The organism is Arcticibacter tournemirensis, assembly GCF_006716645.1.
GTDB lineage: Bacteria > Bacteroidota > Bacteroidia > Sphingobacteriales > Sphingobacteriaceae > Arcticibacter > Arcticibacter tournemirensis.
Map to the genome: position 1 here is coordinate 3,227,160 of NZ_VFPL01000001.1, position 57,671 is coordinate 3,284,830.

44 protein-coding genes and 1 pseudogene (2 of these 45 cut by a window edge) are annotated in these 57,671 nt (G+C 42.3%); 24 read left to right on the plus strand and 21 right to left on the minus strand.

Annotated elements, in window-relative coordinates:
* Window positions 1-442, minus strand: the 5' portion of a protein-coding gene (locus tag BDE36_RS13630) for an AsmA family protein (protein ID WP_141815309.1). It extends 2,252 nt beyond the left edge of the window; only the first 442 of its 2,694 coding nucleotides appear in the window; its start codon is at window positions 440-442; its stop codon lies beyond the left edge, outside the window.
* 500 nt (window positions 443-942) lie between these two features.
* Here BDE36_RS13630 and BDE36_RS13635 point away from each other — a divergent pair, with 500 nt between their 5' ends.
* The 4 genes and pseudogenes from BDE36_RS13635 (at window position 943) to BDE36_RS13645 (ending at window position 7,613) form a co-directional block, all read left to right on the plus strand.
* The gene (locus tag BDE36_RS13635) at window positions 943-2,028 is read left to right on the plus strand and encodes a hypothetical protein (RefSeq protein WP_141815310.1); all 1,086 of its coding nucleotides are present in this window, start codon (window positions 943-945) and stop codon (window positions 2,026-2,028) included.
* 110 nt (window positions 2,029-2,138) lie between these two features.
* Window positions 2,139-3,914, plus strand: a pseudogene (locus BDE36_RS13640) (thiamine pyrophosphate-requiring protein).
* A gap of 15 nt (window positions 3,915-3,929) precedes the next feature.
* The gene (locus BDE36_RS23745) at window positions 3,930-4,103 is read left to right on the plus strand and encodes a hypothetical protein (RefSeq protein WP_161987628.1); all 174 of its coding nucleotides are present in this window, start codon (window positions 3,930-3,932) and stop codon (window positions 4,101-4,103) included.
* A gap of 117 nt (window positions 4,104-4,220) precedes the next feature.
* Complete coding sequence (locus BDE36_RS13645; RefSeq protein WP_235904329.1) at window positions 4,221-7,613, plus strand: DEAD/DEAH box helicase; 3,393 nt, start codon at window positions 4,221-4,223, stop codon at window positions 7,611-7,613.
* On the opposite strand, the gene BDE36_RS13650 is transcribed toward BDE36_RS13645, so the two are convergent.
* Both BDE36_RS13650 and BDE36_RS13655 read right to left on the minus strand, forming a co-directional pair.
* Window positions 7,597-8,136 carry a DUF4199 domain-containing protein gene (locus tag BDE36_RS13650; RefSeq protein WP_128767382.1) on the minus strand — a complete coding sequence of 180 codons (540 nt, stop codon included), beginning with the start codon at window positions 8,134-8,136 and terminating at the stop codon, window positions 7,597-7,599. The two genes, BDE36_RS13645 and BDE36_RS13650, sit on opposite strands and share 17 nt — an antisense overlap.
* Window positions 8,137-8,246: 110 nt before the next feature.
* The gene (locus tag BDE36_RS13655; RefSeq protein ID WP_211360923.1) at window positions 8,247-8,645 is read right to left on the minus strand and encodes a response regulator transcription factor; all 399 of its coding nucleotides are present in this window, start codon (window positions 8,643-8,645) and stop codon (window positions 8,247-8,249) included.
* A gap of 254 nt (window positions 8,646-8,899) precedes the next feature.
* On the opposite strand from BDE36_RS13655, the gene BDE36_RS13660 reads away from it, so the two are divergent.
* Window positions 8,900-10,108, plus strand: coding sequence for an MFS transporter (locus tag BDE36_RS13660; RefSeq protein WP_141815312.1), 1,209 nt, complete (start codon window positions 8,900-8,902; stop codon window positions 10,106-10,108).
* Between the two features lie 27 nt (window positions 10,109-10,135).
* Here BDE36_RS13660 and BDE36_RS23750 read toward each other — a convergent pair whose 3' ends face one another.
* From BDE36_RS23750 to BDE36_RS13690, 7 genes are all read right to left on the minus strand, one after another.
* Window positions 10,136-10,288: a hypothetical protein gene (locus tag BDE36_RS23750; protein WP_161973330.1), complete on the minus strand. Its 153-nt coding sequence runs from the start codon at window positions 10,286-10,288 to the stop codon at window positions 10,136-10,138.
* A gap of 52 nt (window positions 10,289-10,340) precedes the next feature.
* Window positions 10,341-13,607, minus strand: coding sequence for an error-prone DNA polymerase (locus tag BDE36_RS13665; protein ID WP_317132921.1), 3,267 nt, complete (start codon window positions 13,605-13,607; stop codon window positions 10,341-10,343).
* Entirely contained in the window at window positions 13,528-15,009 is a 1,482-nt protein-coding gene (locus tag BDE36_RS13670) for a Y-family DNA polymerase (protein WP_244939617.1), read from the minus strand. Before BDE36_RS13670 ends, BDE36_RS13665 begins: the two co-directional genes overlap by 80 nt.
* A gap of 17 nt (window positions 15,010-15,026) precedes the next feature.
* Window positions 15,027-15,758 carry an ImuA family protein gene (locus BDE36_RS13675; RefSeq protein WP_141815314.1) on the minus strand — a complete coding sequence of 244 codons (732 nt, stop codon included), beginning with the start codon at window positions 15,756-15,758 and terminating at the stop codon, window positions 15,027-15,029.
* Between the two features lie 393 nt (window positions 15,759-16,151).
* A complete protein-coding gene (locus tag BDE36_RS13680) occupies window positions 16,152-16,535 on the minus strand; it encodes a response regulator (protein ID WP_128767387.1) in 384 nt (127 codons plus the stop codon).
* 14 nt (window positions 16,536-16,549) lie between these two features.
* A complete protein-coding gene (locus tag BDE36_RS13685; protein ID WP_128767388.1) occupies window positions 16,550-16,846 on the minus strand; it encodes a helix-turn-helix domain-containing protein in 297 nt (98 codons plus the stop codon).
* Window positions 16,840-17,550 (minus strand): hypothetical protein, encoded by a 711-nt coding sequence (locus tag BDE36_RS13690; protein WP_128767389.1) that lies wholly within the window; start codon window positions 17,548-17,550, stop codon window positions 16,840-16,842. The genes BDE36_RS13685 and BDE36_RS13690 overlap by 7 nt, the downstream gene beginning before the upstream one ends.
* Window positions 17,551-18,032: 482 nt before the next feature.
* On the opposite strand from BDE36_RS13690, the gene BDE36_RS13695 reads away from it, so the two are divergent.
* From BDE36_RS13695 to BDE36_RS13765, 15 genes are all read left to right on the plus strand, one after another.
* Entirely contained in the window at window positions 18,033-18,617 is a 585-nt protein-coding gene (locus tag BDE36_RS13695; RefSeq protein ID WP_141815315.1) for an RNA polymerase sigma factor, read from the plus strand.
* Between the two features lie 108 nt (window positions 18,618-18,725).
* Window positions 18,726-19,886 (plus strand): FecR family protein, encoded by a 1,161-nt coding sequence (locus BDE36_RS13700; RefSeq protein ID WP_128767391.1) that lies wholly within the window; start codon window positions 18,726-18,728, stop codon window positions 19,884-19,886.
* A 321-nt stretch (window positions 19,887-20,207) separates the two neighbouring features.
* The gene (locus BDE36_RS13705) at window positions 20,208-23,612 is read left to right on the plus strand and encodes a SusC/RagA family TonB-linked outer membrane protein (protein ID WP_141815316.1); all 3,405 of its coding nucleotides are present in this window, start codon (window positions 20,208-20,210) and stop codon (window positions 23,610-23,612) included.
* A 10-nt stretch (window positions 23,613-23,622) separates the two neighbouring features.
* Complete coding sequence (locus tag BDE36_RS13710) at window positions 23,623-25,113, plus strand: RagB/SusD family nutrient uptake outer membrane protein (RefSeq protein WP_141815317.1); 1,491 nt, start codon at window positions 23,623-23,625, stop codon at window positions 25,111-25,113.
* 13 nt (window positions 25,114-25,126) lie between these two features.
* Window positions 25,127-25,981: a DUF4843 domain-containing protein gene (locus BDE36_RS13715; protein WP_141815318.1), complete on the plus strand. Its 855-nt coding sequence runs from the start codon at window positions 25,127-25,129 to the stop codon at window positions 25,979-25,981.
* Between the two features lie 8 nt (window positions 25,982-25,989).
* Window positions 25,990-27,429, plus strand: a complete 1,440-nt coding sequence (locus tag BDE36_RS13720) for a PKD-like family lipoprotein (RefSeq protein WP_141815319.1) — start codon at window positions 25,990-25,992, stop codon at window positions 27,427-27,429.
* Between the two features lie 11 nt (window positions 27,430-27,440).
* A complete protein-coding gene (locus BDE36_RS13725; RefSeq protein WP_141815320.1) occupies window positions 27,441-28,583 on the plus strand; it encodes a TlpA disulfide reductase family protein in 1,143 nt (380 codons plus the stop codon).
* A gap of 29 nt (window positions 28,584-28,612) precedes the next feature.
* Window positions 28,613-30,499, plus strand: coding sequence for a protein-disulfide reductase DsbD domain-containing protein (locus BDE36_RS13730; RefSeq protein WP_141815321.1), 1,887 nt, complete (start codon window positions 28,613-28,615; stop codon window positions 30,497-30,499).
* Window positions 30,499-32,253 carry a trypsin-like peptidase domain-containing protein gene (locus BDE36_RS13735; protein ID WP_141815322.1) on the plus strand — a complete coding sequence of 585 codons (1,755 nt, stop codon included), beginning with the start codon at window positions 30,499-30,501 and terminating at the stop codon, window positions 32,251-32,253. The genes BDE36_RS13730 and BDE36_RS13735 overlap by 1 nt, the downstream gene beginning before the upstream one ends.
* Before the next feature lie 150 nt (window positions 32,254-32,403).
* Window positions 32,404-33,153: an SDR family NAD(P)-dependent oxidoreductase gene (locus BDE36_RS13740; RefSeq protein WP_141815323.1), complete on the plus strand. Its 750-nt coding sequence runs from the start codon at window positions 32,404-32,406 to the stop codon at window positions 33,151-33,153.
* A gap of 71 nt (window positions 33,154-33,224) precedes the next feature.
* Window positions 33,225-33,806: a TetR/AcrR family transcriptional regulator gene (locus BDE36_RS13745; RefSeq protein WP_141815324.1), complete on the plus strand. Its 582-nt coding sequence runs from the start codon at window positions 33,225-33,227 to the stop codon at window positions 33,804-33,806.
* A 201-nt stretch (window positions 33,807-34,007) separates the two neighbouring features.
* A complete protein-coding gene (locus BDE36_RS13750) occupies window positions 34,008-34,886 on the plus strand; it encodes a glycosyltransferase family 8 protein (RefSeq protein ID WP_141815325.1) in 879 nt (292 codons plus the stop codon).
* A gap of 9 nt (window positions 34,887-34,895) precedes the next feature.
* A complete protein-coding gene (locus BDE36_RS13755; protein WP_141815326.1) occupies window positions 34,896-36,464 on the plus strand; it encodes an ArnT family glycosyltransferase in 1,569 nt (522 codons plus the stop codon).
* Between the two features lie 61 nt (window positions 36,465-36,525).
* Complete coding sequence (locus BDE36_RS13760; RefSeq protein ID WP_141815327.1) at window positions 36,526-37,479, plus strand: glycosyltransferase; 954 nt, start codon at window positions 36,526-36,528, stop codon at window positions 37,477-37,479.
* Window positions 37,476-38,492, plus strand: coding sequence for a hypothetical protein (locus tag BDE36_RS13765; RefSeq protein ID WP_141815328.1), 1,017 nt, complete (start codon window positions 37,476-37,478; stop codon window positions 38,490-38,492). Before BDE36_RS13760 ends, BDE36_RS13765 begins: the two co-directional genes overlap by 4 nt.
* On the opposite strand, the gene BDE36_RS13770 is transcribed toward BDE36_RS13765, so the two are convergent.
* From BDE36_RS13770 to BDE36_RS13785, 4 genes are read right to left on the minus strand one after another with little or no spacing between them, the layout of a single operon-like run.
* The gene (locus BDE36_RS13770; RefSeq protein ID WP_141815329.1) at window positions 38,493-39,557 is read right to left on the minus strand and encodes a glycosyltransferase; all 1,065 of its coding nucleotides are present in this window, start codon (window positions 39,555-39,557) and stop codon (window positions 38,493-38,495) included.
* On the minus strand, window positions 39,557-40,339 hold the full coding sequence (locus tag BDE36_RS13775; protein WP_141815330.1) for a glycosyltransferase family protein: 783 nt from the start codon (window positions 40,337-40,339) through the stop codon (window positions 39,557-39,559). The genes BDE36_RS13770 and BDE36_RS13775 overlap by 1 nt, the downstream gene beginning before the upstream one ends.
* A 13-nt stretch (window positions 40,340-40,352) precedes the next feature.
* Entirely contained in the window at window positions 40,353-41,813 is a 1,461-nt protein-coding gene (locus tag BDE36_RS13780; protein WP_141815331.1) for a lipopolysaccharide biosynthesis protein, read from the minus strand.
* Between the two features lie 5 nt (window positions 41,814-41,818).
* Entirely contained in the window at window positions 41,819-42,637 is an 819-nt protein-coding gene (locus BDE36_RS13785; RefSeq protein ID WP_141815332.1) for a polysaccharide pyruvyl transferase family protein, read from the minus strand.
* A 143-nt stretch (window positions 42,638-42,780) separates the two neighbouring features.
* On the opposite strand from BDE36_RS13785, the gene BDE36_RS13790 reads away from it, so the two are divergent.
* On the plus strand, window positions 42,781-43,677 hold the full coding sequence (locus tag BDE36_RS13790; protein WP_141815333.1) for a glycosyltransferase family 8 protein: 897 nt from the start codon (window positions 42,781-42,783) through the stop codon (window positions 43,675-43,677).
* Here BDE36_RS13790 and BDE36_RS13795 read toward each other — a convergent pair.
* Entirely contained in the window at window positions 43,667-44,563 is an 897-nt protein-coding gene (locus tag BDE36_RS13795) for a glycosyltransferase family 8 protein (protein ID WP_141815334.1), read from the minus strand. The two genes, BDE36_RS13790 and BDE36_RS13795, sit on opposite strands and share 11 nt — an antisense overlap.
* 112 nt (window positions 44,564-44,675) lie before the next feature.
* Between BDE36_RS13795 and BDE36_RS13800 the strand changes: the two genes are divergently transcribed.
* Together BDE36_RS13800 and BDE36_RS13805 are read left to right on the plus strand one after the other, a co-directional pair.
* Window positions 44,676-45,464: a glycosyltransferase gene (locus BDE36_RS13800; protein WP_141815335.1), complete on the plus strand. Its 789-nt coding sequence runs from the start codon at window positions 44,676-44,678 to the stop codon at window positions 45,462-45,464.
* Window positions 45,461-46,654 (plus strand): glycosyltransferase, encoded by a 1,194-nt coding sequence (locus tag BDE36_RS13805; protein ID WP_141815336.1) that lies wholly within the window; start codon window positions 45,461-45,463, stop codon window positions 46,652-46,654. Before BDE36_RS13800 ends, BDE36_RS13805 begins: the two co-directional genes overlap by 4 nt.
* A 1-nt stretch (window position 46,655) precedes the next feature.
* On the opposite strand, the gene BDE36_RS13810 is transcribed toward BDE36_RS13805, so the two are convergent.
* The 6 genes from BDE36_RS13810 to BDE36_RS13835 form a co-directional block, all read right to left on the minus strand.
* Window positions 46,656-47,516, minus strand: a complete 861-nt coding sequence (locus BDE36_RS13810) for a glycosyltransferase family 2 protein (protein ID WP_141815337.1) — start codon at window positions 47,514-47,516, stop codon at window positions 46,656-46,658.
* Window positions 47,517-47,548: 32 nt separating this feature from the next.
* Window positions 47,549-48,724 (minus strand): acyltransferase family protein, encoded by a 1,176-nt coding sequence (locus BDE36_RS13815; protein ID WP_141815338.1) that lies wholly within the window; start codon window positions 48,722-48,724, stop codon window positions 47,549-47,551.
* Window positions 48,725-48,729: 5 nt separating this feature from the next.
* On the minus strand, window positions 48,730-50,238 hold the full coding sequence (locus BDE36_RS13820; RefSeq protein WP_141815339.1) for an O-antigen ligase family protein: 1,509 nt from the start codon (window positions 50,236-50,238) through the stop codon (window positions 48,730-48,732).
* Window positions 50,239-50,388: 150 nt separating this feature from the next.
* Window positions 50,389-51,573, minus strand: coding sequence for a glycosyltransferase (locus BDE36_RS13825; RefSeq protein WP_141815340.1), 1,185 nt, complete (start codon window positions 51,571-51,573; stop codon window positions 50,389-50,391).
* Window positions 51,570-53,750 (minus strand): exopolysaccharide transport family protein, encoded by a 2,181-nt coding sequence (locus tag BDE36_RS13830; RefSeq protein ID WP_141815341.1) that lies wholly within the window; start codon window positions 53,748-53,750, stop codon window positions 51,570-51,572. Before BDE36_RS13830 ends, BDE36_RS13825 begins: the two co-directional genes overlap by 4 nt.
* The gene (locus BDE36_RS13835) at window positions 53,751-54,431 is read right to left on the minus strand and encodes a TolC family protein (protein ID WP_141815342.1); all 681 of its coding nucleotides are present in this window, start codon (window positions 54,429-54,431) and stop codon (window positions 53,751-53,753) included. It abuts the gene before it with no gap.
* 503 nt (window positions 54,432-54,934) lie between these two features.
* Between BDE36_RS13835 and BDE36_RS13840 the strand changes: the two genes are divergently transcribed.
* Window positions 54,935-57,671: the 5' portion of an Ig-like domain-containing protein gene (locus tag BDE36_RS13840; RefSeq protein WP_141815343.1), read on the plus strand. Its footprint extends 593 nt past the window's final position; 2,737 of the gene's 3,330 nt are visible here — the first part of the coding sequence; the start codon lies at window positions 54,935-54,937; its stop codon lies beyond the right edge, outside the window.

Genomic DNA, 57,671 nt, shown 5'->3' on the forward strand with positions numbered 1-57,671 from the left:
TCACGAAAGGCTTCGTTTCAGAGCTGGTGTCTGCGGCCGATGTGTCAGGTTTTAAGATATCCCAGTTTGCATTTCCATTTTTATTGACAAGCGCAAAAATGCGTGGCCGGTCAAGTTCTATAGCATTTATCTTTATAGTTTCGCCCTTTATTACACTAAGAAGGTTTAATGAAAGGTCAAAACCTTTTACCGACAACAGCGTGTCTTTTTCGAACTCTCCTGTTCCTATTATATGAAGGTCTTCAAGACGCAGCGACAGATCAGGAAAATCGCGTAAAAGCGAAATATCAGCTTCTTTAAAGTCGGCTTTCGCGTTCAGCTTTTTGTTGATTTCTGCTTTAGCAATTCCTTCGATTTTCCCTTTAAATACGAAGGGTAACAGAATAACGGCAACAATAATGAGCAGGAAAAAAATCCCGGCTATCCGTAGTGGCTTCTTCATTTTTCAAAGTATTTCGGAGCTAAGATACAAAAACCTCCAGCGAAGAGAGGGGTGCAGTAACAATATGAGTTAGTGGAACCGTCATTGTGCCCTTGCTGCCCATTAAAGTACTAATGGATACCCATATTGCCCCGCTCCGGCTAATGATTCCCTACTGTGAGTCTACCTTTTTGCCGAAAAGGTAGACTCACAGCAGGCTGAGCCGACCTTGTATGAAGGAATACAGATAATCAAAGGATCACCAGAAGCAGGCCATTCTGCGGGCATGATGACTTTCTGCAGGGCGTTTAAGGGATTTTCAGAACAGCTCAACACAAAGATAATCAACCGCTTAATTATACAGATTATAAATTAGAATTTCCTGTTTCATCTTTTTGCAGTTCTTATCAACTTTACTTTACATCAGCTAAAGCCGCCGATCTCCGCATCGTGTTACCGTCCTAACCCTGCCCTGTGCCAGCTGCTGATGGCTGAAGCAATTTAAAAAAGGAGGAAAATATATGGCAGTAATCGATAGTAAAGGCGGCATCCACGGCACAGCAGGCTCCGTGGTATACCGCAGCTACGGGGGAATGAACATCGTTCAGAGCCGTCCCCGGCGGTTCAAACAAACAGAGGCCAGCCAGGAGGCTGCCGGAGAATTCGGACTAATCAGTCAGGCATCCAGGGTGATCAGGGAGGCATTCCGTCCCTTTTATCACCACTTTCATGACGGAGGGATGGTGAACCGCATGACGGCAGCCGTCTCGCGCAGTATCCGGGGCAGCCGCAGCCGGGAGCGTGGTGACCGCGACCTGCACGACGGGGAGCTCTCCTTCCTGGAGGGACTGGAGTTCAATGAAAACTTTAAGTTTTCGCAGGCCCTGCAGTTCAAACCGCAGGTAAAGCGCAATGAGAAGGGACAGGTAAGCATCAGCCTGCCGGAGATCTACTCACGCAGGGACTTTGTCACCCCTTTCAGGGAAAACGGTAAGGTGAAGAGCTTCCGGCTCAGCTTTGTACTGGCAGGTTTCAACTTCAGGGAAAAGTTCTATGAGTATATCGGGGAACAGAGTGTCAGTATACGCGTAGGCAGCGTGACTGCCGCCCGCGAGCTGGTATTTGAGGACGAAGTACCCAAAGGCTGCCTGCTGCTGGTGCTGGGTATGCTGGAATGTACCGATACGAACGTATACAAAAACCAGCTGGAATCGATCAACAGCAGGGATTTCAACCCGGTAAGCCTGATCGCGGCATTCCAGTCGGAAGATGAAGCAGAGGCAGGATATGGGGAAAGCAGGGCCATCCTGCATGATGAAGAGGCAACAGCAACGGGCATCCCTACCCGTACCCAGCTGATGGCCGGTTACAGGGGGAACGACTTTCTGAGCAGTATGCGTGCCTGGAGGGAGGCGACGGCGGGGCGGGGAAAGGTGACCGAAGCAGAAGAGAGCCCGGGACTAAGGGATCAGGAACGAGCGCAGCAGCTGCAGGAGATGGAGCAGATAGTAAGGGAGAAACTCAGGCAGATGAGCGGGCAGTCGGCCACAGCGGCCAGAGAGGCCATTGACCTGAGCAAGCTCATGGGGAAAAGAGTAGATTTTTAAATGCGCTTGACCTGCTAAGGGTAAACTGTGCACCTGATTATAAAAATAATCTAAACTTTTTTGCTGCGAGGCTTATTAAATCAGGAGTTTACATCTGCAATAAATCATTTATGAAGGTCAGCGATTTTATTATTCAGCGCTTAAAAGAATGGAAGGTTAACCGGATCTTTGGGTATCCGGGTGATGGTATAAACGGCATATTAGGAGCATTAAACCGTGCCAAAGACGATATCCGGTTTATACAGGTAAGGCATGAAGAGATGGCGGCTTTTATGGCCTGCGCGCATTCCAAGTTTACCGACGAGCCAGGTGTCTGTCTTGCAACATCCGGACCGGGGGCAATTCATTTGTTAAATGGCTTGTATGATGCCAAACTCGATCACCAGTCGGTAGTAGCTATTATCGGGCAACAGAAAAGGACGTCGATGGGAAGTAATTATCAGCAGGAGGTGGACCTTCTGTCGCTGTATAAAGATGTTGCGTCTGAGTATGTTCAGATGGTAACAGATCCAGCTCAGGTACGGCAGGTGATTGACCGGGCGTTCCGTATTGCAAAGGCAGAAAGAACCGTTACCGCAGTGATCGTACCGAACGATCTTCAGGAAGAGGAGGCTGTAGAGGAGCCGCAGCGTAAACATGGAAACGTTTTTACGGGGGTCGGTTACTCCAAATCCCATCTCATTCCTTCGGCGGAGGAATTGCAGAAGGCGGCTGCCATACTTAATGAAGGAGAGAAGGTTGCCATACTGGTAGGAGCGGGCGCTTTCAGCGCTGTGAATGAGGTAAAGCAGATAGCAGAGATACTCGGGGCGGGAGTGGCAAAAGCCTTGCTTGGGAAGGCGGTACTACCCGATGATCTTCCTTACGTTACCGGTTCTATCGGCTTGCTGGGCACTAAAGCAAGCTGGGAAATGATGGAAAATTGCGATACCTTCCTTATGATCGGCAGTAGTTTCCCTTATTCTGAATACTTGCCCGAGCCGGGAAAGGCAAGGGGAGTACAGATCGACATCGACGGGCGAATGCTAAGCCTGCGGTATCCAATGGAGATCAACTTGTTAGGCGACAGTAAGAGCACCCTTGAGTCGCTTATTCCACTGCTCAAACACAAAGAGGATCGTTCGTGGCGCAAAACTATTGAAAATAATGTTACTGATTGGTGGGAAACCATTGAAAAGAGGGCTATGCAGGAGGCTGAGCCTATCAATCCTCAAAGGGTATTACAGGAGCTTTCTCCAAAACTTCCTGATGAGTGCATTATCACTGCAGATTCGGGAACATCGGCCTTTTGGTATGCACGTAATTTAAAAATGCGCGAAGGGATGCTTGCTTCTCTTTCAGGTACACTGGCCACAATGTGCCCGGCGGTTCCGTATGCTGTTGCTGCAAAATTTGCTTATCCAGGGAGAGTACCCATTGCAATTGTTGGCGACGGCGCCATGCAAATGTTGGGTATGAACGAGTTGATCACTATTTCGAAATACTAGAGAGAGTGGAGCAATCCGCGGTTGCTGGTTATCGTACTGAATAACCGTGATTTGAATATGGTGACCTGGGAACAGCGAATGATGGCAGGGGAACCAAAATTTGAAGGGTCTCAGAATATTCCTGATGTTCCTTATGCACAGTTTGCTGAACTGTTAGGATTGAAAGGCATACGGGTGGAAAAGCCCGGACAGATATCCGGAGCGCTTGACGAAGCTTTGAGCACTGACCGTCCCACAGTACTCGACGTGCTGGTAGACCCTAATGTACCCGTTGTTCCGCCGCATATTGCTATGAGTCAGCTGGCTATGTATAGTAAAGCTCTATTGAAAGGCGACCCCGAAAGCGCGGGAATAGTAAGGCAAACGATCAGAGAAGTAATGCAGGGCGGAGTAGGTTAAACCGGAATTAGAATAATGAGAAGGAATCGAAAGCTATGGGCCCCGGGGGCTGTTATGCTTGCAGGCTTGATGCTTGACAGTTTTGCATTCGCAATAATTCAGGATTCTTTAAGTCCTGCTATTATGATTATAGCTGCAATCCTGTTTCTTGGTGGTATAATCTGGTTTGCTGCCAACTTTCGTGAATAGGGTTATGCAAGATGAGTGACGATAAACTTGTTTTATAAGCGGAGGTTTATGTAAACTTGCATCCAAAACAAGCTTATCCGGCTTAAAATATTGCATTCGCCTTTATAAAGAATATCAGTGATTAATACATCAGGAAAACAGGAAGAACCGTCAGGTAATCATCGCTTTACATTAAGAAATACCTCCATTTCTGATATTACGGAAGGGCTTCTTTTAAGACACATGAACGCGGGGAATACGTATGATAGCAGGGCATATCAGAACGTAAACCCTAAAATCCTTGAGCTTAATCTGGGTGTCTTTACCAACCAGTTTACTACTCTTGCTTTTCCGGATGTAACAGTCGTCCGTCAGGGCAATGATTTATTTCTCTCCTGCAATTGCCCCGAAAACAATAAGAATTTATGTGAACACGAGGCGCTGGTTATGACCGCTCTGATCAGAAGGGACGAACTGCGGGTGTTTTTTGATGAAAAGCTTCGGCACGAAAAGCTAAGAGAAGTTGCTGTCGATTATGGGCTGGAGAACGAACCCGATCTGGACAACTTTTTTGAATTAGAGTACATCCATAAGAAACTGATTATTAAATCACGCCTTCCATCACTCTTTGCAGCAACAAAGGAAAACTTTGCTGCTTTTAACGATCTTCTGAAGAACGGTGATCAAAATATTGCAGACGCAGCTGCCAGGACCACTGATCAGCCGGTTTTTGTGGTATTGCGGCAGCATAAATACTATCAATATCTCTTTGTTGATCTTTACCGTTCGGAAGTATCGCTGGAGGGGCGTATCAAAAACCCCTTAACAGCAGTGTCGCCGCTCGACCTCATGTGGAGATCGGAAGATCCCGATCATTTAAAGTTCTTTACAGCTGTCAGCAAATTTCAAAACCAGACAAGTACAGCGCGAACCCATTCAGATCTGGTCGCGCTAAGAGCGATCGTAAAGAATCCCTTAGATTATGCCTTTTACTATCATGACAAAGACGTGTCAGAGAAAGTGACCGCTCGTTCCCTTGTCCCCGTAAAAATCAAGCTGCTGACAAACGATCCTGAATTGAAAGTAAATCCGCAGGGGGCTTTCTACGAATTGAGCGGGAGTATTAAAATTGAAGGCCGGATCTGCGACCTGGAAAGCCTGGATCTTAGGTTTAACTATTTCCTTGCGGCAGAACAAACGCTTTATCTTGCCGGAAACCTTCAGGCTCTGGGCATCATTGACTTGCTAAAGAAGAAGAACGGCCGGCTTCTGATCCACGGTTCGAAATACAGGGAGTTTAAAACAAAATTACTTACAAAGATCGAGGATAAGGTAGGTATTGATTATACACATATTAAGCCAGCCACTCCCTTACAGCTCAACCAGCAGGGCTTTAATAATCCGAAAGAAAAGGTTATTTATCTTTCGGATTTTGGGCAGGATGTGATGATCATTCCAGTGGTGCGATATGGAGAGGAGGAAGTACCGATCCGAAGCAAGCGGCAGGTTTATGGAACCGATAAGCAGGGGCGTGAATTTCTGGTAAAGCGCGACGGTGAGGAGGAAGATGCTTTTACAGCACTTCTGCTAAAGCAGCATCCCTATTTCGAAGAGCAGCTTGAGAACGACCTGTACTATTTTTATCTGCACAAGAAACGCTTCCTGGATGAAGAATGGTTTTTAAATGCCTTCGATGAATGGCGGAAGTACAATATTACTATCCTTGGTTTTAATGAGCTGGAGGGAAATAAGCTCAATCCTCATAAAGTAAAGATCAGCATAAAAGTTCTTAGCGGGATTAACTGGTTCAATGCCATTGTGAATGTAAAGTACGGAAAGAAGAGACTCGGCCTGAAGCAGTTGCAGAAAGCTGTAAGGAATAAGAATAAGTATGTTCAGCTGGACGATGGCACCACGGGCATTCTTCCTGAGGAATGGATGGAGAAATTTGCAGCCTATTTTAATTCGGCTGAGATTGCAGGCGACGACACGCTGATTATTCCGAAAGTTAACTTCTCTGCTGTCGACCAGTTATATGATGCCGAAATGCTGGATGATGAGGTTAAGGAAGAACTTAACTTCTATCGTAAAAGGTTATCGGACTTTGAGTCAGTTAAGAACGTTAAGATTCCGGCAGAATTGGAAGGGACCCTGCGTTCCTATCAAAGGGAGGGATTGAACTGGCTTAATTTTCTTGATGATTTAGGCTTTGGGGGCTGCCTTGCCGATGACATGGGTTTAGGCAAATCTGTTCAGATCATTGCCTTTATTTTATCACAAAGGGAAAAGACAAAGCATAATGTTAATCTTATCGTAGTTCCTGCATCTCTGATATTTAACTGGCAGGCGGAAGTGAGCAAGTTTGCTCCTTCTGTAAAGATACATACTATTTATGGTGCCGACAGGATAAAAAATACTCATGATTTCGACCCTTATGAAATCGTCCTTACTTCTTATGGAACGCTGCTGTCAGATATTCGCTTCCTGAAAGACTATACTTTCAACTACATCTTCCTGGACGAATCACAAAATATTAAAAATCCCGAATCTCAACGATATAAGGCGGTCCGCTTATTAAAGTCGCGAAATAAGATTGTGATTACAGGCACACCTGTAGAGAACAATACCTTCGACCTTTACGGTCAGCTGTCTTTTGCCTGTCCGGGTTTATTGGGCAGTAAGCAATATTTTAAGGATATCTACTCATCGCCGGTCGACAAGTTTAAAAGTTACAGGCGGACAACAGAACTCCAAAATAAAATCAAGCCTTTCATTCTGCGCAGAACCAAGCAACAGGTGGCATCAGAACTTCCTGACAAAACAGAAATGGTGCTTTATTGCGAAATGAAACCTGAGCAGCGTAAAATATACGATGCCTATGAGAAGGAGTTCAGAGAGTATATTTCAGCTGCCACGGATGATGAATTAGCGAAGAGCCCGATGAATGTTCTAAAAGGATTAACGCGGCTAAGGCAGATATGTAATTCGCCACTGTTACTAAAAGAAGAGAAACTAAAAGGAGAGGAGTCAGTGAAAATTGAGATGCTGACAGAACAGATAGAAAATAAGTCGCCCCGTCATAAAATTCTGGTCTTTTCTCAGTTTGTCTCCATGCTTGATCTCGTAGGGAAGGCATTGAAAAGTCGCAATATCGGGTATGCTTACCTAACCGGCAGTACAAGGGATAGGGAGGCTGTGGTGAGCAGCTTTCAGAACGATCCCGGACTGCGGGTGTTCCTTATCAGCCTCAAAGCGGGTGGTACCGGCCTTAACCTGACAGAAGCCGATTATGTGTATCTCATTGAACCATGGTGGAACCCTGCCGTAGAAAATCAGGCCATTGATCGATCGCACCGCATCGGACAAGATAAAAATGTGGTGGCGGTACGAATGATCTGCCCGGGCACGGTAGAAGAGAAGATGATGACTATGCAGGAGTCAAAAAGAGAGCTTGTTCAAAATCTTATTAAAACAGACACTTCCTTCCTGAACTCTTTGTCGAAAGCAGACTTGCTTAAGTTGTTGGAGTAGGAAGCACTTTTGATTTCCGCTTCAAAATCAACGCGCTTATAAGGGAAACAACTATTCCGATTGGGAGAATTTCAGAATAAGTGATCAGCACGAGGAATAATGGATTTTTATACATCTCTTTAAAACGTGCCATTTCCATTGTCTTTTTTGAGATATCCAAACTACTTGCTCCACTTTCACGAGCCTCTCTAAGAACATGTCCGGTATACTTGTCCATAAAATCGGGGATGAACAGATAATATTCAATCAGCCAGACAACCACATAAATCGTAGACGCAATAAAAGCGATACAGAGACCTGTCTTAAATGCCCTTCCAAATGATATAAATCCGCCGGAATGTTTATCCCTTAGGTTTTTAACACCAACGAAAACAAGCGAGAAGGCAAGGATCATGGAAGCGTATCCCATGACCATATTGCTTGTGTAATCCGGATTGTTATAACAGATCGTTGTGATGCATACCATCAGCCCAGCGACGATCAAACCAGAAATCATTCCAAATACAATGATATTTTTTTTCATATTCCTTTATTGATTTATGATTCAAATGTGAGGCGTTCAAGCAACTTTCGCTTCATACTTTCGGGTGATTTTTAAAAGAATACATAATTTCAACTGAAGAATGAGACCTCTCAGGGGATAATTCCCAGTTTTTTGGCTTTATCTACTGCCTGAGTACGTCGTTCTGCTTCCAATTTTTCAAAGAGCCGCGACGAGTGAGTCTTGATTGTATTTACCGAAACAAATAAGCTCTCCGCGATTTGCCGGTTGCTTAGCCCCCTTGACATCAACACCAATACCTCCAATTCGCGTTTACTAAGGCCTAGTTTGGCAAGTTCTTCTTCGTTTATTACAAAAGGAGCGAGAGCAGGTTTATAGATTTCTTTTTCTGTTATATGGGTCCTTTTTTTCTGACCCGTTAGTTTTAAGGCGACCCACATTCCAAGGCCAGTAAAAACTATCGCAATAGCGCCAATATATAATTCCAAAGCATGATCAACGATAACAAACTGCCATTCAAGCCACTTCATTAAAAACAATAAAGACGCTAATGAAAAGCCGTATATAATGACACGTTTGTTCCGGAGCAAGAAATTTGGAACCATAATATTTGTTATGCTTTAATCAAAAATAAAATATTTAGAGGTTTCCTGATCATTGGTCTGAAAATTCTTGTTCGACGGATACACCACAGAGTTTGACAATCGAATATTCTCGTTATTGAGTGTTGTATGTATCTTAGCCGCCTTGTAATTTACTGTCTATAATTTCATTCTAAATATTAATGAAGGCTCTGTTGCATTTATATCTCAATTCGTATCGCGGACTTACAAAACCAGCATGGATGCTCGCGCTCATTATGCTGATCAATCGCAGCGGAGCGATGGTCATTCCGTTTCTTGGGATTTATATGACACAATCCCTGCATTTTAACATTAAAGACACAGGTACTGTATTAAGCTGTTTCGGAGTGGGGGCGGTTTTGGGATCCTGGCTGGGAGGATGGCTCAGTGATAAAGTTGGACATTTTACTATTCAGCTCAGTTGTCTTCTGTTATGTATCCCTGTTTTTTGTATCCTTTCTGAGCTCACTAATCCTCTGTCATTATCAGTGGGCGTTTTTACTTTAAGCCTGATAACCGAGACATTCCGTCCGGCAAACTCTGTTTCTATTGCCTCCTATTCTAGTCCCGAAAGCATTACCAAAGCTTTTTCGCTGAACAGGATGGCGATGAACTTAGGTTTTTCGATAGGACCGGCTTTAGGAGGGTTTCTTGCTGCATTCTCATATCATTGGTTGTTTTATGGAAATGCTATAACCTCCGGCGCAGCCGGGTTTGCGTTTTACATGTTTTTTAGAAAGCGAAGGGGGAATACGGACAAAAAGAACGTTCCCAAAAAGACAGATGCTGATGTATCTATACGATCCATTTCCCCCTGGCGTGATGGTAAATTTCTGGTATTTACTATCTTATGTTGTTTCTATAGCATTTGTTTTTTTCAGTTGCTCAATACTCTTCCATTGTTTTACAGGGAAGCTCACCACTTAAGTGAATGGGATATAGGTTTGATATTGGCTTATAGCGGGTTAGTGGTATTTTCGCTGGAGATGCCCCTTGTTCATATAGCGGCCAAAAGACTGAGTACTTCTGCTTCTATTATACTTGGAACCGTGTTGTGCGGAGCTTCGTTTTCCATTCTGACGTTTCCGGGACACTTACCGTTATTGTACTTTTCAATGTTTTTACTTTGCCTCTCAGAAATACTGGCTATGCCTTTTATGGCTACAGTAACGATGAAGAGGGCTTCTGAAGGAAGACAGGGAGCCTATATGGGAATGAACTCGCTTTCTTTCTCTGCGGCACATATCCTTTCTCCTTTTCTCGGAACACGTATAGCCGACCACTTTGGATTTAACATTCTCTGGATCTCGACAGGAATACTTACAATCATCACTGCTCTCGGCTTTTGGATGATAGTGAAAAAATTATAACACTAGTATGTAAAAGAAGCAGGGAGTTTATTCCTCTGCTTCTTTCTTTTCCTCCAGTTGTTCCTTATCCGGAACCGGTTCTATGTTATCATTATCCGAGGTTACTGTTTCGATATCATTTCCCGGATGTTTAGTGGTGTTTTGATTGTTTTCGTTCTTGTCTTCTTTCGGATCTGCCATATTTATTGATTTTACTTATAAGTAAGGGCATACAAGCAAAATTGTTTGGCCGCTATCTGAAATTTCTCCCTTTATAAAAGACTTCTCTGCTATCCAAAACCGGAGCAGTCGTTTCATCTCCATTGGCCAGCGTCAGCAGGGGCAGGGTATCTTCATTTGTCCGGGTTAAGCCCCGTAAAAGACTGTTCAGATTGAAACAACGACTGGACACCACATGAATCACTTCACCTTCAACCTGCAATTTACCTTCAACCATCAGGAGCCGGGACTGTATTATTTCTTTCCGGTATTTATCAAAAAGCTTCTCCCATACCACAATATTGGCATTGCCGGTTTCATCCTCGAGGGTCATAAATAATATCCCTTTAGCTGTTCCGGGCCGTTGCCTTACAGTGATCAATCCCGCTACTCTTACCCGTTCACCATCCTTTAGTGTTTTTAAGTCAGCAATCCGTTTGTTGTGGAGCAGGTCGAGCTTTTCGCGAACCAGGGCGACCGGGTGATTCTTTAGTGATAAACCCGTTGCAGCGTAATCCTGCACTACATGCTCGCTTTCACTCATTAAGGGCAATTCTATCTGCAGCTCTTTTACGCTTTCTGATGGCTGGCCTTCAAAGAGCGCAACAGGACGGTCTCCAAGAGCCGATACCTCCCATAAAGCTTTGCGGCGGTCTGAGCCTAAGGAGCGGAAAGCATCCGCATCCGCCAGTTTTTCAAGTGCAGCTTCAGGTACGCCAGCCGCGCGAAGCTGATCAACATGAGAATAAAAGGGTTTCCGGTCATTTGTCAAAAGCAGCATATCCTCCTCCCTCAAACCCTTCACCTGCCTGAAACCTAATCTTACTGCATAATGATCACCTTCTTTTTCTTCCAGGGTATTATCCCAGTAAGAATAGTTCACGTCTACTGGCAATACTTTAACCTGATGATCCCGGGCGTCCCTTACAATTTGTGCGGGTTGGTAAAAGCCCATGGGCTGACTGTTTAGTAGTGCTGCGCAGAAAACGTCGGGATAATAATATTTCAGCCAGGAAGATATATAAACCAGCAGAGCAAATGAGGCTGCATGACTTTCAGGGAAACCATATCCTTCAAAACCCTGCAATTGCTTGAAAACTCGTCTTGAAAAGTCTTCTTCATAACCCCTGGCCACCATACCATCCACTAGTTTTTTCTCATAGAGATATAATTTGCCATTCGCTTTAAAGGTAGCCATGCTTCTGCGAAGTTCATCCGCCTCGCCAGGGGTAAAGCCAGCCGCCACAATGGCGATTTCCATCGCCTGCTCCTGGAATAAAGGAACCCCGAGGGTGCGGCCTAATATCTCTTTCAGTTCTGCAGAAGGATAAACAACGGCTTCCTCTTCGTTGCGACGCCTTAGGTAAGGGTGAACCATATCTCCCTGTATGGGGCCTGGTCGTACAATTGCCACTTCAATCACCAGATCATAAAAGCACTTAGGCTTCAGGCGTGGCAGCATCGACATCTGTGCACGGCTTTCGATCTGGAACACCCCAATGGTATCTGCATGGCTGATCATTTCATACACTTTAGCATCGTCTTGTGGTATATTTGCCAGCGTTAATTCCCTGCCATAGTGTTTTAATACCATATCGAAGGCTTTGCGGATCATGGTTAGCATACCAAGACCTAATACATCCACTTTCAGGATGCCGAGTGCTTCCAGATCATCTTTGTTCCATTCCAGTTGTGTGCGGTTTTCCATACGGGCATTCATCACCGGACACAAGTCAGACAGCTTGTTATCGGTAATAACAAACCCGCCGGTATGCTGGCCCAACTGCCTCGGAAACCCCATCAGCAGCGTGGTAAGTTCGAGGACCTTTCGGATAAGAGGGTCGTGCGGGTTCAGTCCCTGCTCCCTCAAGCGTTTTTCATCAAATCCCTCTTCACTGAAATCCCAAATGGTCGCCCCGATGCGTTTAATGGTATCTTCCGATAGTCCCATTACTTTACCTACATCGCGGATAGCGCCCCTGTGGCGTTCTTGCGTGACCGTAGCAACGATGGCAGCATGGTCGCGGCCATAATCTTCATAGATATACTGAATGATCTCCTCGCGGCGCTCATGTTCAAAGTCGACATCAATATCCGGCCATTCTTCGCGCGCATCAGACATAAAGCGGGAAAATAATAATCTTGACTTCATGGGATCTACTGCCGTAATGGAAAGGCAATAACAAACCGTTGAATTAGCAGCAGAACCGCGTCCCTGATGCAGGATCCCCAGTTCTTCTGCCTTTTGAGTATACTTATACACCCGAAGGAAATAGGGGGCGAGCTTCCGTCGTTCAATAAAAGCCAGCTCAAAATCAATCTGTTTTCTGATCTTGTCAGGAACAATCGCTCCATATCGTTCATGTGCGCCCTCCCAGGTATATTTAGTTAAGCGCTCCTGAGGTGTGAGGCCGTTAATAACCGCTTCTTCAGGTTCGATATATTTAAGAGCATCAAGTGAAAAAGTACAGGCATCCGCTATTTCCCGAGCATTATCTATCGCTTGAGGATATTGCCTGAACAAGCGGTGTATTTCATCAATTGGTTTCATATAGCGTTCTGCGTTAGCATGAAGCCTGAAACCAGCCGAATGAATGGTGCATTTTTCGCGAATGCATGTTAATATATCCTGCAATTCACGTCGCTCATTATCGTGGTAATGTATGTCTCCTAGGGCCACCAGGGGGATTCCAAGATGCGAGAGACGGTATAATCTTTTCGCATCATCACCACTATAGGACCGTGTTGCCGCCATATAAACATCCTTGCCGAATACGGCACGATACTCTGCTACTGCACTTTTGAAATCTTCATCATAATCAAAGCCTTCGTTCAACGTTTCAGGAGGGATAATAATGAATTTAATTCCTTCACGGCGTTCATAGACATCCTGCTTATATAAATGACATTTACCTTTCTCTGTCCTTAGGTTTCCCGTGCTTAACAAAGCCGAAAGCCGGCCATAAGCTTCCAGGTCTGTAGGGTAAGCTAATAAACCGGGGCCATCCTGCAGATCCAGTCTGCAAGCAGGAATAAATTTAATCCCCAGCTTCTTAGCGATGATATGCGCCCGTACTATGCCAGCAAGGCTGTTGCGGTCTGTAATAGCCAGAGCTGTATAGCCGTAAGCAGCAGCCTGCTCCACCAGTTCTTCAGGATGTGAACCTCCGCGAAGGAAGCTGAAGTTGCTCGTTATTTGCAGTTCGGCGTATTTCATCATTTCAAGCAAAAAATCCATGTAAATACCACTGTGGGGCAGCATCATAATGTCCTGAGCGGAAGAGCCAGTAACGGTTCCCATCTGAATCTTCAACAACGTAATAATCCCGGTGTTCACCTTTCTCCAGCCACCATTCGCGTTCAATGCGCTCAGGTCCGTCTGCCTTCTCCACTGCATGCCGCCTGCCTTTATAGGTAAATACTTTTGGCGGATAATCGGGCAGGAGCGCCATGACTTCAACCTGTTCAGGTTTCGGAAGTAAACGGATAGGGCGAAGCCTGTCTGTACGCCACGCAGTTACCGGTATTTCGGATAAGGATGCCGCCTCTTTTACCGATCGTTCTGGCCAGTAATGTTCCACTGGCAGGTATCGGTGAATCCTGTTTGCACCCACTTTACCCGCAAGCCTGTCGAGCAGCTCCGCTAAAGCAGAGTCCTGTAAACCGGGGTTTCCGGCCCATAACTTTTCCTGCAACACATCAATATCATCTACTTTAGTTGCCTCCAGCAGAAAAAGTTCAATTCCAAGGCCTGGCTCGATCTTGCTGACCTGTAATTCGAGCAATTTGAATATATGAGATATGCTATGCGAGCCCCGGTTCGTACTGATACCCGTATGCACCATTTTACCATCCACACGATAACATTTGAGTACAGCTTTACGAATTCCCTTTCCCTCAGCTTTGAGCCGTAAACATAATCCTTCTAATAAACGCTGTATAGCGATTTCAATTCCTCTGGCGGTCTTTATAGGCTCTAAACAGGGAAGTCGTTCTACATAAGGTACCGGAGGGACTAAAGGTATAATCTCTTCATTCTCCTGGTCCAAAGCCTGGGCCAGTCTCAGTAAAAATGCTTCGCCAAAGCGCCTTCGTAACACCGAACGCGGTATCTGCATAAAACTTCTAATGGTGCTGAACCCTAATTTTTGCAGCTTCTCCAATACAGGGGCTTCCAGCCGCAGCGCAGCAGGAGGGAGGTTCATCAGGGTTTGTGCCTGCCTGCCGCTTTCAATTATCGGTGTTATTTTACCAAAGCGGGCAACTGCCCATGCCGCTCCAATGGTATCAGCTATGGCAGCGCGGGTATCATAACCTGATGCACGCAATTTGTTAACGATGTTTTTAAGATAGCCCCTTTCGCCTCCCCATAGATGTGCACAACCCGAAATATCCAGGATCAGACCATCCGGCAGGTTAACAGCTACAACCGGAGTATAGCGAATACACCACAATCCCAATTGACGTAAAAGCCGTGCTTCCTTTCCCGGAATGTAATTCAGTATCTGCAAATTAGTGGTAATGGCTTTAGCATCTGCTGCCGCCATTCCAGAATAGACACCCTGCGACTCCGCAACCGGATTAGCAGCAGTGATGATCATGCGATTTCGCTCAGGAGCGACAAAAACAAAGGGTATTTGTCGTAATTCCGGCTTTCGAAGGCTCAGCCAGTCTGTCGTCAGGTTACGAAACCATATAGCCATAAAGCGTTTCTGCATACTCAACCCACCATCAGTTTTTGCGGTTCAACCATTCGCATGTTTATATGCCTGAATTTGCCATCAGACCATTCCATGATCCAGCTTCCAGGCTTTCCATTCCGTACCCTGAGCAACTCTACCTGCCATCGCGGAAAGCCGAGACCCGGCAATCCGTCTACAGGTTCACTGGGTAACGACTTAATCTTCCATCTGGCAGCACAAGCCGTCGAACCCATTTTGTCCGTTTGATTACGAATAACAAAGCCGGTTACATGACTGTGCTCAACAGCCAGTTGCAACCGACGCGACTGTTTAAAGTCAATATCCTTCAACTCGCCTGCAACAGCAGCCAATCCCGGGCATTTAAGTGCTTCCTCCATTACCCATAACACCTCTTTATCTTTCGAAAGGCGTATAAATATTACTCTGTCTGGTTCAACTCCAAAAGCTTTCAAGGCAGGGGGAAACAAGTCTTGCGAAAGTCCGGCCCATAAACACACACCACCATTCTGCATCAGTACTGACATTAATCCGGTAACAAAGCCCGCGCTGGCGGCAGATTGTTCTGTATTCGAGCATACCAGTTCGTGTACCGAACCCAATGGAAAAACACCATTGGGAAAGGCTGATTCTACAGCACCCAGTCCGACCAGTTCCTGCGTACCTGCAGGTGGCGATTTATAGCCTTCCCATTGCAGAATGTTCTTTTGCAACCGGCTTATGAGTTCTTTTCTATCAGATGCAGTTGTCATTACTAATAATCGGACAGCAAAAATAATGCTAAAAATATTAGTATTAAAATAATCGGAGAACTATTTCAAATGGAGATGGACACCCCCTGTGTTGTTAACCTGAAGCCAGGAGTTACGCAGATGTCATCATCGTGTGCTTACTCTCAGTCTATATGTATTCCTCTATAGACTTAATATTTACAAAAGACGCTTAGAGTCAAATGAATCGTAGTACGTTATGATATCGAAATACCACTTATTTAGTGTACGATTCAGGAATGAAAGAAAATATTGGTTAATTTAATAAAGAGCCAAGCTACATTTAATACAAAGACTCTACTACCGGACAAGAAGCACTGCAGCATATATACAAAAGGTCAAGCTGATAAACCGGTGCACAATGGTCATTTCGTCTTATTTCAGAACCGCCAGTTGACAGATACTGCCAATGAGTTCGCTGGCGCTACAGGGTTTTGGTAAAAACAGATCAGCACCTGATTTAATCATGAGCGCTTTGGTTTTATCATCTATTAATGATGAGTGGGCAATAATGCCAATTTGAGGCCAGTTCATCTTTATATATTGAGCAGTTTCAAAACCATTCATTACAGGCATTTCTATATCAACAATCAGCACTTCCGGCAAGATCAAACTGGTTTCGATTTGTTGTATGCCCTTTTTCCCATTTTCCGCCTGAAAGACGAGTGCTATACCTGAGTTCTTTAGCATCCTTGCTATTATAAAGCGATAAATCTCATCATCATCTATTATTGCTGCTGAAATAAGTGGAAGTCTCATTGTTTTGATTTACTTTATATATTAGTTTTGTTTTTACTGATTACCTTTTTGTACCATGCTGAGAACGTACTGCTTTTCTTGAATCCCAGTTCCATCGCCAGTTGTTTAGCCGTCTTTTCCTTTCCAGATAACATTCCCGACACATAGTTTATTTGCAAGTTCCGGAAGTATTCAAGAGGCGTAATCCCATGTGCCATCTTAAAATCGCGCTTGAGTTTGGAAGCCGATATATTGCAGCTGATTGCAAGGTTATTAATCCCAGGGAATTTATACGGAGCATGCTGTTCTAGAATCTTGGTTGCCTTCAGCATAACATAGTTGTGTTCTTCTTTCGAACTACTGTTTGAAACCTCTTCTTCGATAGTAAGCTTAAAAAAAAAGCGGTTAGTTCAAATAAGATACTAAAAAGCGAGGGCTGATAATGATAGCTTCTGCGCTTAAACCGTAAAACATCATATAAACGGTCTTGTAGAAAGATTTCAGCCCTGACAGCCGATCGATACGACAATATATGGCTGAACATGTCAGCATTATTAGCATGACATTGTCGGTTCATAGTACTATCCTGGTTAATTAGGTCGGCCAAATAGCTACCTGTAAAGATTAACCGGCAACATCTTAATACAGTTCCCTTCTCCAGAAGAATTTCAATTTTACTCAAGGGGCGCAAAAAGATAACATGGTCATTTGCCCAATGGGTTTCCTGAGGATCACGGTAACCTATTTTCCCCAAACTGTAAAAAATATTAATTGAAAAATAACCTAAAAGAGCATCTTTTGCTTCTAAAATATAACGATTATTCGCCTTAGCCTGCATTTCAAGAGCGAGTAACCAGAAACCATTAGCTACCTTTTCATAAAAAACCTCACCAGAACTTTCTTTATCATCAATATAAAAATGATGCCCGGAAACTAAGGGCACGAAACTCGGGTGTTGCCCAAAGTATCGGGGATAGACGAAGGGGGTAGTTCTGTTTAACTTTATATTTTGCCATCTTATAGATGAATTTTTCATATTTTAAGAAATTGACAGGCTCTGTCTACCTGTTATAAGGCTTTTATGTTTTGTTAGCGGTACGAGCATCGTGATAGGTAAGAGTGTATTGATAAACTGGTCAAGCCGTCGTATCTTTCTTTGAATAGCTTAAGTTCAGGCGGTCTGGCAGAAGTGGAAGTCCATTGATTGCTCATATGTTTGAGAATAGTTTATAGATGCCGTAATATTAAACAAACCTTATGTTATCAATAAGCCCAAATATTACCAGATAGGCCAGACGGCCTAAATTTGACGTTATGATGTTTGAGCTATACGCCTTGTTTATATTACGGCCAATATGAGCTAGTGAGTGACATTCTTTAATATTAACGGATTTACGTCTCCATGTCGTTTTGTTGATATAATAATTTTCTGAATGCTTTTTTAGCTAAGTTTATGTTTATTGGACTATTTATTATGTTTTTTTTATTTAAATGCATAACTTAGAAGTGTCCTGAGAAATGATGACTGAAGAAATTACCGATATAGCAGATGACAAACAACTCCTTGAACGGGTGAAAGCCGGCGACAGGTTGGCTTTTGGGATGATTTACAGTAAGTATTGGTCTAAATTATATATATATGCTTATAATATTCTCAGGGAGAAACATAGTTGTGAGGATATAGTTCAGGAAATTATGACGGATCTTTGGATACGGAGGGATGTATTGCAAATTGAATCGCTAAAGGCTTTTTTTCTGGCAGCAACACGATTTCAGGTACTGAAGGTCATCCGATCAGGAAAAGTTAGAAGCGATTTCTTTACACAAGATCACCAATTACCGGAAGGTTATAATGCTGAACAGACCATTCATAGTAAGGATATAAGCTCAATCGTTGATGAGCACATTTCTCAATTACCTGATAAGTGCCGTGAAATTTTTACTCTAAGCAGAAAGGAGCAGTTATCTAACCGGGAAATTGCGAAAAAGCTTGGAATAGCACAAAAAACCGTAGAAAATCAAATAACTATTGCTATTCGCCGTCTCAGATCCTCTCTCGGCGATGTTTTAGCTTTCATTCTTTTATTCTATACACTCCTTTAATATTTTTTCGACTTCCTTTTATTAGTTTTTTGTTAATAAATAATAATTTTTTGAAGATTTCTTTGGGGGTAAAGAGGGGATTTGGGGTACTTACAATCAAATCCCGTTATGGAAAAAAGAAAATTTCAGAAGATAGTCACAAAATATCTTAGCGGAAAAGCTTCCGCAGAGGAGGAGAAGCTCCTGGTTAACTATCTTGATAGTTTTCAAAAAGACAATGAAGGCTGGAACCTCCCCGAAATGGGAGAAGAAGAAATTGTGGGGAATGAACTTTATCAAAAAACGCTACAGGAAATTAAGTCGCGGGAAGAAAGAGGGAAGGTGTTCAGATTGCGATGGCTCTCGGCGGCAGCATTTGTACTGGTGTTTCTATCCGGGTTGTATTACACCTTACAGAATCGTAATCCGGTTCTGACAAGCAAAGCAGAAAGATTCAAAAATGATGTTTTGCCGGGCACTTCAAAAGCCACTCTGGTTCTGGCAGATGGGAGACATATCACGTTAGACGGTAAAGAAAACGGAGAGTTAACGAATGAGGCGGGTGTTATTATAAAGAAAACTAAAGAAGGTCAATTAATCTACGATCTGTCGAAGTCCCCGAGTTCATCAGCAAATGCATCGGATATCATTTATAATATAGTTTCTACTCCCAAAGGGGGGAAATACATGCTAATGTTGGAAGATGGCACAAAAATCTGGCTTAATTCTGCTTCGTCTCTGCGCTTTCCTGTTGAATTTATTGGAAATACGAGAAGTGTAGAGTTAACAGGCGAAGCCTATTTTGAGGTGGCTAAAAACAGACAAAAACCGTTTCTTGTGAAAAGTCGGGGAACAGAGGTAAAGGTACTTGGCACTCATTTCAACATCAGCTCTTATGAGAATGATCCGGCAGTGAAAGCTACTTTATTGGAAGGATCTGTAGAGGTTTCAAATAATCATAAAAAAGTATTGCTAAAGCCCGGTAATCAGGCCGGAATTTCAAATACCGGGATAAAGATCATTGAAAATGCCGATACAGAGATGGAGATGGCCTGGAAAAATGGTTTTTTTCAATTTAAAGATGCAAGGCTGAAAGATATTATGAGGCAACTTTCCCGGTGGTATGATGTAGAATTTGAATACAGTGGAAAGCTACCCGACGAAGAATTTACAGGTATTATCGCACAATCAGTGAAAATCTCTAAAGTACTGGAGATGCTGGAGCAGGGAGGCGGGGTTGCATTTAGAATTGAAGGAAGAAAAATAACAGTAACATCAACACAGGAATAAATTTAATAACCCAGATATATATGATAATAAACAGTACTTAAAGAATATTCAGAGGGTTAAGAAATAATACCTGCTCCGGATTGCGCCCCGGAGCAGGAAGTGTTACCCTGTCTCCAGGAAAGGCATTTGGATAACATGTTCAGGTTAACCCCATTCAAATTATTACCAATCGTTTCATTTAATCAGCATTAACCCAAACAGAGCAAAAGTATGAAACATGCTTTACTTTACCAATGCAGATACCTCAGTATCTGTCTGAAAATCTTTATGCTGCCCTATAGGCAACATTCAGGAACATTATTCTCGCAATTAGTACGGATTATGAAGATTACGGGGATTATAATACTGGCCGCCTGCCTCCATGTCAGCGCCGCCCTTTATTCTCAAAAGGTAACTCTTAAGGAACAGAACAGTAAGTTGTCAGATGTATTCGTTCGTCTGCGTCAGCAAACAGGATACAATTTTATTTATAATAATAAGCTCCTGAAGAAGGCTGTACCGGTTACTGTAAATGCAGCTGATGAACAACTGGAGGAAGTACTTGGTTCAATCTTTAAAAATCAGCCGTTAAGCTTTTCTATTATTGAAAAGACAATCGTTGTAAAGGAAAAGGAAAAAACAGTTTTATCCGAAATTACAAACTATGTAAAGAACGCGATGGAGTCGGTAATCCCCGACGGTCCGGTGAGGGGTATCGTGACAGACGAAAGGGGGGATCCGCTTCCGGGGGTGACTATCACACTGACAATACCAGGTGCGCAAGCAAGAAGTGTGGCGAGTAATGCGGATGGTAAATATTCATTTAGTGCTGTGCCATCCGGAGCTGTGCTTCTTTTCAATATGATTGGATTTAAGCGACAGGAAATTGCGGTAGCAAATAAGGAGGTAATTAATGTAAAGCTTCAGCCTGACGTTAAAGAACTGCAGAATGTGGTTATCACGGGATATCAGGAAATCAAAAAAGACAACTATACAGGAAACGCTATCGTTATCAAAGGTGACGACCTTAAAAAGACGAATCCGCAGAATGTGCTGAAAGCTATTCAAAGCTTTGACCCATCTTTCAAGTTACTGGAGAACAACCTGGCGGGATCAGATCCTAACGCAATGCCAAGAATTAATGTTCGTGGAGCCACTGCATTACCGGCGATTCCTACAAATGCTGATGATTTAGTAAACCGTGAGAATTTATCTGCTCAATTTAACCTTCCCGCTTTTATACTGGATGGTTTCGAAGTATCAGTACAAAAGGTAGTCGATTTAGACATTAACCGTATAGAATCGGTAACCCTGCTCAAAGATGCTGCTGCAACGGCCGTATATGGTTCGCGTGCTGCAAACGGTGTAATGGTGATCACCACAAAGGCTCCTGTTTCAGGGAAGCTCCAGTTATATTATAACTCTGAGCTCCAGGTTACAGCTCCGGATCTCTCGGGATATGATATTTTAAATGCAGCCGACAAGGTTGCGTATGAACAGAAGGCTGGTTTGTTTAGTACTCAAACCGCTGGTGTGGGTGACAATACCCAGGACAAACTGGACGCTGAGCTGTTTATCCGGCTTAAAAATGTAGCCAGCGGGGTAAATACCTACTGGCTCTCTCAGCCACTGCGTAATGCCTACGGACAGAAGCATTCTCTGAATGTGCAAGGCGGAGACCAGACTTTCAGATATGGTGTCGATTTGCGTTATCAAACCATGCCAGGTGTAATGAAGGGTGCGACAAGGGACAGGTTTAGTGGCGGTATGAACTTTACGTATAACCCTTCGCCTAAGCTTCTCATCAGAAATGACCTTTCTGTAAACCAGACGAATGGAGTTAATTCCAATTATGGCAGCTTCTCAACATACGCAAGTATGAACCCGTATTATCCGATAAGAGATAGCGTAGGAAGAATTGTACAGGAACTGGCGAACTGGCGTGTAGATACCTATAGAGAGGGGAGCGACCAATACATAAACAGATACGTATTTAATCCATTGCATGAAGCGAGTTTGAGCAATTTCAGCAAAGAATCATATTTTGAGATGATTGATGCGTTATCTGCCGACTATAAAATATCCGGAAGTTTGCGGTTGAGGGCTTTGATAAGTCTGAATAACACCATTAGTAAATCTGACAAGTTTCTTTCCCCTTTTAGCAAGGAGTTTTATGATTATTCAACTAACGACTTAAATAAAAGAGGAAGTTATGATTACTCCAACACCAACAGGCTTGGTATAGACGGTACAATCTCATTAAGTTACAATAAGCAGATCAATGATCACTTCTTCAACCTGGTAGCAGGCACCAATGTACTGTCGGCGAAGTCCGACTTTAAGTCGTTTTCTGCTCAGGGTTTCTCGAACGACAGGTTCACAAATGTCGGTTTCGCCAGGATTTACAAAGAAAATTCTTCGCCAGATGGAGATGTACTGATCCAGAGAACCCTGGGTGCTTTTTTCTCGGGTAATTACTCTTACAAAAATAAATACCTGATGGATGCTTCTTTTCGACTGGATGGATCATCTGCTTTCGGAGCCGACAGCAGGTTTGCACCTTTTTGGGCGCTAGGCCTGGGATGGAATATCCACAATGAGAACTTCCTGAAGGATAATGCATTTATCAGTCAGGTTCGTTTAAAAGCCAGTACAGGTATCCTCGGTTCTATTGGCTTCCCGGCGTACATGTCGCGTTCTATTTATACTTATTACAGCAACAACTGGTACTCTACCGGAATCGGTGCCGCTACCAGCAATTATGGAAATACCAACCTGGAATGGCAAAAAACAGAAACTTATGATGTCGGCCTGGATATCGGGTTCCTGAAAGATCGTTTTGTGATCTCCCCGCGGTATTACTACAAGCTAACCAAAGGCTTGATCACCGACATCAATCTTGCTCCATCTACTGGTTTTACAACGTATAAAGAAAACCTCGGCGACATGAGCAATAAAGGGTACGAAGTTTACCTGAAGGCAAATCTGTTCACCCGTAACGATGCTTATATCAATATTACCGGAAATATAGCCCACAATGAGAATACAATTGTGAAGATCTCAAATTCATTAAAGGCCTTTAACAAACAGATTGACGATATACAAAAGGATGAAAAGAATAAACTTTATGCGATGCCTTTACTTCGCTATAATGAAGGTCAGTCCCTCAATACCATATATGGAGTGAAATCTCTGGGGATCGATCCTGAAAATGGCAAGGAGATCTTTGTAAAAACAGATGGTTCTTTAACCTATGAGTATGATGTAAGGGATACACGGCCTATTGGTAACAGTACCCCCGTGGTTGAAGGCAATATTGGCAGTTCAATAGGTTACAAAAGGTTTACGCTAAGCTTTAATTTCTGGTACAGGCTGGGTGCGGACATTTACAATCAGACTTTGGTTGATCGTATAGAAAATGCTGATCCCCGCTTTAATGTAGACAGAAGAGCGATGACTTTACGTTGGTCGGAGCCTGGGGATGCCGCTTTGTATAAGAACATCCAAGATCTGACACCAACAAAGGCCAGCTCACGGTTTATACAACGTGAAAGTCTGATAGATCTTCAGTCGGTATATCTTTCTTACGATTTTAAACGCGACTTAGTTCGCAGGATAGGATTCCAAAACATCCGGGCTTCGGTTTCAATGAACGACCTGTTCAGATCGTCTAGCATAAAAATTGAAAGAGGTATCAATTCACCATACGCGAGAAGTGCAACGTTCTCGCTACTTGCGGCATTTTAATTTAAAATATATGAAGCACTATATATATATCATACTCATCGGGCTGGCTTTTTCTTCCTGCAAAAAGTTTCTTGATGTACAACCAGAGTCGGATGTTACAAAGGAGGATCTGTTTAAAACAGAGGAGGGCTTTAAGGAGGCGCTGAACGGGGTGTACAACCTAAACGCCGAAAAATCATTATACGGAGAGAACCTTACTTTCGGCAATCTGGATATTATGGCTCAAAACTATGATTTTACCGACGCGAATCCACGTAAGGTACAATCATTCCTGTATGAAGATCAGTTCCTTATCAGCAAGAACGATGAAATTTGGGCCTCGGCCTATAAAGCAATCGGGAATATCAACTCGATACTGGAGGCCGTTGAGAAGAACAAGGGCGTTTTATTTGATAAAAACTACGAACTGATTAAGGGCGAAGCGCTTACTTTGCGGGCCTATCTGCACTTTGACCTGCTTAGGATGTTTGCTCCTTCGTTCGTAAGTAAACCGAATGCCGTAGCTATTCCATACGTAACCATCGTATCGATTAAAAGTACTCCGTTCTCTACAACCACTGAGGTGTTGAATAAGATAATTGCTGACTTAACGGAGGCGAAACAACTGTTAAAAGTTGCCGACCCTATTTTATCTGCAGGTTATATTGTTGGTTACCCTGACAAAACTTATCCTGATGATTTTCCAGAGGCAATGAAATCGACAGAGACGAGCAGTAACTCGCTCTTTCTTCAGAACAGAAGACACAGAATGAACTATTACACTGTTTGCGGAGAATTAGCAAGGGTGTACTTGTATAAAGGCGACATGGTGAACAGCCTGGCAAATGCAAAAGAGGTAATTGATTCGGGCAAATTTCCATGGACAAAACAGCAAGACTTTTTCAGTAGCAATTCGCAGCAGCGGGATAAGGTGTTTTATCCTGAGATCATCACTGGTTGGTATGTTCCTCAATCGCAAGAGCTTCTCAATCGTTTGTTTTCAAACGATAATCCAAGCAATGCGCCTACTATTACACAAAAGGAGTTTATATATGAGAAAGGAAGTGTGGGAGCAGAGGACTGGAGGTTCAGGCAGTGGTTTCGTGATGTACCAGTCAATAATTCACCAGGGCGCTCTCTGGTACAAAAATATACATGGAACGGTACTCCTCAAAGGAATATGCACCCTACGGTGGCACCTGCGATGCGTTTATCTGAAATGTATTACATAGCAGCAGAAGCAACCTTTGATACCGACCCTGTAAAGGCAACCGCTTATGTAGACAGTGTGCGTTTCCATAGAGGAATAGGAGTAGCGTTGCCTAAAACGATCGCAAAACCAGACTTTATCAGAAAGCTGGTTGAGGAAGCACGTAAGGAGTTTTATGGTGAAAGCCAGATCTTTTACATGTATAAAAGGCTGAACAGGGATGTTATCAATACCAACGGAATGGTCTATCCGGCAAGTGATGAGATCTTTGTTTTCCCATTACCATTAGATGAATTAGCTTATAGAAATTAAATCTGGAATTACCATGAAACGATATTTTATATATACTTTTCTGCTAGCCTTGTTTCTATCGGCCTGCGAAAAAAACGACATATCTTTATATGATAGCGACGTTGACAACATCTATCTGAATTATCTGGATGACAAAGGAAAGAACGATAGCAGTATAGTTACTTATTCGTTCGCCGGCAGTCCCGGCCTGGCGAGTGATACCATCTGGATTCCGGTAGCAGTTGCCGGGAAGCGGGTTAACCGCGACCGAAAATTTGTGCTGTCTGTAGTAGATACTTTGACTTCAGCACAAAAAGATATGCATTATGAGCCGTTAAAGCCCTTTTATATCATGCCGGCAGATTCGGGTAAAACAAGGGTGCCTCTGATCATTAAAAACACCGATCCCCAACTGGCAAACACTTCGGTGGTGCTCTCGCTGCGCATCATACAAAGCGAAGATTTTGCAGCTGAACTGCCGGTTGCTATCCGTACCAAAATGTTTGTGTATTCGAACAGGCTGGAACAGCCTGCCTGGTGGGTGTATTGGATGGGAAATCTGGGCACATATAGTAGAACGTCTCATAAGTTGTTTCTAATTTCCGGAGGACAAGACTTAGTCATTCCTACGGCGCCAGACGCCTATATGGGAATACCCAGAACCCTGTACTATCTGGAGAATGTAAAGAACTTTACTGTTGATCCTTTTACATGGATTTTAAGGAATCCTGAAAAAGGATACGTGCTGGCTAAGAGAAATGATGGAACTGAAGACTACGACTTTTATCAGAAAGAGTCTCCTCTGGTAAAAATTCATCTTAAGTTCTTTCCCCAGGTGAACCGCTATTTCTTTATGAACGAGAATGGGAATCAAGTTATTTTTAACTAAGGCATATCATGAAAAGTAAGTATATATATCTTTTAGCCATTGTGGCTCTGTTTTATACCTCGTGTAAGAAGGATCTTGGAAACTATGATTATTCTCCTCCTTCAGAGCCAGTAATTGAAGGTATCCGGAATGCAAATATCCCTGCGCTGATTGGCGATTCCTTAATCATAAAACCGAAGGTAAGCCTGGCAGGCGCTGATCCGCTGACGGACCTCAGCTTTGAGTGGAGAATCCTTTTATTAGAAGAACTCCGTGAGCTGAGTTTCACTGGTTATCCATTTAAAATGCTTTTCAATCTAGGCACAGGTGAAAGGGCTGCAAAACTTATAGTAACAGACAAGCGGAATGGTCTCATTTATAAATATGAATTCAAGATCACGGGTACTACCCAGTTTTCTTCAGGAACAGTGATCTTAAGTAATGAGGGAGGAAAGGGCAAACTTTCTTTCGTAAAATCCGACAATACTGTTCTTGCCAATATTTATGAAACACTGCAGCCTGGCCTTGTTTTGCCAAACAACCCGGTGCAGCTTTATTATTCCAAACCCTTACCATACCAGCTATTAAGCAAAGAGGAATACTGGATCATGTGCAATGACGCCAGCTCTGGCAGTGTCATTGTTAATCCAAGTACATTATTCTTTAAAGAAAATTTCAGATCTCAGTTTTTCCTTCCTCCATCCACGGTTACCCCCGGGCATTTGGAGACCTTAATGGGAACCATCTCCCATGGTGTGATTAATGGAAAGCTGTATGTTGGTATTCAAAGTACTGCTCCATTTGCTCCTGACTATGGGAAGTATGCAAATCCACAACCGGGAGATTATGAGCTGTCGCCAATGTTCACAAAGGGAGGTTCTTTCTACCTCGGATATGACACAAAAATCAAGGCCTTCGTTGTTTTTGATGGTGGAGGATCGTATTTAGGAACCAATTACGGAACCGGGACCGCCACTACGCTTCCTTTCAATCCCAAGAATATCGGGATGAGTAACCTGGTGTATTTTAAAGCAAGTGAGTCTGGTACCACATATGCTTTTTTCAGGGACGAAACAGGCACCTGGGAGTATAGATTTAATAACAGGCTTAATGAAGGAACTAAAGAAATTGTCCCTGAGCAAAAGAGGAAATTCGCAGGCTCGTCATTGGTGCTGGCAGATTCAAAATGGGTGCGCAACAACTTAAACGTATTTTATTTCTCGTCGGCCGATAAGATCTACCGGTACAATCCGATTAATGAGGAGGTGCGGGCCCTTGACGCGAATTTTGGCGGCAAGAAAGTTTCAATGATCAAAATCAGTGCTGACGACAATACCCTAACTGTTGGTGTAGAAGGAGCCTTATATAGTCTGGATGTTACTGTTGGCAAAAACGGAAATATTGTAGAGGCCAAAACAATAAATGGAATTCCAGGATCTCCGGTTGACGTCCTGGTTAGAACTAATTAAATAACATAGAAATGAAACTACACTATTTGATTTTAGCTGCGATGGCTCCGGTCTTCGTTGCTGCACAAACTCCGAACTTTACCCTAACCGGTAAAATAGGAAACCTAAACAAACCAGCAAAGGTATATTTTGACTATACAGAGAATGGAAATAATCATATGGATTCGGCTGATGTGGTTAACGGGGCGTTCAAGTTCTCGGGTAATATCACAGGAATAGCCTTTTCCAGGATGACGCTTTCCCATGACGGCAAAGGGAAAAATAATGAAATTTATGCTAAGGGAGCCGGAGACGTTATCTATTTCTATTTTGGTGCTGAGAACATTAAGGTGACTTCCGTCGACTCACTGTATAACGCCAAATTCACAGGGTCGAAAGTGTACAACGAGATGCTTGCTTTTGACAAGGCGACAGGAGAGACAGTGATGGCTATTAACCGTACAGCCAATCTTGTTATGGAGAGGGCCACGCCCGAACAGCAAAAAGACCCTGAATTCTTTAAGGCACTGGATGTTCAGGTAAAGGGAAAAACAGCTGCACGAAAAGACAAACTGGTACAGTTCGCAAAAAACAACCCTGATTCTTATTTCTCTGTTGCGGGATTGACCGAAGCTTTTAATGCTTACAGAGTACCGGTGACCGATATAGAAGCTGTATTCAACAAGCTGAGCGAACAACAGCGCAAAACGTATGCGGGGATAAACCTGGCGAAGCTTATCGAGGCGAACAGTACAACTGCTATTGGAGCCAAAGCGCCGGTTTTTGCTCAGAAAGACACGACTGGAAAGCCCATAGCTTTAACTGATCTGAGAGGTAAATATGTGCTGGTTGAATTTTGGGCGAGCTGGTGTCATCCTTGTCGTCTGGAGAGCCCCAACCTGTTAAAGCAGTATCAAATCTATAAAGAAAAAGGATTTGAGATCCTTGCCGTATCCCTGGATAGTGATAAAGGACGATGGATCGAGGCAATAACCAAAGATGGCTTAACCTGGCCGCAGGTTTCCGATTTAAAGGGGTCTGGCAATGAGGTGGCAAAGCTGTATGGTGTAACTGCCGTGCCCGCAAATTTTCTGGTTAGTCCTGAAGGGAAAATTATTGCCAAAGACCTGCGGGGTGAAGATCTGAACAAAAAACTGGCGGAAACGCTGAATTAAAAGGATTCATACCGGGTAGTGTCAGTTTTATGAAGTCAATAAGATTTTTCAAAGTAATAATCACGGTCATTCTTTCAGCAGCAGCAATACAATCTGTTGCTGCTGAATTGAAGGGGGCAAAAATAGCACTTAGAGTACTCTACGTAGGTTACAGTCCTGAAAGACCGATGCCTGCCAATGTGGTTTATTACAGTACAGTTCCCAAAGTAGTTGAGCAGGTCTACAAAACAAGAATGTCCGATTTTAAAGCTTTTCTTGAAAGCCGGTTCAGCAAAGTCGAAACAGTGGATGTAAGAGATTATACTCCTGACATGTCCAATAATGCTGATGTTACTATTCTGGATGCCGGCCCGGTGAAGTTGCCCGCTGATTTTAGCCGGCCTGTAGTTCTGATGCATGCTATGGCGCCTAACGTTGGCTTGCCCATAGGGCTGAAATTCGACTGGTACTGCCAGTGTCTTGAAGATGATGCGCTAAACATCAATACGAAGCATGAGATCTTTAATTCGCCTATAAAAGTCAAGCTGACGATGGTAAAAAGGCCTACACCAGAGTCATTTTTCAACGGTTTCCAGGGTCTGAAAACTCCGAAAGAAATGCCGATGTGGAAGGTGATCAAAGAGGAATCATCCGCCACGGAGAAGTATATTATTGGGATGGTCTCTCACGGCGAGGGATTTAACGATTCTCCGGACGCGGAGTCTATATCCGGAGGTGTATGCCTTAAAAATGCGGAAGCAGTGGCACTTGGACGACAGGGCAACTACTTTATGTGGGGATTCTCGGCTTCGCCGGATCACATGACCGATGAAGCGAAAGATGTATTTGTAAATGCTGTTTGCTATATCCGGAAATATGATCATCAGCTGCCGATAGTAAAGAAGGTACAGATCGAAACCCGTGAATGGATTGACGAGAGGATGTACCGTACTGATAAGTCGCTGTATGAAAAGGCGATCATTTCGCGACAGGAGGGTAATGCCCGGATGCTGAAATTACAGCAGGACTTGAAAGCTAAGAAAGCTGCAGGGGAAGATATTGGATACGCCAACGAAATGTTCCTCAAGATGCCTGTTAGTAATGAAACGGAAAGTTTTGCCGACTATTTAAAGGGGCAGAATGGTGCTGAGCTGTTCAGTCGCTTTGGCGAGAACACAGCCTTATATCATAAGTACTACCGGGATAATTACGAGTATTTTTATCCCTCTGATGCTTATTCCTTACAGCTCGACACAGATGTCCAAAAACTGCGCATTTCGAACAGGAAGATCGGGCTTCTCGAAAAATGTATAGAAATGCTGGAAAAAAATCAGGATCCGGCAACGGCTCAAAAGATACTGGAACGGTATACCACAGAGAAATTTACAACCGCAGCGGATTGGAGAAACTGGTTTACTAAGAACAAGGCGAAGTTGTTTTATACAGAAGCCGGCGGCTTTAAGTTTATGGTCAATACCATTGGGGCGGCTTCATCGCCGGCCGGTGAAAAAGCAATGATCATAGACGATAATAACGGTGCGACAGAGCCAACGTTAAGTGATCCTGTATCGGTGTCTGCTAAACTTGTTTATGCGGCCGACAGAAAAAGTGCAGATCTGTTCATTTATGCTAACATGTTGAAAGGATGGCATGTGTATGCCTTTGTTCCTTCGGGAAGTCCCTTTATACAAACAGAACCGCGACTTGAGTTACCGGAAGGAGCCGTTACAGTTAAAGACTGGCAAACGCCGGCGGCTTTGCCTTTCCCGGACGACAAGGGCGTTTTTATATTTGAGGGGAAAGTGTTCTATAAAATGAAAATTGACTGCAGCGCTGTAAAGCCTGGTTCAGTAATTAAATGTGGTTTGTTTTACCAAACCTGTAACGACAATAAGTGCCTTCAGCCTACCACAAAAATGGTAGAAGTAACCATCTGATGAAAAAACATAAGCTAAATACACTATTAGTAGCCATATTCTTTATTACCATCCACAATGTTCTTTACGCTCAGAAGTTTGACAGAGCAGGCATAGAGTGTACAATACATAAAGCGGTGAACAAAGCGTACAACACCAGCGTGAGGATTTGGGGGTTTGACATAGTTAAGCAAATGCAAACCAGCGGTCAGTTTAGCGGAGTTGTGGTGAGTGCCGAAGGACACATTCTTACAGCGGCACATGTAAACGTTCCGGGCAACACCTACAAAGTAATGTTCGCCGATGGAACTGAATATTTCGCCAAAGGCCTGGGAGAAATCGAGCTTGCCGGCAACAGGACCATACCTGACGTTGCTATGATGAAAATCATGGGCAAGTTTAAAGGCCCTTACGCTGAAATGGGCTGGTCCTATTCACTGAAAAAGGACGAACCTTGTATCAGTATTGCTTATCCCGAAAGCCTCAACCAGCCCTTGCCAACAGTGCGGTTTGGACGGATTGCGGATCCGAACAATAAGTACGGATTTGTACAATCTACCTGCATCATGGAGCCCGGCGATTCGGGAGGTCCGTTGTTCGATTACTTCGGGCGGGTGATAGGACTGCACAGCGCCATTGACGTTTCAGAAAGTGACAATTTTGAAATACCGGTAGATCTTTACAGGAAATACTGGACAGCCCTGAACAAAGAAGAAACATATAAAGAATACCCCCAGCTAAAAGACACCATAGGGATAGATCCCTTGATTGGTAAAATTATAACAGTCCCGGGACTTCAAAAACCGGAGAAGAACTTCACAGCCCTCATTTCCAGATTAAATACGTACTCTCTGCCGGTTCAAAGCAACATAAATGATATTGTCCAAACAGTATTTGGAACTCTCTTTTCATTAAAGGGATCTACATTCGATAAAAAGTTCGATAACAGAAGCATCCTGGTTAGCAAAAGCTCAATGGTAGGAGAGGATCCCGGTGTAGTATGGAAAGGTAAAAAGATTGAAGCCAGGGTAATTCTAAGGGATAAGGAAACCGACTTGATACTGTTAGAAATGGATTGGAAGCGCAATAGTGGGATAGAGGTTGCAGAATTAAGCCCCGATACATCAGATTTTGAGCAGTTAGGCAAATTCCTCATATCTCCTCTGGGCGGCGATACCAGTAAAATAAGTGTATTGGGCAGTCGGGAAATCAGCTTACCGAAACTAGCCAGTTCTGCCTATCTCGGCACAGAGGTAGGGATGAAGCAAGGCTGGGTGACATTAACTGATATTAAACAAAGCTCTCCGGCCGCTGAAGCCGGCCTGAAACAAGGAGACCAGGTGCTGAACCTTAACGGCATAAATATCGAAACCTCTGATGATTTTTCAAACGCACTTAAAAAATACTGGCCGGGCGATGAGATTAAGATCAAAGTGATGAGGCCTGACAGTTTGCGTTCAGTAGATATTACGCTGATAAAAGAAGTTGTTTTGGGAAGCCGGCCTCAACGCAATAATGGTCACCCCGCCGAAATGTTCGCGGGCGGCAAAAGCAGCAGACGCGACGGTTTCGCAGGGGTGTTTGTCCACGATGCAGTTCTACGCCCCGAACAGTGCGGAGGGCCTGTTTTTGATGCTACAGGCCGTTTTTACGGTATAAATATTGCACGCTATAGTCGCACAGCTAGCTTGATTATTCCTTCTCAGTCTGTTCTCCGGTTAATCGACAGGTACATACAGTCTGAACTATCTGCATCGATGCTTTCGAAGCAATAGACTACAACACAGAGTTAAGCCAATTGCCTCGTTTTTTTGAAGACCCTATTGTCATTGTTTAATAATATTATTTCTTATTGGAACGATTGTTCCTAAATAGAAATACATTTGTGGAATGATTGTTCCATTATAAAATCAATCATTCAAAACATGAAAAAATTATCAAACAAAGTAGCGGTTATAACAGGAGCTTCAAAAGGAATTGGAGCAGGTATAGCCAAAAGTCTTGCAGCAGAAGGTGCATCTGTAGTAGTGAATTATGCATCATCTAAAACCGATGCCGACAAAGTAGTAGCAGAAATCGTTAACAATGGAGGAAAAGCCATCACCTTGCAGGGTGACGTATCGAAGGCAGCCGATGTTAGTCGTTTGTTCGACGAAACCGCAAAGGCGTTCGGACCGGTTGACATTCTTGTTAACAATGCCGGAGTGTATAAATTCGGACAAATTGAACAAATCAATGAAGAGGATTTTCATTATCAGTTCAATATCAATGTGCTAGGCTTGCTGCTGGCAACCCAGGGAGCTTTGAAAAATTTCAACTCAGCTGGAGGTAGTATCATTAATATCGGCTCGGTAGTGAGCAACATCGCTCCGGTAGGAAGTTCGATTTATACTGCCACAAAGGGGGCAGTAGATTCAATTACTCATGTTTTATCGAAAGAACTCGGCCCTAAAAAAATTAGGGTAAATTCTATTAATCCAGGTATGGTAGAAACAGAAGGGACGCATGCCGCGGGATTCATTGGCAGCGATATGCACCTGGAAGCGGAGCGAACAACGCCACTGGGGCGCATTGGTCAGCCGGAAGACATTGCTCTGATTGCTGTCTTCCTTGCTTCCGACGAATCCAGATGGTTGACTGGCGAAACCCTGCTGGCTGGCGGTGGTATAAGATAACCCTGCGGCGATCCCGAATAATTTATTTAAATTGAATAGCTTTGCCTAATTAGAGCAAAGCTATTTTGATTATGGCAAGGACGAAGGATTTTGATGAAAAGAAAGTGCTGGACAAGGCAATTAATCTATTTTGGTTAAAAGGGTACAATGGTACTTCTATGCAGGATCTGGTGGAAGAACTTGGCATAAGCCGGTCGAGCCTGTACGATACTTACGGAGATAAGCATACATTATATCTGAAAGCCTTAGAATCGTACCAATGCGGGACTTCCGGCAAACTTTGTGCAATCATTCACGATTCAAAATCAGCCAAAGAAACGATCAGGGCCTTACTCGATTTTATTACCTCCGAACTCCTGAACGACAAGGCACACAAAGGTTGTTTTCTTGTGAATGCAGAAGTTGAAGTTGCTCCGCACGATGCTCAAGTAAATCAAATGATCTGCCAAAACGATCAGCAGGTTGAAGATGTTTTTTACAAAGTTATTTCAAAAGGCCAGGAAAGTGGCGAAATAACGAATAAACAGGATGCCAGGGCACTCGCCAGGTTTACCTTCAATACCGTTAAGGGCATCCGCGTAGCAGCTAAAACAACTAATGACAAAGCTGTTTTCGACGATATCATTAAACTGGCGCTCTCTATATTGGATTAAAGCAAAAGCCCAAACTAATCAATCAGATAATAACACTTTTTTGTCACCTTTCTGGAGGTTTATCGTACAAAAGAGAAGAATGTAGAATTAAATATCAATCTACGCTCATTATAAAAGTGCTTTTAATGATAAATTTCCTCTGCTTACCTTTTCCGGATTAGAAAAAGTTTATTATTGTGTTATAACTCGAATTAGTCTTTTATGGATTCAAAGGAAAGAATATCAATTGTAATTGTTTCTGACAACGCATTTATGGTTATGCTTGCTACTTTGATCAAAAGTATCGAGGTTAACCACAAATCCGATGAAATAATAGACTTCTACATCGTTGAAGATCACGTAACAAAAACAAACCGGGAAAAGTTATTGGCGTCGGTAAGCTCTCCTTTTATCAATTTTACTTTTTATAAAATGAATGATATACTGCCGGTAGGAAGAGAGCAACTTGTTGACAAGTCGTCTTTCCCTCTTAATGTATATGTAAGATTTTTTGTTCCCGATTTTATTCCTCAGCATATCAGTAAGATATTATATTTAGACGCCGATATGGTTGTCAATGCCGATATATCCGAGTTATGGAACATTGATATTGGCCAATATGTTATAGGGGCTGCGATTGACAGGGCCAAAGTTGTAAGCAGCACCTGGGCTGGAATTCCGAACTATAAGGAGCTTGGCCTGCATGCCGATACGAAGTATTTTAATGCAGGACTGCAGATCATTAATGCGTTTAAGTGGCGTAGCGAAAATATTACAGAGAGGTTAATGAAGTGTAAGCTGGATAATGAAGCCTTCCTGAAGTTTAACGACCAGTATTGCCTGAACGTTGTTTTTGCTAACAACTGGTATGAATTAAGTTCGAAGTGGAACTGTTTTCCTGACTCCACCGAGCCTGATCCTAATCTGATCCATTTTATTGGAGATAAACCTATTTATACCACATATACCTTTAATGAGGATTATAAAAACCGATTCTATTATTATCTTAGCATGACAAAATGGAGAGGATTCAAAGCTCTTAGTGGTAACAGGCTTAGAATTAATAAACTCATTAATAAGATCAGAAAAAAACTGGTTTAACTGTATACAATGACCATTTCAAAAGAAAAATGGCCTAATGGTGTTATAATGAAGATAAGTTTCATTATTTCGGCCTTAGCGTTTTTAATAATGATTGCTATCAGGCTTAAACTGACGTTTAGTATAAGTACAGATTTGGCAGGCGTAGAACAAAATGTTATTTATAGTATTCAAACCTTCCTTGATACCGGTAAGTTGTATACCGATCCCGGACATCTTCCTTTTTCTATAACGCAATATACTCCTATATACCATTACGTGTGTGCGTTTACAGCAAAGGCGTTTCATGTCGATCCTCTGTCAGATATACAACAGCTATATTTGATTGGCCGCACGTGGAATATAGTATTTAATGTTTTATCGGCTGTATCTGTATATCTGATTGCCAGGAGGTTCGGACTCCACTGGCCTCTTGCAGCAATTCTGGGCTTTCTCGCCTTTATTTCTGTTTTCCGGCAAGGATTCAGCGTTCGTCCCGACTCATTATACGACTGCTTTTCACTATGGTCGGTATACCTCCTGATTGTTTTCCTGGACGAAAGAAAACCGGCCAGATCAAAGCTTGAATATTTGTTCATTTCCCTGGTGCTCTCTGTGTGCGCTATTTTTACGAAGCAGAGCGGAATACAGCTTCCCGTTATTTTTCTTACCTTCTTTTTATTTGTCAGGGAATGGAAGGCATTTGCATCTGCATCGGCGATTTACCTGATGGTTTTTTCCGCCTTCCTGCTTTTCTTTGTTATGCTCTATAAAGATGCGTTTCTAAAAAATGTGATTGGCGGTCTTGATAATGGGATTAGTATCCATTGGTTTCAGAGCCGTGTTTGGGGAAATGGTTTTAAGATAAAAGTTATACTCCCTGCTGCTGCGGCACTCTATATAGTAGTTGCCAAGCTATTGGTTTTTAAAGGAGATACCATCGAACGGTTTCTATGTTTCTGTATCTCGGGAATGTTTGTGTTCTCTGCAATCACTATATTGAAGGATGGTTCCAATATTCAGTATTTTTATGTGCCCGTTTGCCTGACGTTTGTGCTCATCGCTCATTATACCAACTCACATATCAAACATTGGCGGCTATATCGTTTAGCTTTACCGGGACTGTCTTTTTTACTCATGATGCTATTAGCAGTCAATGTGAGGCATCATTTTCAGTGGCTCAGGGATATTGAATATGTTAAAAAAGCCCGGATCGGCGAGAAGGAGCGTGCAGCGAGAGCAGTTGCCGAATATTTTTACAAAGATCTTGGGATTGGCGCGAACGATTACATCTTTGCCGATTTGGCGATTGAGAGTGCCGACTTAAAAATTAATGGCAGAAGGGGCATTAATAATCTGTTATTCCGCAATTGTGTTGTACCGCAATTAGAGATGTTTGACGCTATTAAAAAAGCGAAGGTCCTTGGGTTTGAAAACTTTGATAAATGCCTGAAAGAAGGGCAGATAAAGTACATCATTTCATCAAACCCTCCAAATAGTTTTCAGCTGACGGAGAATTTAATATTGCTGCGTGATCGAAACTATCTTTTATTGAAGCGAATAGGAGGTTATTCCATTTATAAATATCGGGGCTCGTAAACGATGTATTTGAGTATTTGCAGACCCGTTCAGTGTTAGAATAAAAATCATCATAAATATAATGCCAGCTCAACCAGATGTAGTAATCATAGCTCCCTGCTTCAATGAAAACAGAACCGTCGAGGTGTTTCTTGCTGATCTCGAGAAAGCGCTGGAATCGTTGGCGTATCGATTTAGGATCGTTATTATTGATGATGGCTCTACAGATGATACACTTGAGATACTGAAAAGCATAGAGTTAAAGGCAGACAATCTTGAACTTTCCATTCTTACATTGCAGTTCAATTCTGGTCACCAGGGTGCGATTTACCAGGGTTTATTGTACTGCAGCAACTTGCCTTGCGATAAATTTATTATTATGGACTCTGACGGCGAAGATGACCCAACGGCAATAAAGGAGCTTGTTAAGATTAATGGCTTCGATATAGTCCATGTAATACGGGGAAAGAGAAACGAAAGCTTCTCTTTTAAGCTGGCGTATTATTTTTATAAGATCATATTTAGAGCGATAACCGGAAAGGTGTTAAACTTCGGTAACTATTGTATGATCAATAAAAAAATAGTTCTTAATTCATGTCATACTTCGTTTATCCATTTTGCTGCCCATCTTTCGAAGCAGAAGGCAAAAAGCAAGGGAATAGTTTATGACCGGAGAAAAAGGCTTGACGGGAAATCTAAAATGAGTTTCCAGGGTTTGGTTAATCATGCTTTTAAATCATTTATCGAATATGGAGAAGAGCTGTTAATGGTTTTCCTTAAGCTTTTTGTTGTCATCGGCATCTTTATGCTGATTATGGTGGGAGTGGTTCTTTATAAGAAGTTCATATCTATGGAGGCTGTGATTGGATGGGCAAGTACTATTTTATCTAGCTTATTTAATATGGCTCTAATCAGTCTTGGCTTCTTTATCCTGGGAATCCTGATGTTAAATGTAATATCAAGAGGGAAAAATATAAAAGAGGTAATTTACGAAGAGATAGAAAAACAACCCTTTTTACAAGATAAGTACTCATGATGAACAATGTAGTCCTGCTGTGTTATGGAAAAGAGATTGAATATAGAAGAGCAATTTTTGCCATTCTTAGTTTTGCCGGCTGGTATAGTGGGGATATTAGGGGAATCAGGTTCGTAATTTACACCGATGATCCATCTTATTTTGAGCCTTATCTTCAGGGACTCGTAACCGAATATGTTTTCCTCACAGACAGTATGCTTCACGACATGGTGGCCAACACCGGCTATATTCACAGGAGAAAGATCTGTATCATTAAAGACGTATTCGTGCGGCGCCAGGGAACGCCGGTTCTGTTTCTTGACTCGGATACTTTTGCTATATCCGACCCTCAGCCCTTATTAGACAGCCTCAATAGAGGAGAATGCTTCATGCACGTAAGGGAATATCGTTTTGCTGATGCTCCCGACATTTACAGGAAGTATATGCGCAATAAACTGGAGAATGCAGAACAATATCCGGAAGCGTTTTTAAAACTTATCGAAAGCCAGTCGTTTCTTTTAAACGGAAACTTGCTCAAGTTTGAGAACTCAATGTATTGCTGGAACTCAGGGGTACTGGGCCTTAGCAGCGAGACCGGGTCGCTTATGAATGATATATTGAATCTTACAGATCAGTTTTATTCGGCAAGCAGGTGGTTCATCAGTGAACAACTCGCTTTTTCGCTGGCATTACCTTCTATATCAAAATCACCATTATTTCCTGTTGAACCGTTTATCAACCATTATCACCAGGTTAAGGAGAAAGTCGACATGCTCACAGCACGTTTTTTTGATAGAACGTTCAGCAAGCTGGATTTGCAAAAGAAGCTATCGTTGATAAAGACATTTTCTCTCAGCCTCAATAAAATCACGATATATGATTATTGTGCAATGATCTCCTACTATTCGCTAAAAAAAGGATCTGTTGGAAAAGGCTTGCGTTATGGAGTAAAGGCACTGCTGAATATTCCTTTTAACCCACTATTTTTCAGCTATCTAAAGCCTGGAAACAAGGTGATAAAGCAGATCAGATAGTTAAAGAAACTGTTCATAAAAAGCAATCGTTTCACTTGCCACATGATCCGGATCGAACGAGGATAGATCTGGCTGCATTACGATGTCCGATTCAGCTTCAACCTCTACAACACTCTTAAGCAACTGTCCCGAATCTAATTTACCTGAAAATAGTTTAATATATTGAGGACCGGCTACCTCCCTTAATTCGGGGAAAATGCCCAGCGCCGGAGCAAGAGTAGGCTTGTTAAAGCTCAAGTTTAAAAAGACTGAGCCTGAATTAAATATATTTGAATAAGGTGTTACAACCAGATCTGACGCATTAAGATAGACTTGTAGTTCTGAATCGGGAAGAAATTTTTCATTTAACTGAAACTCGTCAAGGCCTTCAGCTTCTTTAAAAAGCTGGTCTCTTACCTCCGGATGTACGCCCCCGGCAATTAAAAGATATTTATTTTCCAGATCTAGCTCCTTAAACGCCCTTATAAGTCCCGTCACGTTCTTATAGGTTCGTATCTGGCCAATAAAAAGGATTACAAATTTACCAGCAGGTACCGAAAGTTGTTTGCGGGCTGCTTCCATCGAGGTTTCATTGGGATAGTAGCCGCGGTAATGGGGGTGGGGAATATAACAGAATTTCTGTCTGCCGGCACTCGCTGCTTTTTCTTTAATGATTTTTAACCCATCTCTATTCAGGCTGATAAATCCATCCGCTTTCTTGTAGAGAAATGAATACATCTTCTTCTGAAGGGCTGCATTTTTACTTTCATGTGCCTCGAGATTATGAACCGTCCAGATCACCTTCTTATTGAAAAGCTTTATTGTATTGATAAACAACCGAAACAATATCAGGCGTAGGCTTGCCTTGAAATGGTTTGAATAGGATAAAATGCTACTAGGCCAATGAATATGAAGTATCTTATAGTTTTGAAATAGCAATGCCCTTAAAACGAATCTCGGAGTAAACATAAATTCGTGTACTTTATATCCTTTTTTCTCTATATTGCTGTAAAGAATATAATTATAAGGGTTGCCTTCACGTGTGGCATAGGCCGGCCACGCTAATATTCCTGCCGGTTTGTTCATTAGAGTGTATCAGCGTTTGAGACGGTATTAAAAACCGGATAATTTGCTTTGAAAAATGGAAGAAGATCAGCCAGCCTCTGAGATACAGGCGCTGTTAGTTTCTTCCTGTTTATGTATGCAGAGATCTTTCGCATTACTTTCCCCGCTAAAATATAACCTTTTTTTATAAAACCAGCAGGCTGAGGTACCGGCGCGAGATTTTCATTATACCACTTTCTGAGCTCACCTCCGCTGTAATGTTGTATATAGCTTTCAGTATTTAAAACCGAATTGTTATTCCATTGAAGATGCTCCAGTTTATAAAGAGACGGATTTCCCTTACTGAAGTGAATGATATGGCCGTTCTCGTATGGCGCCTTGTCTTCGGAGGGAACTTCAGCATCCGCATTTCTGATCACCGTTTCTAAAAATTCTATACTTGCAGCGGTGTTTCGCAAAAAGATTACCCCTGCATTTACCCGTCCAGAAATGCCTGGGGCCATAAAGATCGACCGGGAAGGGTCGAGTGTGTTAAAACAAGTATCAAAAGGCGGCATGTTATCACTAAATCGACAGTCGGCATCAATAAACGCCACCCATTCGTAGTCACCCCTGAGGGCTTGAAGCATCAGCGGCACTTTCAGCCAAGAAGCTTCAGACCCCTGTAGTCTCCTCGGCGCGCGGTCTACTAACAGGTATTCATAGCCGTATTTTTGACAGTAGGACCGATGTGTGTCTATACAACTTTTGAAGTGTTTATGATAACCTCCCACGGCTATAGAAAAGACGAGAACTTTACTCATAATGTGATTTATGTTACTTCCTTTTAAAGATCTTACTTTGAATTAGTGCAGTTGCAGTTTCCCGATATGAGGCAGGGACTACAAAATAGCATACTGCAGTGTAGCTAATCAGTCCCATTACGATAAGTGTGCTGACCCTGAAGTAAATATTCATATTCCTCATTAACAAAGCGAGAGTTATTAGCACCAAAGCCATTATGGCGCTTGAAAACAAGGAAGGAAACAGCGCTTTAAGATAGCCCTTCCACGAGACGCCGATTAGCCTGATTGCATACCAAACAGAAAGCGGGTATAATCCTATAGCTCTGACGGTAAATGCAACAGCGGTATAAATCAGGCCATATCTTGTAAAAAGAAAAAAGAATACGAAGTCGGTTGCTGCATAAATTATTCTGAGTTTAGCTTGCCATTGCGGTTTATTTCTAACCAGCATAATGTTTTGATTGTACTGGCCTATAGAAGGCAGAAAACCGACAATAGTAACAAGCTGCATAATTATTACGGCATCCAGCCATTTTGGCCCCAGCATCAGCAGTGTGATATCTTTCGAAAGGATGGCTAACCCCGTAAAAATAGGAGCGGTTATCAGAGCGGTAACTGCTGTTGAGCTAAGATAGGTGCTGCGCAAGCTTTCGTCATCATCCTGCAGCTTAGAGAATGCTGGAAGTGATACCCTTACCAGGGATGTGGTCAAAACAGAATTAAGGGTGTTGGGTATCCGCTTGGCAGTAGTATATATTCCTGTGGCCGCGGCCCCCAGATAATAGGTGATAAAAGCGATGTCGCTGTTCTGGTTAATCATATTGGTAATGCTGGTTAACGCCACATGCTTGCTGTAGGATACCATTTCATAGAATGAACCTTTTGAAAACTCAGCCTTCGGCCGCCACGGCGTAATAAACCATAGAAGTATGAGCTCTGTAAAGGAGGCAATTACCTGCTGTCCTACTACGCTGTATACGCCGTATCCTTTCAGCGCCATCGCTATTCCTGCAATACCTCCCATTGCAGTCGACGCTGTTGATCGAATGGTAAGCGATCTGAAATTGAACCTGTGAGTAAGCCACACCTCATGTATTCGTGTAAGTCCACTAGTAAGGATAATGATACTCATTGCTCTCACAACTTCAGCCAGGCCCTTCGTACCGCTCAGCTGTTCGATCAGACCCGCCGATATAAACAGCAATCCGAACGCTGGAATGGAGAGACCTATGCAACTCCAGAATGCAGTATTGTATTCAAGGTTTGAAGGATCCGCCTTTCGCAGTATAGCCGTGGCAATACTGTCGTACGTCACCACTCTGAATATTTGGACTATTAATATAGACACGGACAGAAGACCGAAGATCTCAGGCTCAAGCAGTCTCGCAAGGACTATAAAAATACCAAAAGTCATTAATTGCCTGATAAAATTATCCGCTAATGACCAGACGGTCCCTTTATACATTTCCTTCCTGAAATTCTTATCTTTCATGTATGTTAATCCCAGAGATCAGTTGGAAAAGCGTTTAACAATTTTTGACTGTCAAAGAGGGGAGCCTTCATTCCTCCCATTTTTAAAGCTTCAGCAAGACTCGTTGCTGGTTCTATTTCGTCTCTTCCGGTTCCCATCATGTAGTCATTGTATTTAAAAAGATTTTCAGTTTCTGACAAACGCAAATAACGGGCTGGAATACCATAAGCTTCGGCAATTATTAAACCATGGAGTGAACTCGCAATTACAAAATCGGCTTCTAATATATCTGATATACAGCGGTTCCAGCTGCTCAGGGGCGAAACAATATTTTCGGCATTTGAATTTTGTACGATACTCATGTCATGGAGGTTCGGCACCACTACATAATCCTTCTTACTTGTACGCTTAAACCTGCCGGGAAAAAGTGAGGGGATAAGAAGGGCTGGGTCGCCGTAGACAGCCGGTGCTTCTATTCCCCGTTCAAGTAAGAAATTGCGGGTTAAAGGGCCCCTAACAGCTCTCACGTCCAACTGATAGTAAGTATGTTCACTGAGGTCGACCTTTCCGTTTACGCCTGTTCCCCAGATCACGTCGTTATCTTTGGCGAAATGCAGAACAGAACCAAGAGCAAGTAAACGCCTGCTTTGCTTCACTTCCTCCTCAAGCATGTAGTTGTGATCTGCAAGTACCTTATTCACAATGATTTTTGATAAATGATCTCCGAAATTCAATCCGCCGCTGGGAGGCGACCAGAAATAAAGATCGATATGATTATAGGTCATATACTCCCGGTCTTTTCGTTCCGGCCTGATTCTATTGAAAACCTTATGTAATAAGCTCATTCAGTGTGTAACAATATTTAGTACCTTTATCTGTTTAAAAAACTAATGCAATGATACATGTTGTTTGTAAATTCAGCGCGTAGAATGCAATTTAATTCATTATACTGTAGTGATTAAATAATTGTTACTAATAATATTAAAGAGTGAATCAAAAGGATGATCCGATAGTCATCGTCACCGTATGTGATAATCATTTTGCTGTTTTGCTGGCTGCCTTAGTCAAGTCAATAGAGATGAATCATTTGTCGGCTGAATGCATTGAATTATATATTATTGAGGATTCGCTTGCCAGTTCAACCAAATCAAAACTCCTGGCCTCTGTCAATCAGCAAATGTTCAGGATTAAGTGGTTGGCAATGAAAGAAGTAATTCCTTTAAAAAGTGATTTACCTTTAGATGGTTCTTCTTTTCCGCTGAACGTATATGTTCGCCTGTTTATTCCCTATTTTATTCCAGCAGACACAAAAAAAGTGCTTTATCTTGACGTGGATATGATTGTAAAAAAGGACATATCCGCTTTGTGGCATACGGAAATGGGCGAATATGTTATTGCCGCCGTTGCCGACCGGTCTGGTAAGGTGAGCAGCCCATGGGGAGGGATTTCAAACTATAAGAAGTTAGGTATTGATCCTGACAGTAAATACTTTAATTCGGGACTATTGCTTATAAATCCGATAAAATGGAGGGAGCAGCATATCACCAGTGAGGTCATTAACTGCGTTAACAGTAATAGAAGATATGCGAATTTTCCAGACCAGTATGGTTTAAATGTTGTATTTGCTAATAACTGGTTAGAACTGGACAGCAGGTGGAATAATTATTCGGCCTTGAATGAGTCTGATCCTTTTATCATTCACTTTATTGATATTAAGCCGATCTACAACTCATACAACCTCAACGAAGAGTATAAAGACCAGTTTTTTTATTATCTGCAGTTTACAGCCTGGAAAGATTTTAAACCCATAAAGCAGTATCATCGCATTATAAGAAAAATCTATAACAGGCTCACTAAGCGTGTGCTTCAGATTTTCAGGCGTTGAACTTATTCTTTAAAAACACCGGGATCTTTTCGATGATATTTATTCCCTTTTTAATATATCGTCTTAACTCGCCTACAGGTTTTGTTCCCTTCCACTTTGTCTGATTCAAATAATTATAGAATAGCTCTTTATAGTGTGGGTTGTTAAAGTAAGAGGTATAGAAAGGCTTTCTGTGAAAATAGTGAACGATATAAGGCGCGGGGTGATCGCCGCTGGCATAGTAATTCCAAAGAGGATCCAACTCATACCATTGATCCACGAGGTTCACATTCAAGCCGTACTGATCGCCAAAAAAACTGTATTTCCTGTTTTCATTGATCGTCTGAATTACTTTCCTGGTGACGTCTTTTTCAAGCCACTTTTTAATATTGATAAGAAGCAATCCAGAATTGAAGTATTTTGAGTCGCCGGGTAGCCCGAGTTCTTTATAGTTCTTTACGTTATTTTTGATATATACACAAATAGAATCCGTTGCCGCAGCCATCACATAGTTGTCTATATCAGTATACCATAGTTTGGAAATATCTGTATTGACCACCATGTCTACATCCAGATAAAGAACCTTTTTGGTTCCCTCAGGAATGAAGTGTGGAATAAATATCCTCATGAAGATATTTAACGGATAGCTGGTACGATCTGATGGCAGTTGCATGCCAGATGGAATTACCTCTTTATTGTTGATCCACTTAATCTGCATCCTGGTCAGGTCAAGAGAATCTTCAAGTTTCTTTTTTCTCTTCCTGGGTATATTGTCTTCAATTATCCAGGCTTCGATCAGTTCGCCGGACTTGTGATTTACCTCAATAGATTTAAGCAAGGCGGCTACCATTATCAGATAGTGATTATCTGAAGCCACCGCAATTACTATTTTTTCGTCAGTGTTCATTTGAAATGATGAAAATATAATTTAAATCTTATATTGCCAAATACTAAGTCAGCGTTGCAGCTTCTTATGTCACTTTAATTAGCGTTTATTTATATAATAATACCGGCTCTTTATGGATGGAAATTCATACTTATTTAAAGGGGTAACTTTGATGGTTACTCATTATAACAGAAGTGGTTCACTCGAGCGGCTTTTATATGCTTTTGAAAAATTAAACTGCAGGTTTGAAGATATAGTCGTATCGGACGATGGGAGTAAGGAAGAACATATAGAAAACCTCAGGAAGGTTCAATCAGCTGTACCATTCCGGCTGATCCGTTCGGAGGTTAATAAGGGACTAGGTAATAATCTGAATAAGGGGCAGGCAGCGGTGCAAACTCCCTATACATTATATGTACAGGAGGACTTTATTCCCACAGAAAAATTTCCGCCCCGGTTCAAAGACGCTTTATCATTTATGGATAGCGATCCAGGAATCGATATTGTACGTTTCTATGCTTACAGTAGTTATCCTTATTTAAAATACTACAATTCAGGATTTTATAAAATGCTAATAAAGCCATGGTACGCTAACTACAGGAAGATTTATTACTATAGTGACCACCCGCACCTGAGGAGAAGCAGCTTCAATGAGAAATTTGGTCCTTACCCTGAAGGGCTCAAGGGCGACCGAACCGAGTACCGAATGTGTCTGAACTTTATTCAGAGAAAGGGCAGGGGGTTATTTTATGGCAAGTACAACGAGTTGTTTGTTCAGGATAATTCAGACGAACCGAGTACCATGAAAAGAAAGAGCTGGACAACTAGTAAAAAGCCATTAATTTCAGTTGTACGAAACTTTTACAGGCAGATTAGGTATAACTTTGACATTTTATTTAATAAGGGAAGCCACCAGGAATGAATTTTGTTTTCGTAAGTCTGCAGCGCATTCACACCGACCGTGAGTCAACCTCAACGAGTCTGGCAAAGGAATTATCGAAACAGCATAAGGTGCTTTATGTTAATCCTCCGGTTGACAGACGAACATTGCTGCTTAACGAAAATGATCAATATACGCTTGATCACATTGCCGCTATCAGGAATAAGACTGCAGGTTTAAGTCGGACTGCCGATAATCTGTGGGTATTGAACCCATCAAGAGTAATCGAGTCGATCAACTGGATACCCGGAAACCTTATATTTTCATTGTTTAATTACCTTAATAACAAAAGGTTTGCCGCCGACATCAGGAAAGCAATTCAGGAGATTGGGTTTGAGCAGTTCGTTCTGGTCAACGACAAGGATATGTTCAGGAGTTTCTATCTAAAGGAATTGCTTTCTCCCGAAATGTATGTTTATCTCGATCGCGACTATACTCTGGGGTTCGACTACTGGAAGAAACATGGTTTTGCTATAGAGCCCGCGCTGATGCGAAAAAGCGATGCTGTTGTCTGTAATTCGCTTGACTTTACTAAAAGAGCGGCTAAGTACAACAAAAACAGTTTCTATATTGGAAACGGGGCGGATCTTGAAGTGTTTGATCCCCAAAAAGAATGGCTGCAGCCAGAAGATCTGAAAGATTTAAAAAAGCCACTGATTGGCTATGTCGGCGCTCTGAATTCTATGCGTATTGATATCTCACTGATAGAATCTCTGGCAGAGCAAAAACCAGAATGGACTTTCGCGTTTGTTGGGGCGGAGGATGATAATTTCAGAAAGAGCCGGCTCCATGCTCTTGACAATATTATTTTTATCGAGAAGAAGCATACCAGTATTGTACCGGCCTATGTGAAATACTTCGATGTTTGCATCAATCCGCAACTGGTTAACGAGATAACCATCGGTAACTTCCCATTGAAAATAGTGGAATATCTGGCAATGGGCAGGCCTGTAGTAGCTACTGAAACCAATACAATGAAAGAAGTTTTCAGTGATCATACCTATCTCTGTAAAACATCAGACGAATACATCTCGGCGATAACCGATGCGATGGAAAAGGACAATGATCAGCTTCGAAATAGCAGAATGGCGTTTGCGAAAACTTACAGCTGGGAGGCAGTAGCCAAAAAACTATTGTGGTGTATAGAAACTGCCAGGGGAAAAACAACTTAAGCTAGTCATTAGCCGACGTCTTTGTGTCGTGAGGCTTTTCTGAGGACAGCATCTTATACGACCTTTTGAACTCCCGGATCACTCTATTCGTAATTGCCTTAAAAAAGCTTCCGTCTCTGTCGAGCGTCCGGGGACTGGTCCAGGGTCTGGCCTTCTCCGATTTCACCTGCTTGATTTTTCCGTACTTCATCATGTCAAAAGCAAGTCTTCCATCATCACCTCTTACGTTTACCATGATATACCCTGCTTTCAGTCCAAACTCCTTTATATAGCCCATACTGATCCCGTAAGCATTAAGGTAAGGCCGGTTGATATGACGGAATCCCGCTATCACATCTTTCATTTTTTCGAGCATCTTTAACTGCCACCGCGGATAACCAGGTTCGGGTATAAAAGAATAACGCCCATATACACAAGCTACACCCGGCTTTTGCAATACTTTCATCATCTCATCTATATAGCCTTCAGGGTACAAGCAATCTGCATCCGCCAACAGGATATATTTACCTTTTGCCCGTTCCTGACCTAGTTGCCTTGAAGGGCCACAGCCCTGTATTTCCTGAAAAAGCTTTTGGACATGGAGCCGGCTCAATGTCTTTTCAGTGTTATCTGATGAATTATTGTTTATGACAATGATCTCAAAAGGGATTTTGGTATTGGTTAGCGACAGTGAATATAAACATCGGATTATATTGACTTCTTCATTGTAAGCCGCAATCAAAACAGATACGAGAGGCATGTCACTCTGCACCTCGTCTAACTTCTCATTAACAGAGTCGAATACTTCCTGGGGGACCTCGTTATAAGATCTGTATGGAAGATTTACTTTGCTTACCCACGATGGAACATTAAAAATTGCCATAGTATCTGTCTGTTGTTGGAATTAAAAAATAGTTACGCTGCCTGTTGAGTAAAAATGCCTTTGATTCGTCTGGTTGCATTTGCAGTCCAGTTTCTATTCATGCAGGGTTTCTCTATCAAAATAAAGAAGGTCCCTGATATTGCCAGAACGAGAAACGAAATGAACAAAAAATGAATTGACCAATCGACGAGATAAATATCGGTAAACTTTCTGCTAAAGGGCAGATTATCGATGCTCCAAATTATAGGATTATGAAGTAAATAGATGGAATAGCACATTCCTCCGATAGTGGTAAGGATCTTTTTACTGAGCAGGCTCTTCCAGAAACTAGTAAACAATACAAGATAAGAAAAAACAAACATCATAAAAGTAAGGCTAAAGTCCCATCCGGCTTTGAGAGGCAGCACGGCACCCTTACTTATTTTAAACGACCAGATGGCAGAAAAGATCAGAATGCCAAATAAAACCGGAACTGTTTTATTCTCCCTATGAAAAATCCTATCCCCCGACACGAAAAAGTCTGCAAGAAGAAAACCGGCAAGAAAATAATGCGCATAATCGTAAATGGAAAGAAAAGGAAGCACCCAGATATGCTTTATCACCATGAAGAATAACATCAATGAGACAACGGTTGCCCTTCGTTTTACTTTATTCAGAGAAAACAAGCGGGCGATAAAAGGTGCCATCAGATAAAACTGAACTTCTACTTCCAGGCTCCACGCCACCGAATTAAGAAGTGGTAAAGTATCTCTGCCATAGAATATATTATGCGTGTAGGTTAGTGAAGATAACAAACTTGGAAACAGCCTGGCAAAAGATGATTGATGCATCACAAATAACAGGAGAATGAACAATCCTGTCATTACGAGGAAGTAAGGGGGTTCTATCCTCGATAGTCTCTTAAGATAATAATTCTTCAGCGAAGGCTTCTGCTCGTTATTTATATAGAACCTTGCAAAAGGAAGAAAAAGGATAAACCCGCTAATTACAAAGAACAAGTATACGCCGTAGGCACCATTGGATGTTACCAGATTTAAAACGGGGTAATCATGATATGAGCTCGTATATCCGCCAGGATTTTTCTGAATAAAGAAAACGTTGAGATGGCACAGAAAAACACTAAGAATAGCGATAAACCTTAAACCATCTATTTCTGGAAGGAAAGCTCTTGTACCCGTATCCCGTCGAAATCTGTTAAACCAATCCATTATGATTATTTTGAGTTTTTTGTATGATGCTGCTTTTCGCTATCTAATTTAAATGTCACCGTTATCAATGCCAGGAACAAGCAGAAATAAACGCTTGATGGGAATTGTACAATCGCTTCCTGCGGATAACTGCCAACAAGGAATGCAAAGACAATGAGGATCATCGCGAGGCAATAATTCTTAAGTTCGGGGTCTTTCATCTTATAATAATTGCTGATGCCCGTTTTTAGGGAAACGAAGAATAGTGTGCAGAATAAAAGCAAGCCTACCCATCCCAATTCTCCCGCAACACGTACGTAGCCACTGTCGGGGGCAAAGCCTCGTAAGATATTGTTAGGTACCATCCGCTTTCCCGTGTTGCTCAATACGCCCAAGCCCGCTCCGATTGGATGCGATTGTATAAAGGGTTGAATCCTTTTCTGAGTTATTTTCCTGACATTAAATGACGCATCGTCAGATGGCCTGAAAGCCGACTGAAAACGCCGGATACTGGGACTCGAAGTTGGTGTAAAGACCAGAGCTGCAAACAAGACTCCGGCAACGATACTGAATTTAAGAATCGTCGCATTAAAATTTAAAATAAGCAAAAGAACAAGTGCAGCAGGGACCAGTACATAGGCTCCTCTTGTTCCTGAAGTAAGCATGGCAACCATGAAGAGAATAGTGAGGATTCCTAATACTATTTTTTTGTGTTTTGATACCGGACCGAAAAGCATACTAATGCATAACAGACTGGTTGCAACCATATTATATGAAAAGGCGACGGGGTCGGAAAAAATAGAGGCTTTTCGCCAGTGTCCGTTAATAAATAGCAGGGACTTAACGCGCGGATCAGACAGCCCTCGTTCCTCAAAGGGGAAAAAACCGATATACTCTTGTTTTAATGCGTATAGGGCTGCAAACACCGAAAGGGCAATCCATAACTTTAAAATAAAACGGATGAATGATACGGTATTTATGCTGTTCGTGAATACAAAATACATAAGCATAACAGCAGCTACCGAGCGGATAGTATATATCCAGGGGAGTATTGACCTTGCTGTAGGATTAGCTATCTGAATAATATTGTAGCTTATCCAAATCAGAATAATATAAGCAATCGGGTTTTTAAAAACCGACCAGTTAGGTTTATTCTTCTGACTGATGAAAAAGCCGAGGATAAGTAAAGCTTCCAGGCCGTCCATTATTGTACCTAGCGGAAAATCCACGCCCATCGCCGCTATCCACATAATAAAATAGGCAGCTATCATTACGATTACCGTCCCCACTTTAGGGTATGCCACCAGGCCATAGATCGCTGGAACTCCAGTAATTACAACAGCTAGCAGTATTCCCGTTTCTGCTCCCTGGCGATAAATAATTAACGCGAAAAGCAGGCTAAAGATAATTAAAAACGTAATTCCTGCAGGGTTGGCTAATTTATCGGTAATGAATGTTTTGCGCAGGAAGGTATAAAGCCAGTTTGACGTATTTTTCCTTTCCGGAGGAGATATATTAATTTTAAAATTATCCATTATAAAAACAGGAGCTTTATAAAGAAATAATACGCTGCAAAGAAGCAAAATACAATAGCTGTAAATCTGCCGATCTTTTCGATCTTCTCATTCTCACTCTGACCAGTTGTCGGTTTTCTCTGCTTCGGATTTGTCCTCATGCTGAAAGTTCTATGGATTCATCGGTCTGTTAGTAGTATAGTGTACAGTTGCTACAGAACGTTTATTGGCATTCTTCGCTTTAAATAATGAAATGACCTGGAGAAAGACAAATTTTGGTATGCCCGCCAACGATTTATATATCTTTCTGTCGGTATGTGAAGATCTTAAGGAAATTATAAAACCGAGTATAAAGATTGCTATGGCGATAAGCCATATAACCGAGAGTATTGGGTTAAATACTATGTTAATCACCAAACAAACAAGCGATAAGAGAATAAAAATAAACAGCGGGGGGCGCAGCAGAATAACCCCAAAGAGCGCCTGGTTCAAACTGCGATTCTTCACACCTTCGAATGTCAGGTGGAAACCATACTTGAAATACCGGAACCAGGTATTGATCCAGCGGGATCTCTGATTAATTAACTGCTCGGTACGCGACGTTTTTTCATCATAAACCACGGCATCCGCGGCAAACGCTATCCTTTTATTTCGTGCGACAATCTCTTTTTGGAGCACTTTATCAAATCCGGCACCTGATATATCTGATTTTCCCAGGCATTCCTTATACAAGTCAGTTGTAAAAGCCATGCCTGAACCTGCAAGGGTCGCTGAAGATCCAAGTTGAAAGAGGATTTTACCGTCGTAAAAATGATAATAGATATCTCTTGCAGCATCGAGACATGAGTAGACGGTATCAAGGTTCTTCGCCTCTCTGGTTCCTTGAACAGCCTCAAACCCTCTTTCAAAATATTCATTCAGGCGGTTCAGAAATTCTGGTTCCACCAGATTGTCGCTGTCTACAATCGCCAGACGCTCATGGTGTCTTACAAAGTGATTGATGGCATAGAAGTGCGAACGAACATTGCTGGCAAGTGTTTCGGGCGGACGTAAAAGCACGATCCTTTCATCGCTGAAATGCAGGGTCGAAACATCACATTTATCAGCTACGATGTATATCACATACCTGCTGTAGTTTAAATTAAGAATCGACTGAACGACTGCAGGTAACGAATCTGTTTGTTCGTATGCCGTTACAATGATTGCGTAATCCGGGGACGACAGAGAGGAGGGGCGTCCGGCCTTACTTCTTTGTTTGATAAAAATAATCCATAACAAATACAGTAATAATGGAAGCACCAGATTGTAACCAATCAGTAGCTGCAAAATATACCATATAACATTTAGATAACTCATGCCGCTACTGTCTCTGCACCTATTTTTCCTTTAGCTTGCTCTGTTTGCACCTTGTTAAGCACCCAGCCCATAAGCTTTTCATCATGGTTCTTGAAATACTCTATATAAGGCTTTTTAGAATCCGTTATACTTTGTCCTGCTTCAAAGACAGCAACGATTGCATCCGTAAAACTCAACCATTCTTTTGCCTGGTTGCCTGCGCTAAGCGAAGGTGTTTCTATAATTATCAGGTCAAACTTATCCCGAAGCTGGCTGAATCGTTTCAAAATAGTGGTATCGTCAGCAATCTCCAGAACAGAACTATCTCCGCCTCTGTTAGCAAGCACTGTAACGGAGGATTCGGGTATGATTTCGTCGAATTCGGCACTTCCCTCAAAATAATCTTCAAGATAAATACCCGCCTTTGTCGACCTGCTGATATTTGGATTCTGAAAATTTCCATCAATAAGAAGCACCCTTTTGTTTGTCATTTTAAAAGCGTAAGAAAGGCTGAGTGCCAGTAATGTTTTTCCTTCAGATGGTGATATACTGGATACTGAAACGATGCGGCCTTTTAAATCCTTCTCTATTTCAAACCTTATCGACCTCAAGCTTTCTTTAAAATCCCGGGCATATTTATTTTTCTCAGGTTGCTCCCATATATTTTTAAGGTCAATATCCGGCCCTCTGAATGACATTAAACGGCCTAGTACAGGGATTTGAGTTCTATTGGCTAAGTCCCTCGCCGAAAGGATGGAATTGTCGATAAAAAACAGGACAAATAGAATTACAAGGTAAAAAACAAGTGTAAGAATACCACTCAGTATAACGAGCAGCATCTTCTTCGACGGCTGCGCCATGCCCGGCATAGCCGTTTGAACAAGATTGAGTTTGACGGAAAGCCCAGCTTCCATATTGCTCTGATTATATCTGTTTAATACGTTCAGATACTCCTGGCTGGCTACTTCAGCATCGCGCTCAAGAGCTTGTACCACCGCTTCATGAGGAACGAGCTGATCAAACTGCGAATTTAGATTTCGCAACTGCGTTTCAATCGTATTCATGCTATAGCGCGAAAGATCCAGCTGAATTTCGAGATTCATTTTTTGCTGTACCAGTTCCTGCTTCGCCGCTAAGGGATTAGTGATGTAAAGGTCATTGGTACGGCTTATCTGTGCCGACATAATGTTTTGCAATGAATCAATAGAGTTTTTGTACTGAGGATCAAAATCATTTTGAATATATAAATCATAAAGTCCCCGCAGTTCTTCTCTGGTAGAGAGAATATTTTGATTCAATTTAGTATAAACAGATTCGAGGTATCGTCTTTCGTTAGGCTCAAACTTTCTGTCGATTTCATTAAGAGCACCGGTATAGGAAGCTATTGATTTAAATATATCCTGTTTTCTGTTAGAATAATCAACAATCTGCGAATAGAGCTGGCTCGACTGCTCATCTAAATTGAGTACCCTGTTCCTTATTTTGTAATCTCTTAAAGAATCTACAGCGCTGTCAAGATCACGTTTTTTTTCTTTCAATAAATTGGCGAGAAATTTGGTTGCTCGTCTTTGATTGGTCTTGACCAAGACAGTGTAATATTTTATGAATTCAGAAGACAGGGTATTGACAACAAATGCAGATAGCTCTGGGTTCTCGGATTCAAATTCAACATTAATAAAATCACTGTCGCCAGCCCTGCTGACCTTTAATTTGCCTAATATTGCCTGACTGTCGTAGTTCATCGACTGCAGGAGCCTATACAGACCATTCTGATCTTTATCCCACAGGTTTAGCCCTTCAAAACGATCGTATTTATAACGGTAAACCTGCAGGGCGTGTTTTTTACTGCTTTCGGGAAGTTCCCTCATCCATTTACTATAGTTGCGAAATGGCTTTTCCGTGAAGTCATGAAGGATCAATTTATAGGAAACCTGGTCGATCATCTTCTTCAACCGCATCATCTCCATGAGATTGCTGAATTCCTGGTTAACTTGCTGGCCCCTGGGGGCAAGACCGTCAATGAGTTCCGATTGCTGAGTATCGTCCACTATCCCGGTAGAGATCCTTGCCTGAGATGTGTAAGAATCTGGAAGGTTACGAACCAAAAAATAAGTAATAATTACAGCTATTAATGGTATTATGATTAACGTAAGCCGGTGTTTTTTTAGTAACCGGAGAAATTTAGCTATTTCTTCCATTTATTTTATTTCTTCCAGTTTCTTTACAAGTAATTCTTCAAGAGATGTTTTCGCTGATATTAACGCGGTTTCCGCTGATATTTTTCCCTGGTAGGCCGAGCTTATTGACATCGATGCATTTGTGTATTCCTGAAAGGTAATTTCGTTTTTTTCATAGCGAATCCGAAGATCTTTAAAAACACTTTCAGCGTCCATCACCATTTTAGTCTGCAGTCTCAGGTTATTCAAACTCTGAAGATAAATTAAATAACGTCGTTTAACTTCAGATTCTAATTGTAATTCATATTCCTTTTGCTCAAGCAGCGAAATTTTTAATTCTTCTTTAGCGGCTTTTATAGCCCCGGGCTTTCTAAGAAAAGAACCAGGATTAATCGATATACCAAACTGGTAGCCTGTTAAAATTGCCGGGTCAATTATATCAACGGTGTTTCTGTTCGAACGGGCCACATAAGAAAAACCAATGGGATCAAGCCATGAAAGCTTCTGGCTGGCAACATTACTTTTCGCAATTTCTATCCGGTGATTAAAGGACTGCACTCTGGGATAATTAGCCTTCGCTACAGCCACCAGCTTCTCCATGTATAGATAAGAGAGATCGTTCATTATAGTTTCCTGAGCGCGTGCACTAGAAAAAACCATCGACATAAATAGCAATGGTATTACTAATCTTTTAATATTCATAAGACGTTTGTCCCGTTTGGATCCTTGCGATAAATAGTGAATGTATTAGTTGATTTCGTCAGCTTTATACTGTTTTTAGTGCTGATAAGTTTCAAATATACGTTCTGAACGTATATGTCCCCACGAATTTAGAAATTGATACGATTACCATACCAAAAATTAATTTTTAAAGCAGATTGGGAGGAACAATAACAGTCGGGCCACTCTTGTTAAATGTCATTGGCTAGAGGCAACTTTCATAAAATAATTAAAATAAAAGAGCGGGGAAATTGTTACACATAAAGAGAAGCATTTACACGTTTGTTTTTTATTTCTCTTTCCTTGTATTTTCATGCACGATGTTATATTTATGCTATCAGAAGAATACCTTAGAAAATCAGTTAATTTATTACTGCGCTCTGTAATATGGCTTCATTTTTGGAAAATAAGTGGGTAACCACAAAGTCGGGCCAGCCGTATACGTGGAAGGGGGGGTAGATACTTTCTCAATTATTGTCAAGATTATGATAAAACATCTACGGTTATCCGTGATACTTATATTTCATTTGATTTCGTCAAGTTATCTTTTTGCGCAGTTTCCCTATAAAGAGAGCTTTCGAAATTCCACAGCTCCCGGAATTACATTTGGCGGTGCGCCTCCGGCTTTCCTCACCGCTGCCCCTGGTACAGGCCCCAATGGAGGTAGTATCGACAAGGAAGGTGAAGGTTATCTCAGACTTACAAACTATGGTAAAAATCAAAAAGGGTACATCGTAAGTAATGCCGAGTTCCCTTCTTATAACGGACTCAGCGTTATTTTTGAGTACTATACGTACGGAGGTACAGGTGCCGATGGTATTAGCCTCTTTCTTTTTGACGCTTCGGTTGATACTTTTAATATTGGCGGGTTTGGTGGTTCTTTAGGATATGCCCAGATAACTACAACTACGCCCGTTTCGCCTGGCGTAAGCAAAGGCTATCTGGCGATAGGATTAGATGAGTTTGGAAATTTTTCAAATCCGACCGAGGGGAGACAGGGAGGAATTGGACGCGTATCAGGGTCTGTTACTCTTAGAGGAAAGGGGAATGGCGCTGCCCTTACTCCTGATAACTATAAATACCTCACCTCTGTGCGTACTTCAACTTTGAACCCCTCGCTGCCATTAACTTTCGGTGGTAATGCAAGACAGCCCGATTCCAGTTCTACCGGCTATCGCAGAGTGTACATGGATTTGGTTCCTAATCCTAATGGAGGCTACAATATCACCGTCAGAATTACACGCGGGGGCACATCACCCACTACTGTTACTGTTATTAATAATTTCTATTATCCAGAGCCAGCACCTGCAAATCTGCGTTATGGGATCGCTTCCTCGACAGGAGACCAAACCAATTTTCACGAGATCAGGAACGTATTTATTGACGTGTTTGACGTTAATAATATTAGTAAACCGAATGCTTTGAATGACGCTTTAACGCTCTGCAGCGGGAAGGTTGCCGTACTGGATGTTACAGCCAACGACGTTTCGCCAAATGCAGGAGGAACTATCAACAAAGCTTCAGTAGATTTGGATCCTACTGTTACGGGTATCCAGAGTACTTATACAGTACCAGGCAAGGGGACTTTCTCCTATAATTCGGACGGTACTGTATCATTTACCCCTGAATCCTCTTTTACCGGAAATGTTATTGGATATTATTCAGTAAAAGACTCTTACGGTAAAACTTCCGACCCCGCAGAGATTGTCGTTACATATTCTCCTCCGCCGGCACAACCCGACGCTGGAAGAGACACCTTAGTTAATACCCTGTTCCCTAATGCCAGCGTTATTCTGCGGGGCAGCGATCCTCAAAATAATATCGGTAAATGGACTCAGGTTTCGGGCCCTAACACAGCCGTTTTTTCTAATATTAGCATTCAGAATCCCCTGGTCAGCAATCTTACAGGAGGAACCTATGTTTTTCGCTGGTCGGTTTCGACAGCGGCCGGATGTGAGCTCTTTGACGATGTTCAGATCAATGTTAATCATACTCCGGTAGCAGCAAATGACAGTGTAACAACTTCTTTAAATACGATAACTACCATTCCTATACTTGCCAATGATACTGATCCTGATGGAAACAATACACTGGTTAAAAGCAGTGTCAGGATAATTTTTACTCCCTTACATGGAACAGTATCAATCGATCCGGTCACCGGTGTTGCTAACTACAGGCCTAATGAGGATTACAGCGGATATGACTCATTTTCGTATGCTGTGAAAGATAATTTTGGAGCAGAATCCAACCAGGCAACTGTCTCTATTGCAGTAAACGTAAAGCCTGAAGGCACGGGAGATAATACATATACATCTTCAGAAACTCCGGTTAAGATCAACGTACTTACTAATGACAAGGGTAAAACCGGATCTATAGTACTTAAACACACTGATCCGGTAAACGGAATAGTGGTTGTTAATCCCGACAGCACGATCACTTATACCCCAACAGCCGGCTTTAGCGGAAAGGATTCTTTTACCTACAAATTAAAAAACAAGGAAGGACTTGAATCCGATCCAATAACAGTAACTGTCAATGTACGCCCCGTGGGAAGCAGCGATAGCCGTACTACCCCCGTTAATACATCTGTCAGTATTGCCGTTAAAGATAACGACATAAGCAAAACCGGAACGACGGTTATGCCCGCTTCTACACCATTACACGGAAGTATAAGTGTAAACGCTAATGGAATAATCACCTATACTCCCGCCAATAATTATTCGGGCACCGATATTTTCACTTACCGGCTTAGGGCAGCAGACGGACTTGAATCGGATGCCATCACCGTTAATATAATGGTTAAAGGAGTGCCTGAAAAGGCTCCTGACATCGAAGCCGATGTTTCTGATGGTAAACCTACGGTTATCACTATTCCAGTTGTTCCGGGCAGTACTGTTGTAATCACCAGTCCGCCAAAACATGGTACAGTTACTATAGATCCGGTAACAGGGGAGGTCATTTATACTCCTGAACCAGGATATACCGGTCCCGATGATTTTTCGTACGTTATCCGCGATCCGGATGGGAATGAGTCAGCGCCTGGAAGAGTGATCATAGAAGTAAGTCGTCCAGCGAAGATAGGATTGGCCAAAGCGCTTACATCGATGACGAAAAACGCTGAAGGAAGTTTCAATCTCCGATTCACTTTTACCGTGGTCAACTATGGTGATCACCGGATCAATCAGTTAAGTCTGACAGATGATCTGGCGGGCGTTTTCCCAT

Bases quoted from the DNA above. Each gene is read 5' to 3' on its own strand.
- BDE36_RS13635 (WP_141815310.1), top strand. From the start codon at position 943: ATGGCAGTAATCGATAGTAAAGGCGGCATCCACGGCACAGCAGGCTCC.
- BDE36_RS23745 (WP_161987628.1), top strand. From the start codon at position 3,930: ATGAGAAGGAATCGAAAGCTATGGGCCCCGGGGGCTGTTATGCTTGCA.
- BDE36_RS13650 (WP_128767382.1), bottom strand. From the start codon at position 8,136: ATGAAAAAAAATATCATTGTATTTGGAATGATTTCTGGTTTGATCGTC.
- BDE36_RS13655 (WP_211360923.1), bottom strand. From the start codon at position 8,645: ATGAAGTGGCTTGAATGGCAGTTTGTTATCGTTGATCATGCTTTGGAA.
- BDE36_RS13660 (WP_141815312.1), top strand. From the start codon at position 8,900: ATGAAGGCTCTGTTGCATTTATATCTCAATTCGTATCGCGGACTTACA.
- BDE36_RS23750 (WP_161973330.1), bottom strand. From the start codon at position 10,288: ATGGCAGATCCGAAAGAAGACAAGAACGAAAACAATCAAAACACCACT.
- BDE36_RS13665 (WP_317132921.1), bottom strand. From the start codon at position 13,607: ATGGGAACCGTTACTGGCTCTTCCGCTCAGGACATTATGATGCTGCCC.
- BDE36_RS13670 (WP_244939617.1), bottom strand. From the start codon at position 15,009: ATGGCTATATGGTTTCGTAACCTGACGACAGACTGGCTGAGCCTTCGA.
- BDE36_RS13675 (WP_141815314.1), bottom strand. From the start codon at position 15,758: ATGACAACTGCATCTGATAGAAAAGAACTCATAAGCCGGTTGCAAAAG.
- BDE36_RS13680 (WP_128767387.1), bottom strand. From the start codon at position 16,535: ATGAGACTTCCACTTATTTCAGCAGCAATAATAGATGATGATGAGATT.
- BDE36_RS13685 (WP_128767388.1), bottom strand. From the start codon at position 16,846: ATGCTGAAGGCAACCAAGATTCTAGAACAGCATGCTCCGTATAAATTC.
- BDE36_RS13690 (WP_128767389.1), bottom strand. From the start codon at position 17,550: ATGAAAAATTCATCTATAAGATGGCAAAATATAAAGTTAAACAGAACT.
- BDE36_RS13695 (WP_141815315.1), top strand. From the start codon at position 18,033: ATGATGACTGAAGAAATTACCGATATAGCAGATGACAAACAACTCCTT.
- BDE36_RS13700 (WP_128767391.1), top strand. From the start codon at position 18,726: ATGGAAAAAAGAAAATTTCAGAAGATAGTCACAAAATATCTTAGCGGA.
- BDE36_RS13705 (WP_141815316.1), top strand. From the start codon at position 20,208: ATGAAGATTACGGGGATTATAATACTGGCCGCCTGCCTCCATGTCAGC.
- BDE36_RS13710 (WP_141815317.1), top strand. From the start codon at position 23,623: ATGAAGCACTATATATATATCATACTCATCGGGCTGGCTTTTTCTTCC.
- BDE36_RS13715 (WP_141815318.1), top strand. From the start codon at position 25,127: ATGAAACGATATTTTATATATACTTTTCTGCTAGCCTTGTTTCTATCG.
- BDE36_RS13720 (WP_141815319.1), top strand. From the start codon at position 25,990: ATGAAAAGTAAGTATATATATCTTTTAGCCATTGTGGCTCTGTTTTAT.
- BDE36_RS13725 (WP_141815320.1), top strand. From the start codon at position 27,441: ATGAAACTACACTATTTGATTTTAGCTGCGATGGCTCCGGTCTTCGTT.
- BDE36_RS13730 (WP_141815321.1), top strand. From the start codon at position 28,613: ATGAAGTCAATAAGATTTTTCAAAGTAATAATCACGGTCATTCTTTCA.
- BDE36_RS13735 (WP_141815322.1), top strand. From the start codon at position 30,499: ATGAAAAAACATAAGCTAAATACACTATTAGTAGCCATATTCTTTATT.
- BDE36_RS13740 (WP_141815323.1), top strand. From the start codon at position 32,404: ATGAAAAAATTATCAAACAAAGTAGCGGTTATAACAGGAGCTTCAAAA.
- BDE36_RS13745 (WP_141815324.1), top strand. From the start codon at position 33,225: ATGGCAAGGACGAAGGATTTTGATGAAAAGAAAGTGCTGGACAAGGCA.
- BDE36_RS13750 (WP_141815325.1), top strand. From the start codon at position 34,008: ATGGATTCAAAGGAAAGAATATCAATTGTAATTGTTTCTGACAACGCA.
- BDE36_RS13755 (WP_141815326.1), top strand. From the start codon at position 34,896: ATGACCATTTCAAAAGAAAAATGGCCTAATGGTGTTATAATGAAGATA.
- BDE36_RS13760 (WP_141815327.1), top strand. From the start codon at position 36,526: ATGCCAGCTCAACCAGATGTAGTAATCATAGCTCCCTGCTTCAATGAA.
- BDE36_RS13765 (WP_141815328.1), top strand. From the start codon at position 37,476: ATGATGAACAATGTAGTCCTGCTGTGTTATGGAAAAGAGATTGAATAT.
- BDE36_RS13770 (WP_141815329.1), bottom strand. From the start codon at position 39,557: ATGAACAAACCGGCAGGAATATTAGCGTGGCCGGCCTATGCCACACGT.
- BDE36_RS13775 (WP_141815330.1), bottom strand. From the start codon at position 40,339: ATGAGTAAAGTTCTCGTCTTTTCTATAGCCGTGGGAGGTTATCATAAA.
- BDE36_RS13780 (WP_141815331.1), bottom strand. From the start codon at position 41,813: ATGAAAGATAAGAATTTCAGGAAGGAAATGTATAAAGGGACCGTCTGG.
- BDE36_RS13785 (WP_141815332.1), bottom strand. From the start codon at position 42,637: ATGAGCTTATTACATAAGGTTTTCAATAGAATCAGGCCGGAACGAAAA.
- BDE36_RS13795 (WP_141815334.1), bottom strand. From the start codon at position 44,563: ATGAACACTGACGAAAAAATAGTAATTGCGGTGGCTTCAGATAATCAC.
- BDE36_RS13800 (WP_141815335.1), top strand. From the start codon at position 44,676: ATGGATGGAAATTCATACTTATTTAAAGGGGTAACTTTGATGGTTACT.
- BDE36_RS13805 (WP_141815336.1), top strand. From the start codon at position 45,461: ATGAATTTTGTTTTCGTAAGTCTGCAGCGCATTCACACCGACCGTGAG.
- BDE36_RS13810 (WP_141815337.1), bottom strand. From the start codon at position 47,516: ATGGCAATTTTTAATGTTCCATCGTGGGTAAGCAAAGTAAATCTTCCA.
- BDE36_RS13815 (WP_141815338.1), bottom strand. From the start codon at position 48,724: ATGGATTGGTTTAACAGATTTCGACGGGATACGGGTACAAGAGCTTTC.
- BDE36_RS13820 (WP_141815339.1), bottom strand. From the start codon at position 50,238: ATGGATAATTTTAAAATTAATATATCTCCTCCGGAAAGGAAAAATACG.
- BDE36_RS13825 (WP_141815340.1), bottom strand. From the start codon at position 51,573: ATGAGTTATCTAAATGTTATATGGTATATTTTGCAGCTACTGATTGGT.
- BDE36_RS13830 (WP_141815341.1), bottom strand. From the start codon at position 53,750: ATGGAAGAAATAGCTAAATTTCTCCGGTTACTAAAAAAACACCGGCTT.
- BDE36_RS13835 (WP_141815342.1), bottom strand. From the start codon at position 54,431: ATGAATATTAAAAGATTAGTAATACCATTGCTATTTATGTCGATGGTT.